Origin of the sequence: Streptomyces sp. Ru62 (genome assembly GCF_002920615.1) — a bacterium.
Classification (GTDB): domain Bacteria; phylum Actinomycetota; class Actinomycetes; order Streptomycetales; family Streptomycetaceae; genus Streptomyces.
In genome coordinates, this window is record NZ_PQSU01000002.1 from 170310 (window position 1) to 225913 (window position 55604).

51 protein-coding genes and 4 tRNA genes (2 of these 55 cut by a window edge) are annotated in these 55604 nt (G+C 73.3%); 28 read left to right on the plus strand and 27 right to left on the minus strand.

What is annotated here, in order from left to right; all coding sequences use genetic code 11:
* A protein-coding gene (locus C3492_RS03195) for a heme-degrading domain-containing protein (RefSeq protein ID WP_103810168.1) crosses the window boundary here: on the minus strand, positions 1–279 show its 5' portion. 231 nt of this gene lie to the left of the window's left edge; the window shows 279 of its 510 coding nt (coding positions 1–279); the start codon lies at positions 277–279; the stop codon falls past the left edge of the window.
* Complete coding sequence (locus C3492_RS03200; protein ID WP_103810169.1) at positions 279–1352, minus strand: Gfo/Idh/MocA family oxidoreductase; 1074 nt, start codon at positions 1350–1352, stop codon at positions 279–281. Before C3492_RS03200 ends, C3492_RS03195 begins: the two co-directional genes overlap by 1 nt.
* Here C3492_RS03200 and C3492_RS03205 point away from each other — a divergent pair.
* The 6 genes from C3492_RS03205 to C3492_RS03230 all read left to right on the plus strand — a co-directional run bounded on the left by C3492_RS03205 (position 1351) and on the right by C3492_RS03230 (position 9242).
* The gene (locus C3492_RS03205) at positions 1351–2646 is read left to right on the plus strand and encodes an ROK family protein (RefSeq protein ID WP_374938318.1); all 1296 of its coding nucleotides are present in this window, start codon (positions 1351–1353) and stop codon (positions 2644–2646) included. The two genes, C3492_RS03200 and C3492_RS03205, sit on opposite strands and share 2 nt — an antisense overlap.
* A gap of 339 nt (positions 2647–2985) precedes the next feature.
* On the plus strand, positions 2986–5724 hold the full coding sequence (locus C3492_RS03210) for a helix-turn-helix transcriptional regulator (protein ID WP_181140173.1): 2739 nt from the start codon (positions 2986–2988) through the stop codon (positions 5722–5724).
* A gap of 112 nt (positions 5725–5836) precedes the next feature.
* The gene (locus C3492_RS46595) at positions 5837–6859 is read left to right on the plus strand and encodes a hypothetical protein (RefSeq protein WP_308461121.1); all 1023 of its coding nucleotides are present in this window, start codon (positions 5837–5839) and stop codon (positions 6857–6859) included.
* Positions 6860–7109: 250 nt separating this feature from the next.
* A complete protein-coding gene (locus C3492_RS03220) occupies positions 7110–7889 on the plus strand; it encodes an HAD-IIA family hydrolase (RefSeq protein WP_103810173.1) in 780 nt (259 codons plus the stop codon).
* Positions 7890–7992: 103 nt separating this feature from the next.
* On the plus strand, positions 7993–8562 hold the full coding sequence (locus C3492_RS03225) for a hypothetical protein (RefSeq protein ID WP_181140174.1): 570 nt from the start codon (positions 7993–7995) through the stop codon (positions 8560–8562).
* An 8-nt stretch (positions 8563–8570) separates the two neighbouring features.
* A complete protein-coding gene (locus C3492_RS03230; protein WP_103810175.1) occupies positions 8571–9242 on the plus strand; it encodes a class F sortase in 672 nt (223 codons plus the stop codon).
* Between the two features lie 128 nt (positions 9243–9370).
* Here C3492_RS03230 and C3492_RS03235 read toward each other — a convergent pair whose 3' ends face one another.
* Positions 9371–10060, minus strand: coding sequence for a FadR/GntR family transcriptional regulator (locus C3492_RS03235; RefSeq protein ID WP_103810176.1), 690 nt, complete (start codon positions 10058–10060; stop codon positions 9371–9373).
* Between the two features lie 115 nt (positions 10061–10175).
* Positions 10176–10249 (minus strand) — tRNA-Lys (locus C3492_RS03240).
* 186 nt (positions 10250–10435) lie between these two features.
* Here C3492_RS03240 and C3492_RS03245 point away from each other — a divergent pair.
* The 4 genes from C3492_RS03245 to C3492_RS03260 all read left to right on the plus strand — a co-directional run bounded on the left by C3492_RS03245 (position 10436) and on the right by C3492_RS03260 (position 14207).
* Complete coding sequence (locus C3492_RS03245; protein ID WP_103810177.1) at positions 10436–11722, plus strand: peptidoglycan-binding protein; 1287 nt, start codon at positions 10436–10438, stop codon at positions 11720–11722.
* A 70-nt stretch (positions 11723–11792) separates the two neighbouring features.
* Complete coding sequence (locus C3492_RS03250) at positions 11793–12929, plus strand: SPFH domain-containing protein (protein WP_103810178.1); 1137 nt, start codon at positions 11793–11795, stop codon at positions 12927–12929.
* A 148-nt stretch (positions 12930–13077) separates the two neighbouring features.
* Entirely contained in the window at positions 13078–13683 is a 606-nt protein-coding gene (locus C3492_RS03255) for a lytic polysaccharide monooxygenase (protein ID WP_103810179.1), read from the plus strand.
* Positions 13684–13775: 92 nt separating this feature from the next.
* Positions 13776–14207 (plus strand): DUF3592 domain-containing protein, encoded by a 432-nt coding sequence (locus C3492_RS03260; RefSeq protein ID WP_103810180.1) that lies wholly within the window; start codon positions 13776–13778, stop codon positions 14205–14207.
* Between the two features lie 110 nt (positions 14208–14317).
* On the opposite strand, the gene C3492_RS46785 is transcribed toward C3492_RS03260, so the two are convergent.
* The 9 genes from C3492_RS46785 to C3492_RS03305 form a co-directional block, all read right to left on the minus strand.
* Positions 14318–14488, minus strand: a complete 171-nt coding sequence (locus C3492_RS46785; RefSeq protein WP_181140175.1) for a hypothetical protein — start codon at positions 14486–14488, stop codon at positions 14318–14320.
* A 286-nt stretch (positions 14489–14774) separates the two neighbouring features.
* A tRNA-Lys gene (locus tag C3492_RS03270) sits at positions 14775–14848 on the minus strand.
* A gap of 95 nt (positions 14849–14943) precedes the next feature.
* Positions 14944–15696: an IclR family transcriptional regulator gene (locus C3492_RS03275; RefSeq protein WP_103810181.1), complete on the minus strand. Its 753-nt coding sequence runs from the start codon at positions 15694–15696 to the stop codon at positions 14944–14946.
* Positions 15697–15904: 208 nt separating this feature from the next.
* Positions 15905–16687 (minus strand): ectoine/hydroxyectoine ABC transporter ATP-binding protein EhuA, encoded by a 783-nt coding sequence (ehuA, locus tag C3492_RS03280; protein ID WP_103810182.1) that lies wholly within the window; start codon positions 16685–16687, stop codon positions 15905–15907.
* Positions 16677–17327: an ectoine/hydroxyectoine ABC transporter permease subunit EhuD gene (ehuD, locus tag C3492_RS03285; RefSeq protein ID WP_103810183.1), complete on the minus strand. Its 651-nt coding sequence runs from the start codon at positions 17325–17327 to the stop codon at positions 16677–16679. Before ehuD ends, ehuA begins: the two co-directional genes overlap by 11 nt.
* Positions 17324–17971: an ectoine/hydroxyectoine ABC transporter permease subunit EhuC gene (gene ehuC, locus C3492_RS03290; RefSeq protein ID WP_103810420.1), complete on the minus strand. Its 648-nt coding sequence runs from the start codon at positions 17969–17971 to the stop codon at positions 17324–17326. Before ehuC ends, ehuD begins: the two co-directional genes overlap by 4 nt.
* Positions 17971–18885: an ectoine/hydroxyectoine ABC transporter substrate-binding protein EhuB gene (gene ehuB, locus C3492_RS03295; protein ID WP_374938319.1), complete on the minus strand. Its 915-nt coding sequence runs from the start codon at positions 18883–18885 to the stop codon at positions 17971–17973. Before ehuB ends, ehuC begins: the two co-directional genes overlap by 1 nt.
* Before the next feature lie 130 nt (positions 18886–19015).
* A complete protein-coding gene (locus tag C3492_RS03300) occupies positions 19016–20422 on the minus strand; it encodes an amidase (RefSeq protein ID WP_103810184.1) in 1407 nt (468 codons plus the stop codon).
* Positions 20423–20450: 28 nt separating this feature from the next.
* Entirely contained in the window at positions 20451–21404 is a 954-nt protein-coding gene (locus C3492_RS03305) for a D-2-hydroxyacid dehydrogenase (RefSeq protein ID WP_103810185.1), read from the minus strand.
* A 268-nt stretch (positions 21405–21672) separates the two neighbouring features.
* On the opposite strand from C3492_RS03305, the gene C3492_RS03310 reads away from it, so the two are divergent.
* From C3492_RS03310 to C3492_RS03325, 4 genes are all read left to right on the plus strand, one after another.
* Positions 21673–22404, plus strand: a complete 732-nt coding sequence (locus C3492_RS03310; protein WP_103810186.1) for an aspartate/glutamate racemase family protein — start codon at positions 21673–21675, stop codon at positions 22402–22404.
* A 128-nt stretch (positions 22405–22532) separates the two neighbouring features.
* Positions 22533–22901 carry a hypothetical protein gene (locus tag C3492_RS03315; RefSeq protein ID WP_103810187.1) on the plus strand — a complete coding sequence of 123 codons (369 nt, stop codon included), beginning with the start codon at positions 22533–22535 and terminating at the stop codon, positions 22899–22901.
* A 110-nt stretch (positions 22902–23011) separates the two neighbouring features.
* Complete coding sequence (locus tag C3492_RS03320) at positions 23012–23581, plus strand: bifunctional DNA primase/polymerase (RefSeq protein WP_103810188.1); 570 nt, start codon at positions 23012–23014, stop codon at positions 23579–23581.
* Positions 23572–23645 (plus strand) — tRNA-Lys (locus C3492_RS03325). Before C3492_RS03320 ends, C3492_RS03325 begins: the two co-directional genes overlap by 10 nt.
* 122 nt (positions 23646–23767) lie before the next feature.
* Here the strand turns inward: C3492_RS03325 and C3492_RS03330 are convergent.
* Positions 23768–25027: a M6 family metalloprotease domain-containing protein gene (locus tag C3492_RS03330; RefSeq protein WP_103810189.1), complete on the minus strand. Its 1260-nt coding sequence runs from the start codon at positions 25025–25027 to the stop codon at positions 23768–23770.
* A gap of 330 nt (positions 25028–25357) precedes the next feature.
* Here C3492_RS03330 and C3492_RS03335 point away from each other — a divergent pair, with 330 nt between their 5' ends.
* Positions 25358–27160: a bifunctional diguanylate cyclase/phosphodiesterase gene (locus C3492_RS03335; RefSeq protein ID WP_103810190.1), complete on the plus strand. Its 1803-nt coding sequence runs from the start codon at positions 25358–25360 to the stop codon at positions 27158–27160.
* Here the strand turns inward: C3492_RS03335 and C3492_RS03340 are convergent.
* From C3492_RS03340 to C3492_RS03360, 5 genes are all read right to left on the minus strand, one after another.
* Positions 27139–28236: an LLM class flavin-dependent oxidoreductase gene (locus C3492_RS03340; RefSeq protein WP_103810191.1), complete on the minus strand. Its 1098-nt coding sequence runs from the start codon at positions 28234–28236 to the stop codon at positions 27139–27141. The two genes, C3492_RS03335 and C3492_RS03340, sit on opposite strands and share 22 nt — an antisense overlap.
* A 276-nt stretch (positions 28237–28512) precedes the next feature.
* On the minus strand, positions 28513–29850 hold the full coding sequence (locus tag C3492_RS03345; protein WP_103810192.1) for an AAA domain-containing protein: 1338 nt from the start codon (positions 29848–29850) through the stop codon (positions 28513–28515).
* Complete coding sequence (locus C3492_RS03350; RefSeq protein WP_103810193.1) at positions 29847–31436, minus strand: hypothetical protein; 1590 nt, start codon at positions 31434–31436, stop codon at positions 29847–29849. Before C3492_RS03350 ends, C3492_RS03345 begins: the two co-directional genes overlap by 4 nt.
* Complete coding sequence (locus C3492_RS03355) at positions 31427–32605, minus strand: hypothetical protein (protein WP_181140194.1); 1179 nt, start codon at positions 32603–32605, stop codon at positions 31427–31429. Before C3492_RS03355 ends, C3492_RS03350 begins: the two co-directional genes overlap by 10 nt.
* 1 nt (position 32606) lies before the next feature.
* A complete protein-coding gene (locus C3492_RS03360; protein ID WP_103810194.1) occupies positions 32607–33551 on the minus strand; it encodes a phosphatase PAP2 family protein in 945 nt (314 codons plus the stop codon).
* Positions 33552–33791: 240 nt separating this feature from the next.
* Between C3492_RS03360 and C3492_RS03365 the strand changes: the two genes are divergently transcribed.
* Entirely contained in the window at positions 33792–34388 is a 597-nt protein-coding gene (locus tag C3492_RS03365; protein ID WP_103810195.1) for a histidine phosphatase family protein, read from the plus strand.
* A gap of 128 nt (positions 34389–34516) precedes the next feature.
* Here C3492_RS03365 and C3492_RS03370 read toward each other — a convergent pair whose 3' ends face one another.
* Complete coding sequence (locus tag C3492_RS03370; RefSeq protein ID WP_103810196.1) at positions 34517–36025, minus strand: hypothetical protein; 1509 nt, start codon at positions 36023–36025, stop codon at positions 34517–34519.
* Positions 36026–36291: 266 nt separating this feature from the next.
* Between C3492_RS03370 and C3492_RS03375 the strand changes: the two genes are divergently transcribed.
* On the plus strand, positions 36292–36702 hold the full coding sequence (locus tag C3492_RS03375; RefSeq protein ID WP_103810197.1) for a hypothetical protein: 411 nt from the start codon (positions 36292–36294) through the stop codon (positions 36700–36702).
* Between the two features lie 34 nt (positions 36703–36736).
* Positions 36737–37606 (plus strand): spermidine synthase, encoded by an 870-nt coding sequence (locus C3492_RS03380; RefSeq protein ID WP_103810198.1) that lies wholly within the window; start codon positions 36737–36739, stop codon positions 37604–37606.
* A 56-nt stretch (positions 37607–37662) separates the two neighbouring features.
* Here the strand turns inward: C3492_RS03380 and C3492_RS03385 are convergent, their stop codons facing one another.
* A complete protein-coding gene (locus C3492_RS03385) occupies positions 37663–38151 on the minus strand; it encodes a hypothetical protein (RefSeq protein WP_103810199.1) in 489 nt (162 codons plus the stop codon).
* Positions 38152–38250: 99 nt separating this feature from the next.
* On the opposite strand from C3492_RS03385, the gene C3492_RS03390 reads away from it, so the two are divergent.
* The 3 genes from C3492_RS03390 to C3492_RS03400 all read left to right on the plus strand — a co-directional run bounded on the left by C3492_RS03390 (position 38251) and on the right by C3492_RS03400 (position 41955).
* Entirely contained in the window at positions 38251–38976 is a 726-nt protein-coding gene (locus C3492_RS03390) for a response regulator transcription factor (protein ID WP_103810200.1), read from the plus strand.
* Positions 38973–40376, plus strand: coding sequence for a HAMP domain-containing sensor histidine kinase (locus C3492_RS03395; RefSeq protein WP_103810201.1), 1404 nt, complete (start codon positions 38973–38975; stop codon positions 40374–40376). The genes C3492_RS03390 and C3492_RS03395 overlap by 4 nt, the downstream gene beginning before the upstream one ends.
* Before the next feature lie 109 nt (positions 40377–40485).
* Entirely contained in the window at positions 40486–41955 is a 1470-nt protein-coding gene (locus tag C3492_RS03400) for a cellulose binding domain-containing protein (protein ID WP_103810202.1), read from the plus strand.
* 68 nt (positions 41956–42023) lie between these two features.
* On the opposite strand, the gene C3492_RS03405 is transcribed toward C3492_RS03400, so the two are convergent.
* Together C3492_RS03405 and C3492_RS03410 are read right to left on the minus strand one after the other, a co-directional pair.
* Positions 42024–43451: a GH1 family beta-glucosidase gene (locus C3492_RS03405; RefSeq protein WP_103810203.1), complete on the minus strand. Its 1428-nt coding sequence runs from the start codon at positions 43449–43451 to the stop codon at positions 42024–42026.
* 137 nt (positions 43452–43588) lie between these two features.
* Positions 43589–44638, minus strand: coding sequence for a LacI family DNA-binding transcriptional regulator (locus C3492_RS03410; RefSeq protein ID WP_103810204.1), 1050 nt, complete (start codon positions 44636–44638; stop codon positions 43589–43591).
* A 492-nt stretch (positions 44639–45130) separates the two neighbouring features.
* Between C3492_RS03410 and C3492_RS03415 the strand changes: the two genes are divergently transcribed.
* The 5 genes from C3492_RS03415 (at position 45131) to C3492_RS03435 (ending at position 51521) form a co-directional block, all read left to right on the plus strand.
* The gene (locus C3492_RS03415; RefSeq protein ID WP_103810205.1) at positions 45131–46447 is read left to right on the plus strand and encodes an ABC transporter substrate-binding protein; all 1317 of its coding nucleotides are present in this window, start codon (positions 45131–45133) and stop codon (positions 46445–46447) included.
* 263 nt (positions 46448–46710) lie between these two features.
* Entirely contained in the window at positions 46711–47703 is a 993-nt protein-coding gene (locus C3492_RS03420) for a carbohydrate ABC transporter permease (protein ID WP_103810206.1), read from the plus strand.
* A 14-nt stretch (positions 47704–47717) separates the two neighbouring features.
* Positions 47718–48638 carry a carbohydrate ABC transporter permease gene (locus tag C3492_RS03425; protein ID WP_103810207.1) on the plus strand — a complete coding sequence of 307 codons (921 nt, stop codon included), beginning with the start codon at positions 47718–47720 and terminating at the stop codon, positions 48636–48638.
* A gap of 259 nt (positions 48639–48897) precedes the next feature.
* Entirely contained in the window at positions 48898–50340 is a 1443-nt protein-coding gene (locus C3492_RS03430) for a GH1 family beta-glucosidase (protein WP_103810208.1), read from the plus strand.
* Positions 50341–50465: 125 nt separating this feature from the next.
* Complete coding sequence (locus C3492_RS03435; protein ID WP_103810209.1) at positions 50466–51521, plus strand: LacI family DNA-binding transcriptional regulator; 1056 nt, start codon at positions 50466–50468, stop codon at positions 51519–51521.
* Positions 51522–51635: 114 nt separating this feature from the next.
* Here C3492_RS03435 and C3492_RS03440 read toward each other — a convergent pair.
* From C3492_RS03440 to C3492_RS03455, 4 genes are all read right to left on the minus strand, one after another.
* Positions 51636–51708 (minus strand) — tRNA-His (locus C3492_RS03440).
* Between the two features lie 103 nt (positions 51709–51811).
* Entirely contained in the window at positions 51812–52414 is a 603-nt protein-coding gene (gene orn / locus C3492_RS03445; RefSeq protein WP_103810210.1) for an oligoribonuclease, read from the minus strand.
* Between the two features lie 185 nt (positions 52415–52599).
* The gene (locus C3492_RS03450) at positions 52600–53817 is read right to left on the minus strand and encodes a helix-turn-helix domain-containing protein (protein ID WP_103810211.1); all 1218 of its coding nucleotides are present in this window, start codon (positions 53815–53817) and stop codon (positions 52600–52602) included.
* A 378-nt stretch (positions 53818–54195) separates the two neighbouring features.
* The gene (locus C3492_RS03455) at positions 54196–54465 is read right to left on the minus strand and encodes a hypothetical protein (RefSeq protein ID WP_181140176.1); all 270 of its coding nucleotides are present in this window, start codon (positions 54463–54465) and stop codon (positions 54196–54198) included.
* A 326-nt stretch (positions 54466–54791) separates the two neighbouring features.
* Here C3492_RS03455 and C3492_RS03460 point away from each other — a divergent pair, with 326 nt between their 5' ends.
* Both C3492_RS03460 and C3492_RS03465 read left to right on the plus strand, forming a co-directional pair.
* Complete coding sequence (locus tag C3492_RS03460; protein WP_103810212.1) at positions 54792–55319, plus strand: universal stress protein; 528 nt, start codon at positions 54792–54794, stop codon at positions 55317–55319.
* Positions 55320–55455: 136 nt separating this feature from the next.
* Positions 55456–55604: the 5' portion of a hypothetical protein gene (locus tag C3492_RS03465; protein ID WP_103810213.1), read on the plus strand. The gene runs 406 nt beyond the window's last position; 149 of the gene's 555 nt are visible here — the first part of the coding sequence; the start codon lies at positions 55456–55458; its stop codon lies beyond the right edge, outside the window.

Sequence of the window (55604 nt, forward strand, 5' to 3'; positions counted from 1 at the left end):
GTAGCGCTCCACCACCCGGCGCTTGCGGGCGATCCAGGCGTCGTTGTCCGGGGTGGAGCCCGGCAGAGCGGCATGGAAGAGCTGCTGGCCGGCGCGGTGGATGTCGATGGCGACCGGCGCCTGGCGCTCCCGGGCCAGTTCGACCAGGAGGGAGCCGAGCGCCCAGGCGTCCTCGTAGGTGAACCGCCGGAAGACCAGCCGGCGTTCCTGGGCCTCCAGCTCCTCCAGGCTCGGGGTGAGTTCGGGCGTCGTCCTCGGGGTGATCTGCGGGTGCTGCATCAGAGGGTCACCGTCACCTTGTCGCGGGCGGACCTGCGGGCCGCTTCCAGTACGTCGAGCGCGGCGGCCGCCTCCAGGGCGGTCACCGGGTTGGGGCCGGCGCCGCGCAGGGCGGCGGCGACGGCGGCGTAGTACGCGGGGTAGTCGCCGGGCAAGGTCGGTACGGGGGTGCCGCCGCCGGTCAGCGGGGACTCCCCGGAGCCGACACGGCCCCACAGGGACTCGTCCTCGGCACCCCAGTCGGCGGTGCTGCCGGGGCGGCTGCCCTCGCGCAGGGCCGCTTCCTGGGGGTCCAGGCCGTACTTGACGTAGCCCGCGCGGGAGCCCAGCACCCGGAAGCGGGGGCCGAGCTGGGCGGTGGTGGCCGAGACGTAGAGGTGGGAGCGGACGCCGCTCGCGTGGGTGAGCGCGATGAAGGTGTCGTCGTCGGCCTCGGCGCCGGGGCGGCGGACGTCCGACTCGGCGTAGACCTCGGTGACCGGGCCGAACAGGACCAGGGCCTGGTCGACGACGTGGCTGCCGAGGTCGTAGAGCAGACCTCCGATCTCTGCCGGGTCGCCGGACTCGCGCCAGCCGCCCTTGAGCTGAGGGCGCCAGCGTTCGAAGCGGGACTCGAAGCGCCAGGCGTCGCCCAGTTCGCCGTCGGCGAGGAGCCGCCTGAGGGTCAGGAAGTCGTTGTCCCAGCGGCGGTTCTGGAAGACGGAGAGCAGCAGGCCGCGCTCCTCGGCGAGAGCGGCCAGCTCGCGGGCCTCGGCCGCGGTGCCGGCGACCGGCTTGTCCACGACCACCGGCAGGCCCGCCTTGAGGGCGGCCGTGGCCAGCGGGACATGGGTCTTGTTCGGGGAGGCGACGACGATCAGGTCCAGGTCGTCGGCGCGGCCGAACAGTTCCTCGGCGGTGGCGGCGATCCGCACGTCCGGGAACTCGGTGCGGGCCTGCTGCTGCCGCTCCGGCTGGGAGGTGACCACGGTGTCGAGGGCGAGGCCCTCGGTGGCTGCGATCAGCGGGGCGTGGAAGACGGAGCCGGCGAGGCCGTAGCCGATCAGACCGACGCGGAGGGGGGTAGCAGTCATGCCTCCACTTTGGCAACAGTGTTGCGGAAGTGCAAGCGGTGGGGACAATGGGGGTGTGAAGCGGGTGAGGACGGCGACGACGGCGGGGCCGGTGAGCGGCGGGGCGGCGGGCGCGAATCTGGGGGCGCTGCGCAGTCACAACACCGCGGTGGTGCTGGGGCTGCTGCGGGACGCCGGGGCCGAGGGCATCAGCCGGCTGGAGCTGGCCGAGCGCACCGGGCTGACGCCGCAGGCCGTCAGCAAGATCACCGCGCGGCTGCGGGCGCGGGGGCTCGCGGCGGAGGCGGGACGCCGGGCGTCGACCGGGGGCAAGCCGAGGACCGTACTGCGGCTGGTACCGGAGGCGGGCCACGCGGTCGGCGTCCACCTGGACCGCGACGAGCTCCGGGTGGTGCTGGTCGATCTGGACGGGGCCGTGGTGGGGGAGCGACGCGGAGAACTGGACCTGGGCGCGGGGGCCGAGGCCGTACTGGGGGCGGTGTGTGCGGCGGTTCGGGGGGTTGTCGGGGAGCTGGGTGCGGGTGCGGGTGCGGGTGTTGGCACGGGTGCCGGTGCCGGTGTCGACGCGGGCGTCGGCCTCGGTGCGGTGGCCCGTGGCGGCGGCCTCGCCGGACCGGGCTCCTTGGTGGGCGTGGGCGTCGCGCTGCCTGGCCCTTTGGACCACGAGCGGGGGGTGTTGCACCGGGTCACGGGGTTTCCCGAGTGGGACGGATTTCCGCTGCGGGACGCACTCGCGGAACGGCTCGGGGTGCCGGTGGTGGTGGACAAGGACACCAACGCCGCGGCGCTCGGGCTGGCGGTCGGGGGTGAGGAGGGCGCGTCGGCCCGGTCCTTCGCCTATCTGCACCTCGGCACCGGGCTCGGGGCCGGGCTGGTGATCGACGGGAGCGTGCACCGTGGGGCGCGGACCGGGGCCGGGGAGTTCGGGCATCAGGTGATCCAGCTCGACGGGCCGCTGTGCGAGTGCGGGAACCGGGGCTGTGTGGAGGTCCTGTGCCTCGCAGCCGCGGCACGGGGCGAGGTGGGCGAGGCGGCCCGGGTGCTCGGGGTGGCGGCCGGAAACCTGGTCGGGCTGCTGGACATCGACGTGGTGCTGCTGGGCGGCCGGACGGTCGCCGGCGCCCCTGAGACGTACGTGAGCGGGGTCGGCGAGGTGCTCGGGGCCCGGGCCAGACGAGAGGGTACGGGCGGGGACGCGGTGCCGGTACGGGTCGCTCCGCGCGGGGAACGGATCGTGGCCGAGGGCGCCGCCCAACTGCTGCTGGCACCGCTGTTCGGACGGGGGGACGACTGACGGGGTCCGTCTGCCGGCGCGTGTTGATGTTCCTTGCCCGGTGCGGGTGGGGGTACACAAACCCTGCTCCGACACGCCGCCGAGCCCCGCCCCGATGCCCCTCCAAGCCCCGCCCCACCCCCGGCCCCCATGTCGGCGCCCCAAAGACCACCGCCCCCAAAGATCACCGCCCCCCACCGACCACCACCCCCCGCGCACCCCCACCCACCCCGCCCCCCCGTGCTAACTTTTGGTAATCGCGGGGGGTCGATTTTCAGCCGGGGAAGGTGGGGCCGGGCTCCTTCCGCGGGCGAGTCGCAAGCCGCGAGCGGTCTTGTGGCGAGGGCATTGGACGGGGACATGCTGTACGGGCGTGATGCGGAGCTGCGGCTGCTGTCGGACCACGTCGCCGCGGGCTTCGGCGGGACGGGCGGTGCCCTGCTGCTCCGGGGAGACGCCGGCATCGGGAAGACCACCCTGCTCGGCGCCGCCCGGGAAGCCGCTGTCGCACGTGGCGGCCGTACCCTGTCGGCGCTCGGCGTCCAGTCCGAGGCGTCGGTGCCGTTCGCCGGACTGCACCAGTTGCTGAAACCGGTCCTCGCCGACCACGCCCCGTCCCTGCTGGCCCGACAGCGGGACGCGCTGTTCGCGGCCTTCGGTATGTCCGACGGCGCCGCACCGGAGATGTTCTCCGTCGGACTGGCCTCGCTCGAACTGATCAGCAGCCTGGCCGAAGAGGCCCCCGTGGTGCTGCTGGTCGACGACGCCCAGTGGATCGACAGGCCGAGCAGCGAGGTCCTGGCCTTCGTCGCCAGGCGGCTGGAGGGCGAGCGGGTCGCCATGGTCGTGGCCGTGCGCGAGGGCCACGACACCGTGCTGAACGACGCCGGCCTGCCCGAGCTGCAGTTGGAGAAGCTCGCCGGCGACGCGGCGGCGGCGCTCCTCGCGGCGCGGGCGCCGGAACTCGACCCCGCCCTGCGCCAACGGCTGCTGGCCGAGGCCGCCGGCAATCCGCTGGCGCTGGTCGAGCTGCCGACGGCGCTGCACCGGGAGGGGACCGTCGCGCAGTCACCGCTGCCGTGGCTGCCCACCACCCGGCGCCTGGAGCGGTCGTTCCTCGCGCGCGCGTCCGCGCTGCCGGAGGTGACCCGGGCCGCCCTGCTCATAGCGGCGGCCGACGACGAGGGTGATCTCGCCGAGATCCTCACGGCCGCGCAGATCCTGACCGGCGCGGCCCTCTCGGTGAGCTCCCTGGAGCCCGCCGTGCATGCCGGGCTGATCGAGGTGCGCGGGCACGCGGTGCGCTTCCGGCACCCCCTGATCCGTTCCGCCGTCTACCACGCGGCCGATCCGTCGAGACGCCTGGCCGGACACGCGGCCCTGGCGAAGGCGCTGGCGGGGCAGCACGAACGCCGGGCCTGGCATCGCGCGGCCGCCACCCCCGGCCCGGACGACGAGGTGGCGCTCGACCTGGAACAGGCCGCCTGCCGAGCACTGCGGCGGGGCGCTCCGCGTGCCGCGGCGGAGGCACTGCGGCAGGCGGCGCTCCGCAGCCGTCCGCAGACACACCGAGGCCGCCTGCTGCTGCGGTCCGCGGAGATCAACTTCGAACTCGGCGAGGCGGACACGGCCCGCAGGCAACTGGCCGAGGCGAGGTCGGCGGAGCTCGCGGCGGAGGAGAGGCTGCGCCTGACCCTCTGGGCGGAGGCCCTCGACGAGGAGAGCTGGTTCCGGCCGGAGCGGGTACGGGCCTTCGCCGACGTGGCGGACCGGCTGGCCGGTGCCGACCGCGACGGCGCGGCACTCGCCCTCAGAGCGCTGTGGCCGCTCTCCATCGGGTGCTGGTACGGCAACCCGGCGGAGGAGACCCGGGGGCTCGTCGTCAAGGCGGCCCGGCGCCTCCAGCAGGGCGACAGCGAGCCGATGGTCCTCTCCGTCGCCGCCTGCGCGGACCCGGTGGGGGAGGCGGCCTGGGTCATCGACCGGACGACCCGGCTCGCGCCGGGGGCCGTGGACGACCCCGCCGAGCAGCACGCCCTGGGAGCGTCGCTGACCGCCGTATGGGCCTACGACCTCGCCTGGCCCTACCTGTGCGCGGCCGTCGACGGCCTGCGCCAGCAGGGCCGCCTCGGACTGCTGGGCGAGGCCCTGGCGTCCCAGGCGTGGGCGGCGCTCCAGCTCGGCAAGCACCGGCTGGCGCGCACCGCGGCGGACGAGTCGCGACGGCTGTCCCGGGACACCGGCCGCTCCCGCTGGGCGTGCGTCGCCGACCTGGCTCTCGCCACCCTGGCCAGCGAGCGCGGCGAATCGGAGACCGCGACCGAACTCATCCGGACGACCGAGGCGGATCTGCTGTCGCTGGGGCCACGGTCGATCCTCGGCTTCGCCCAGTTCGCCCGCGGGCGCCACGCGATGGTCAACAAGCAGTACGACGACGCGTACGAGCAACTGGCGCGGGTGCTGGACCCGGCCGACATCACGTACCACCCCTTCGTGGGCTACCTGGGGATGGCGGACCTGATCGAGGCGGCGGTCCGCACCGGCCGCGGCGACGCGGCGGAACACCATTACGCACGGCTCAGCGCCCTGGCCGAGCGGACGACCGCGCCGTACCTGCGGGCCATGGCCACCTACGTCCGTCCCCTGGTCGTCGCCGACGACCAGGCGGAACCGCTGTACCGCCGCGCGCTCGACGACCGGCTGCTGGCCAACTGGCCGTTCCACCGCGCCCAGCTCCTGCTGGCCTACGGCCGGTGGCTGCGGCGCCAACGCCGCATCGTGGAGGCCCGCGGTCCGCTGCGGGCGGCCGTGGAGAGCTTCGACGCGCTGGGCGTCACGGTGATCGGGGAGGACGCGCGGTCCGAGCTGCGCGCGGCGGGCGAAGCGGTCGGCAGGCCGACGCCGTCCACCGTGGACAGCCTCACCCCGCAGGAACTGCAGATCGCCAGGATGGCGGCCACCGGGATGACCAATCGCGAGATCGGCACCCGGCTGTTCCTCTCGCACCGAACCGTCGGTCAGCACCTCTACCGGATCTTCCCCAAGCTCGGCATCACCTCGCGCGGCCAGCTCCACCTGGCCGATCTCGGCGGAGACTAGCTCGCCCCGGGCTGTCCGGGGCGGTGCCGCTGCGCCGGCCGGGCGGACTTCGCGGCCGGTGCCGGAGTGGCACGGCCGGTACCCCCGCCCCACCCGGCATGGTCATGTGTTCATGCGACTGTGCACGTCCCTGTCCCTCTGCCTCACCGCAGCCGCCGCCGTCGTCGTGCCCGCCGCCGTCCCCGCGTCGGCGCATGCCGCGTCCGCCGGTACGACCCCCTCGTGCGTCGCCGCCGACGCGCGGGCCTTCCCGCTGGCCACCCGGATCCGGGGCGGCCCCACGTCCTACGAGGCCGGCGGCGGATACGGCACCTGGTACATCGACCTCACCAACACCACCCGCGGGACCTGCGCCGGCATCCACCCGGTCGTGGTCCTCGTCGACGACAAGCGCGCCCTGCGGCCGGGGCAGCCCCAGCTGGACTTCTACGACGGCCCCCGGGCCCGGCCGGTGACCTTCGAGAGCACCGACGAGCAGGAGCTGGTCGGCGTGCTGGACGGCGCCGGGTTCGGCGGGTTCACCGTGCCGCCCGGCCGGACCGTGAGCGTCCGGGTCCGCCTCGCGCTCACCTCGGACACCGCATCCGGCCAGGTCACCGCCAACGCGGCCGTCGTGCAGCGGCGGGGCCAGGACGGCGACTGGGTCGGGCAGTCCAACGCCTACCGCTTCGGGATCGGCGAGGAGGCGGAGGACATCCCGGAGGGCTCCCTGGAGGACGCCGAGGAGGCCGCGCAGGAGGACTCCCCGGAGTCTCCGGGGGCGTCTCCGGGGGCGCGGGCGACCGGCGGGGTCCGGGAGACCACGGGCGTGCGGGAGACCTCGGGCGCGCAGGCGGCCGAGGGCCTGCCGACCGCGCCCACCGGCAGCGCGCACCAGGACGCCGAGGCCCTGTCGCCCGCCCCCTCCGGCGGCAGCACATCGCCGGCCACCGCCGCCACCTCCGCCGCGTCCGGCGCCTCCGGCAGCGACGACCCGGACGCCTCCCTGCCCCTCGCCCAGGACGAGGCGGCCGGAGAACGGGCACGCGAGCTGGCCCGCACCGGCCCGGGACTCGCCCACGGCCTGCTCACGGCCGTCGCCGTGCTGGTCGCCGTGGGCGCGGCCGCGCACCTGGTGGTCCGCGGCCGCCGCTGACCTGCCCCGCCCCCCTCGCGGAGGGCGGGGCCGTCCCTACCGGGCGGGAGCTGTCACACCGCCAGGAACCTCGCGCCGTACGTCGGGGCCCCGGACGTCCGCCACCGGCGGCTGACCAGTGGGTACACCAGTGGGTACCAGGTGATCGACGGGGTCAGGACCGGCCGGTCCTGACTAGGCTGGGGCCGTCGGTACGCCGTGGTTCCGGCGCCCCGTTCCCCGACCGTACGTACGCCAGGAGACGCACAGCATGGCAGACCGCAAGCCCATAGAGTCATGGCTCACCGACATGGACGGCGTCCTGATCCACGAGGGCGTCCCGATCCCGGGAGCCGACGCCTTCCTGAAGAAGCTGCGCGAGTCCGGCCGGCCCTTCCTGGTGCTCACCAACAACTCCATCTACACCGCCCGTGACCTGCACGCCCGGCTGCGCCGGATGGGTCTGGACGTGCCGGTGGAGAACATCTGGACGTCGGCCCTCGCCACCGCCCAGTTCCTGAACGACCAGCGGCCCGGCGGCAGCGCCTACGTCATCGGCGAGGCCGGCCTCACCACCGCGCTGCACGACATCGGCTACATCCTCACCGACCACGACCCCGACTTCGTGATCCTCGGCGAGACCCGCACCTACTCCTTCGAGGCCCTGACCAAGGCCGTCCGGCTGATCAACAACGGCGCCCGGTTCATCGCCACCAACCCGGACAACGTCGGCCCGTCCACCGAGGGCGACCTGCCCGCCACCGGCTCGGTCGCCGCCCTGATCACCGCCGCGACCGGCAAGAAGCCGTACTTCGTCGGCAAGCCCAACCCGCTGATGATGCGGGCCGGGCTGAACGCGATCGGTGCCCACTCCGAGACCTCGGCGATGATCGGTGACCGGATGGACACCGACGTGCTCGCCGGCCTGGAGGCCGGGATGCGTACGTTCCTGGTGCTCAGCGGCGTGACCCAGCCGACCGACGTGGACCGCTACCCGTTCCGCCCGTCCGAGGTCGTCGACTCCATCGCGGACCTGGTCGACCTGGTCTGAGCCCGGCCGAAACCCGGCCTCACCCGTTCGGAGCAATCCGGCGCCTCCCGAGGATGCGGAGGCGCCCTGGGCGGGGGAGCCTCCTGGTAACTGGAGGTTCACGATGGGCTCACTACGCCTCACGCTCTGTACAGGAATCCCCGCGGTCGCCCTCGCCGCCGTGGCCGCGGTCGCCCCGTCGGCCCGGGCGGCGGACGGCGACGCGGTCACCGTGGCCCCCGCGAGCCCGGCGCCGGGCGACGACGTCACCCTGCGGGTCAGCGGCTGCTCCGGCGAGCAGGGCAGCGCGGCCTCGTCCGCCTTCGTCGCCGACGCCCGGCTGACCGGCGCCCGGGGCAGCCTGAGCGGCGAGACCCGCGTCCGGTCCGCCCTGGAGCCGGGCACCTACACCGTGAAGGTCACCTGCGCCGGCACCGTGCTCACCGGCAGCCTCACGGTCGCGCGGCCGGGCGCCGCCGCCGGCCTGCCGGAAGAGCCCATCCGGCTGCCCGCCCGGTCCGCCTCGCCGATCGCCCCGGTCCCCGCGGGCGGCGGTGGAACCACCCACTTCGCCACGGTGGCCACCAGCGGCTCCGGCCCCGACGCCGTCCAGGCGGCGACCGGGCTGGCGCTCGCCGGGATCGCCGCGGTCGCCGTCGGGCTGCGCGCCCGCCGGAGCCGCGGCCCCCGCTGAGCGCCGCCATGTCCGACGACCACGGGCGCACCACCGGCACCGGGCGGCTCGTCACCGGCCTGGCCTGGGCGCTGCTGCTGTTCGGGCTCTGGCTGTGGGGGCGCGGCGTGACCGACGTCCCGCGGGGCGCGGACGGCGCCACCACGGGTGACGTCTTCGCCCCCGGCCGTGCCGCCGACCCCGCCCGGCTGCCGCGCGCGGCGAACCCCCTGGCAGAAGCGGTGCCCCAGCGCGTCGACATCCCCCGGCTGGGCGTCCAGGCCCCGGTGGTGGCCCGCGGCCTGGACGCGCGGGGCGCGGTCGACCCGCCGCCCTACGACCAGCCGGGCGTGGTCGGCTGGTACGGCGCCGGTCCCAAGCCCGGCGCCGCGGGGGCGGCCCTGCTGGTCGGGCACGTCGACACCGAGACCCGGCCCGCCGTCTTCTACCGGCTCAGCACCGTCCAGCCCGGCGAGCGGGTCCGGGTGTTCCGCGCGGACGGCAAGGTCGCCGAGTTCACCGTCGACGACGTCCGCGTGCTGCCCCGGGACGGTTTCGACGCCCGGCTGGCCTACGGCCCCCGCAAGCCGGGCCGCGCCGAACTCCGCCTGATCACCTGCGGCGGCTCCTTCGACCGCGTCAGCCGCAGCTACACGGCGAACGTCGTGGTCTCGGCGTACCTCACCGGAACGGCGGGCTGAGCGTCCGGTAGGTGGTTGCGGGGGGGCTGGGCGTCTGGAGTGGCGGTTGGTGGGGCGGGTCGCGCGGGGAGGGGCGGCTGGGCGTCTGGAGTGGTGGTCACCGGCGGGTTGCGTGTCCGGGACGCTGGTCACCAGCGGGGCGCGGCCAGTGGGGACAGCCGGCTGCGGATGTTGCCGAAGTGGTCCCTTATGGCCCGCTCCGCCCGCAGGGAGTCGCCGGAGCGCACCGCGTCCAGGATCTCCCGGTGCTGGCGGCAGGTGACCCAGGGGTCCTGCGGCACGTCCACCAGGTCCCGCTGCACCCGGTGGAAGGCGTCCCAGAACGCCTCCAGCACCTCGCCGAGCAGCACGTTGTCCAGCCCCCGGTACAGGGTGGCGTGAAAGGCGCGGTCGGTCTCGCCGAGCCCGGTCCCCTCGGCGGCCTCCCGTTCCATGCGCTCCACGAGCGCGTCCAGTTCCACGAGGTCCGCCTCCGGCAGCCGCCCGGCCAGCCGGGACACCAGCCCGGTCTCGACGGCCTCGCGCAGCTCCAGCAGCTGGAGCAGGGAGTCCTCGCCGCGGTAGTGGCCGGCGACGGTGCGGAAGGCCAGCCCCTCGATCATCGGCGCGAACGACATGGAGCCGACGTACGTCCCGAAGCCGTGCCGGATCTCCACGATGCCCATCGCCTGGAGCGCCTTCAGGGCCTCCCGCACGGAGTTCCGGCTCGCCCCGAGGAGCCTCATCAGCTCGGGCTCGGTGGGCAGCGGGGCACCCGAGGGCAGCCGCTGGTCCACGATCAGCTTCTTGATCCGCTCCTGAAGGTCCCGGGCTGCCATGGCCAGAGGGTATCCGGCCATTCGGGCGGAGGGGATACGGCGGGAGCACCCGGCGAAGACATGCGGAGAGAGCATGCGGAAGGCCCCCCGCTTCCGCGAGGGGCCTTCCGGCCGGTGCGCCGCCAGGGACTCGAACCCCGGACCCGCTGATTAAGAGTCAGCTGCTCTAACCAACTGAGCTAGCGGCGCCTGCTGACGGAGAAAACTCTACCCGACCTCCAGGGGTGCTTCCGACCACCGGGAGACGGCGGGGCGGCCGAGCGGGGAGCCGCGTACATCATTCGGACCGTCAAAATGCGCGTTCCGTACCCAGTTGGGAAACTGATCAACGTGCACACTCGCGGACAAACCACGCCCGAATGTGAGGCAGATCGCATGACCGCTCCGCTGTTCGAGGACATCGACCCCGCGAGCGACTGTGACTGTCCCGGCTGCGTCCACGGACGCAGGCCGACCCCCCGCTCCCTGCTCACCCGCGGCCGTCCGGCGGCCCGCGGAGTCGTCGTCGTGGCCGCCGCGTCCGCCGCGCTCGGCACGGTCGCGCCCGCCGCCGCCCTCACCCCCGGCCACTCCCCGCACCGGCAGGCCCTGCCCGGCGACGGCGTGCCCGACACCCCGCAGGGCGCCAGGGCCCCCCTGCACGGCCGGGCGGGCAAGCCCGCGGAGCCGGACGCCGTCCCGATCCCCGCCACCACCCGGACCCAGATCATCAACCGGGCCAAGATCTGGGTGGCCGCCAAGGTGCCGTACAGCATGTCCGACTTCTGGTCCGACGGCTACCGCCAGGACTGCTCGGGCTACGTCTCCATGGCCTGGGGGCTGCCGAACAACGAGTGGACCGGCAGCCTCGGCCAGTTCGGCGTCAAGATCAAGAAGGAGGAGCTGCAACCCGGCGACATCCTGCTGTACCACAACCCCGACAACCCCGAGAAGGGCTCCCACGTCGTGATCTTCGGCGGCTGGACGGACCACACGCACACCTACTACACGGTCTACGAGCAGACGCCCCCGCGCACCCGCAGCCAGACCACCCCCTACCCGTACTGGAACAACACCGGCAAGTACGTCCCCTACCGCTACAAGGGCGTGACCAAGGCCGGGGCCGCCGCCCAGCCGGCGCCCGGCGGGAAGGCGGTGACGGCCTATCCGGGCGCGGCCTACTTCGGCCCCGGCGCCCACAACACGTACGTCACCCTGCTCGGTCAGATGCTGATCGCCCGGGGCGGAGCCTCCTACTACGCCAAGGGGCCGGGGCCGGTCTGGGGCGCGGCGGACCGGCGCGCCACCCAGGCGTTCCAGCGGGCCCAGGGCTGGACCGGCGCGGACGCCGACGGGATCCCCGGCCGGCGCACCTGGGAGCTGCTGAGCACGGGCCGGGGCAAGGACATCGCGTCCCCGGCCGCCGGACCCGCCTCGCACGGGGTCCCCGGCTACCCGGGCCGGAACCACTTCCGGCCGGGCCAGAGCAACGACCACATCACCCGGCTCGGCGCCCAGCTGGTGAAGAAAGGGTTCGGCCGGTTCTACGCCCTCGGTCCGGGACCGCACTGGGGCGAGGCGGACCGGCGCGCCGTCGAGGCCTTCCAGCGGGCCCAGGGCTGGCGGGGCGGCGCGGCGGACGGCTACCCGGGGCCGGAGACGTGGCGCCGCCTGTTCGCCTGACCGGCCCGGCATCCCACCCCCACCCCAACCCCCTGTTCATGACGCGTCTGGCGCGGAGGCTGGAGCACGCATGAGTACGACCACATCCCACACGCCGCCCGAGTCCGAGGGGCAGTCGGAGGGCGCGGCCGCCGGCCTCGGCACCCGGCCGGTCCGCCTGATCCAGAACGAGGCCACCACCGAGATCCCTGTCCACCTGCTCTTCCGGGACGATCCCGACCCGGTGAAGGTGCCGCTCCGGCCGGCCGTGGTGGCCCGCCGGCAGGGCACCGGCGAGCAGCCCCGCCTCCGGCGCCCGGCACCGGTGCGCAGACGGCCGCTGCCGGAGGTCGACCCGGAGCTGGCGGAACGCCCGGCGCGGGTGCTGCCCGGGGCGGCCGGGGTGCTCGCCGGGGTCTGCGGGGCCACCGGCTGCCTGGCCACCACCTGGTGGGCGGGGCTGCTCCCGCCGCTCGCCGCGCAGGCACTGGGCCTGCCGTCGGGCCCGGGCACCGGTCTCGGCCCCGCGCAGTGGGCCGCGTACGCCGGGGCCGGGCTGCTCGGGGCGTTCGGCTTCGGCGGGCTGGCCCGGGGGCGGACCGGGCGGGCCTGGGTGCTGGGGCTGTTCGGGCGGTACCGGGGGACGGTCCGGCGCACCGGGCTGCTGTGGGTGAACCCGCTGGTGCCGCGCCGCCGGGTGGACGTGCGGTTGCGGCACTGGCGCAGCGAGGCGATGCCGGCCGCGGACCCCGACGGGCTGGCACTGCGGGTGGTGGTGCTGGTGGTGTGGCGGGTGCGGGACACCGCGCGGGCCCTGCTCGCCATCGACGACCACGAGACGTATCTGCGGGAGTGCGTGGAGGCGGCGCTGGCCCGGGTGCCGGTGGAGCCGGCGGGCGGGACGCGGGGCGGAGCGACGGCGGCCGGTGCCGCGCTGACCCGGCTGGTGGCGGCGGAGACCGGTCCGGTCGGCGTGGAGGTGTTCTCGGTGCGGCCGGTCCGGGTGGAGTACGCCCCCGAGGTGGCCGGGGCGGTGCACCGGCGCCGGATCGCCGCGCTGGACGCCCGGCAGCGGGCCAGCATGCTCAGCTCGGTGGTGGACTCGGTGGAGGACACGGTGACCCGGCTGACCATGCGCGGTCTGGTCGAACTGGACGACTACGAGCGCAAGGTGCTGGTCCGTGACCTGACGGTGGCGTTCTGCTCGGGGCGCGGGGAGCCGGTGTAGGGCGGGAGCGGTGGGCCGGTGCGGCGCCGGCGCGCGGCCGGTCTGCGATTGGTATGGACATGTTCAACTGGCGGCAATAATCTGAGGCTTGGTCTAGACCTGATCTGCACGGCTCACCGAACTCCCCACGTTCTCCAGGAGCGGCAGCATGCGCACCAAGACCAAGTTGTCCGCGGTCGTGCTGGGCGCGGTGACCGCCGGAGCGTTCGCGCTCTCCACCGGCGGCGCCAGCGGGCACGGCTACACCGACCTCCCCATCAGCAGGCAGAAGCTCTGCCAGAACGGCACCGTGGCGAACTGCGGCCAGATCCAGTGGGAGCCGCAGAGCGTCGAGGGCCCCAAGGGCTTCCCGGCCGGCGGGCCCGCCGACGGTCAGCTCTGCAACGCGGGCCTGAGCCAGTTCGCCCAGCTCAGCGCGCCCAAGACGCCGTCCGGTGCCGCCTGGCCCACCACCAAGGTGACGGGCGGCCAGTCGTACACGTTCCGCTGGCAGTTCACCGCCATGCACGCCACGACGGACTTCAGGTACTACGTCACCAAGCCGGGCTGGAACCAGAACCACAACCTCTCCCGCTCGGACCTCAACCTCACCCCGTTCCTGACGGTGCCCTACAACGGCCAGCGCCCGCCGGCCACCCTCAGCCACAGCGGCACCCTGCCGACCGGCCTGAGCGGACACCACGTCATCCTCGCGGTGTGGACGATCGCCGACACGGGCAACGCGTTCTACGCCTGCTCCGACGTCACCTTCTGAGCCCCCTTCGGGTAAGGTCCGCGTGCGCCGGGCCGGTGCTCCGGCACCGGCGCACGTGAGTCCGGGAACCGCACACGGGGGTGACAGGCGCCATGGACGCCTTGTTCCACATCAGCATGGCGGGGCTCCTCGCCGTCCTCGCCTGGGGCGCCGTGGCGATAGTGCTCCGCACGCGTCAGCGGCTCGCGGCCTGGCAGAGCGGGTTCACCGCGCAGGCCCGGGTGGTCCGCGCCTGGGCGACCGCTCAGGTCGTCGACAACACCGCCCGGCGGGTGCAGTGGCACGAGTACGACTTCACCACCCAGGACGGCCGTGCCGTCCGCTTCAAGGAGAGCGGCGGCCCGGCCGGCCGCGGCGTGGGCGACCAGGTCCTCGTCCACTACGCCCCGGGGCGGCCCGACAGGGCCACCGCCGCCGAGCCGCGGCCCGGCAGGGACCTGACGGTCGCCGTCGTCTGGGTGGCGGTGCTCGCGGGCTGCGCGGTCTTCGTCGCGCACGAGTGGATCACGTTGTCCCAGTCCTGACACTGAGCTTCCCTTGAGGCGGTCCGCCCCGCGCACCGGGTACGTTCCTCGCACGCCGGCCGAGCGGTGACGGCGTACCCGACCACGGGGGGTCTCATGGAGCTCTTCATCTACGCCGTGCCCAGCCTCATGATCGCGGGCTTCGCCTTCGCCGCGTACCTGCTCGTCCGCCGTGCCCGGCGGCTCCGCAGGACGTGGACGCACGGGCTGACCGCCGAGGCGCGCTGCCTGCGGATGTTCACGACGACCAGCGGGGGCGGCGGGGACACCTCCGTGCACACGACCGTGCACCACGTCTACGAGTTCACCACCCGCGAGGGCCGCACCGTCCGCTTCGAGGAGGAGAACGGCCCCGCGACCGTCCTGGAGGGCGACGCCGACATCCGGCAGGCTCGCCGTCGGCACCGGCTTCGGGCTGGTCCTCCTCGGCGTCGCCGGGAAAGACGCCGAAGGGCCCCTCGGGGGTGTGGGTGGCGGAGCCCCCACCGCGCGCGGCGAAGCCGCGCAATGACAGAGATGGCGAGCCAGGTCCGCGCTGTTCGCGGACGTGGCTCGCCATCGTCATTGTGCGCCGCCAGGGACTCGAACCCCGGACCCGCTGATTAAGAGTCAGCTGCTCTAACCAACTGAGCTAGCGGCGCATGACTCCCGCCTGCCTCGGGTTTCGTTCCCGTGGCCGGCGACAAAGAAAATACTACCTGGTCCCGGGGGGTGCTCGTGACCACCCACGGGCCGCTCAGATCGTCAGCGACAGGACCACCGGAGCCGCGTTCCGGTTCAGCGTCTCCGCCGCCCGCTTCAGCCGGTGCGCGTGCTCCAGCGGGAGCGAGACGGCCAGGCAGCCGACCGTGGAGCCCGCGGTGAGCGGTACGGCCGCGCAGACCGTGCCGACCGCGTACTCCTGGAGATCGAGCACCGGCACCGTCGGCGGCTGCGACTCCAGCCGGGACAGCAGCAGCTTGTCGCTCGTGATCGTGCGCGAGGTGAGGCGGGCCATCTTGTGCCGGGAGAGATGATCCCGGCGGGCGTTGTGGTCCAGCTGGGTCAGCAGACTCTTGCCGACGGCGGTGGCGTGGGCGGAGTAGCGGAAGTCGACCCACTCGTTGACCGCCGGGGCGGCCGGTCCGGCGGCGTACTGGGTGACCCGGACCTCGCCGTCCAGGTACCGGCTGAGGTAGACGGCCGCGCCGACCGAGTCGCGCAGCCGGTCCAGGGTGAGCTGGAGCTTCTCGCGCAGGGCCCGCTCCCGGTCGTGCGCCGAGGTGATCCGGCGCAGGGTGTCACCGGTGACATACGCCCCGTCGGCGATCTGCTCGACGTAACCCTCGCGGCGCAGCATGCGCAGCAGGGCGGTGAGCCGCTCGGTGCCGAGGCCGGTGCGGCGGGCCAGCTCGGTGTCGGTGGCACCGGCGGGGTGCCGGGCCACGGTCTCCAGCACGCGCAGCGCGTCCTGTGCGGAGTGGTACGGGGCGGTCGGCTCGATCCTCATGTCGGTCCCCCTCGGCCACGACCCGGGTCGGCGGATCGTGTCCACGATAGCCGTCAAAGCGGCACGGGGGAGAGGGGGTTGCGAGATTGCTCTCCGTGCGTCCGTGCCGCCAACCGGGGCGAAAGCCCAGTGGCATATGCCAGGGTCATTCACCAGTGGGTGGACCTCGGCTCTTCCGCCGTGGCCCCCGCGCGCACCGGGCCGCGCCTCACAGCACCGCGCTGACGAATTCCCGGGTGCGCTCCCGCTCCGGGTCGCCGAAGATCTTCTCCGGCGGCCCCGCCTCGATGACCCGGCCCGCGTCGAACATCAGGACCTGGTCGGAGATGTCCCGGGCGAAACCCATCTCGTGCGTCACGCACAGCATCGTGATGTCCGTGCTGCGCGCGATGTCCCTCAGCAGGTCGAGCACGCCCGCGACCAGCTCCGGGTCGAGCGCGGAGGTCACCTCGTCCAGCAGCAGCACCTGGGGCCGCATCGCCAGCGCCCGGGCGATCGCCACCCGCTGCTGCTGCCCGCCGGACAGCCGGGTCGGCTTCGCGTCGCACTTGTCGGCCAGGCCCACCAGGTCCAGCAGCTCCCGGGCCCGCGCCTCGGCCTCGTCCCTCGACAGGCCGAGCACCCGCACCGGCGCCTCGGTGAGATTGCGCAGCACCGACATGTTCGGGAACAGGTTGAACTGCTGGAACACCATCCCGATCTTCTTGCGGACCTCCCGGACCTGCTTCTCCGGCGCCGGGAACAGCCGCTGCCCGTCCACGGTGATCGTGCCCTCGTCCGGCTTCGCGAGGGTCATCAGCAGTCTGAGGATCGTGGTCTTGCCGGAGCCGGACGGGCCGATCAGGGTGACGTGCCGGCCCGCGTCCACGGACAGGTCGAGGCCGTCGAGGACGGTGTTGTCCCCGAACCGCTTGGTCACGCCCTCCAGACGGATCAGCTCGGTCGGCAGGGTGCCGGTCACGGCCGGCTGCTTGCGGGTCTCAACGGACAAGGCGTCGCTCCAGGGTGCGCAGACAAAGGGAGGCCAGGTAGGAGACGACGATGAAGGCGATCCCGATCACCGTCAGGGGCTCGGTGAACTGGAAGTGCTGCTGGGAGACGAGCCGCGCCCGGCCCAGCATCTCCAGCACGCCGATGGTCATCAGCATCGGCGTGTCCTTCAGCATCGCGATGACGTAGTTGCCGAGCGGCGGCACCACCCGGCGGACGGCCTGCGGCAGGATCACCGCCGCCCAGGTCCGCCGCACCGGCAGGCTGAGCGCCGTCGCGGCCTCCCACTGGCCCGCCGGCACCGCCTCGATGCCGGCCCGGTAGACCTGCATCGTGTACGTCGAGTAGTGCAGCCCGAGCCCGAGGACCCCGGTGGTCAGCGGGGACAGGGTCACACCGGCCTCGGGCAGCACGTAGAACAGGAAGAACAACTGCACCAGCAGCGGGGTGTCCCGCACGAACTCCGTGAAGACCCCCACCGGCCAGCGCACCCACCGGGTCGGCGTCCGCAGCAGCAGCGTCCACACCAGGCCCAGCGCGAACGAGATCAGCGACCCCAGGGCCAGCGCCTCCAGGGTGACGACCAGGCCCTCGCCGAAGTACGGCAGGAAGTCGGCGACCGCTCCCCAGTCCCAGGTCATCGGGCCACCTCCGCCTTCAGCCGGCGCTCAAGACCCCGCATCCCACGGGTGAGCAGGAACGCGATCACGAAGTAGATCAGCAGCAGGTACCCGTAGATCTGGCCGCTCTGCTGGAGGGCGAGGCGGACCAGGTTGCCGCTGAACGCCAGGTCTCCCATGCCCGTGATGGACACCAGCGCGGTGCCCTTGAGCAGTTCGACCAGCAGGTTGGAGAAGGACGGGATCATCTCCGGCACCGCCTGCGGCAGCAGGATCAGCCGCAGCCGCTGCCAGGGCGAGAAGCCGAGCGCGATCCCGCCCTCCCGCTGGGCCGGGTCCACCGCCGCGAGGGCTCCGCGCACGATCTCCGAGCCGTACGCGCCGTAGGTCAGGCCCAGCGCGAGCGTGCCCGCCCACATCGGTACGAGCTGCCAGCCGAAGGCGACCGGCAGCACGAAGAACACCCAGAAGATCATCACCAGCGCCGACGTGCCGCGGAACACCTCGGTGTAGAGCGCCGCGACGAAGCGGACGAGCCGCGACCGGTGGGTGCGGGCGGCACCGGCGACGAACGACACCGCGGCGGCGAGCAGCGCGCTGTACACCAGCAACTGCAGCGTGGTGCCGGTGCCCCGGAGGACGAGTTCCCAGAGTCCCGCAGTCATCAGCCGCACAACTCCTTCGCGGTCAGGGTCGTCATCTCGGCCTTGGTGAAGCCGAAGGGCCGCACGATCCGGTACAGCTCACCGCTGCGGCGCAGCTTGTGCAGCTCGGCGTTGAAGGCGTCGCGCAGCCGGGTCTCGGCCGGCCGGAACGCGAACGCGCCGCCGTCCGCCTTCGGTTTGCCGTCGACGAGCGCGACGAACGGCTCGGTCGACTCGGCCCTGGCGGAGTCCCGGGCGACGAGCCGGGCGGTGACGGCCGTGGCCGCGAACAGGTCGACCCGCCCCGACTCCACGGCGTTCAGCCCGGCGACCTGGTCCGGCACGATGACGAGGTCGTTCTCCTTGAAGCCCGCCTCCACCGCGTGCTGGATCTGCGCGTACCCGGTGCCGGTGGCCACCTTGGCGTGTCTGCGCAGCGCGTCCGCGTAGGTGCGCAGGCCCAGCGGGTTGCCCTTGCGGACGACGAAGGCGTCCGGCATCTGGTAGTCGGGGTCCGCGAAGATCACCTGCTCGCAGCGGTCCGGGGTGACGTACATGCCCGCCGCCACCACGTCGAACTGCTGCGACTTCAGCCCGGGGATCAGCGAGCCGAACTCCGTCGGCACCGGCTGCACCCGGTCCACGCCGAGCCGCTTGAAGACCGCCTTCGCCAGCTCCGGCGCCTCCCCGGTGAGTTCGCCGTTCTTGTCGATGTAGCCGAACGGGATCTCCCCGGCGATCCCGAGCCGTACGACACCCTGCGCGCGCAGCCGTTCCAGCAGATCTCCGCCGTTCTTCCCGGACGCCGACGCCACCCGGGTGCAGCCCGCCGCGCCCAGCGCGCCGAACGCGGCGAGACCCGCGAGCACCGAGCGCCGGGTGTGTCTGGGTTCCGGCCGGATCATGTGTACGTCGTTGCCAAGTGGTGGAGCCATGGCGGCGCGGCTACCCAAGCGCAAACGGGCTATGCACCCTGGTTTCTCCCGGCCCGCGCCGACGCGGGACCCCCGTCCTCTTCCTGCCCTTCACCTCCACGGAACCCCCACCGGGCCCCCGGCACTGTGCTCAGTTCCCGGCGGGCGTGACCTTCCCGGGCAGAGGCAGGCCGGCCTCGTACAACGTGTGCGCGGCCCGCAGCACCAGATCGTCCCGGTGCCGGGCGGCGACGAGTTGCATCCCCACCGGCAGCCCCTCCCCGTCCACTCCCACCGGCACGGTCGCCGCCGGCTGCTGGGTCAGATTGAACGGGTAGGTGAACGGGGTCCAGCCCGTCCAGCGCCGGAACACCGAACCCCTCGGCACCTCCAGCCCCGCCTCGAACGCCGTCAGCGGCAGGGTCGGGGTCACCAGCAGGTCGTACCGCTCGTGGAAGCGGCCCATCCGCCGGCCGAGGGCCATCCGGACGTCGACCGCGGCCAGGTACTCCAGCGCGCTCGTCCGGGCGCCCCGGGCGCAGATCTCCCGCAGGCCCGGGTCCAGCAACTGCCGGCGGCGCGGGGAGAAGTCCTGGGTCAGCCTGGCCGCGCCGCTGAACCACAGGGTGTGGAAGGCGTCCACCGGGTCGGTGAAGTCCGGGTCGGCCTCCTCCACGTAGGCCCCCAGGTCCGCGAGCGCGGCCACCGCGCGCCGTACCGCCGCGGCGACCGCCGGGCGGACCGGCACCTGCCCGCCCAGCGACGGCGAGTACGCCACCCGAAGCCCCCGCACACCGCCCCGCAGCGCCTGGGTGAACGAGCCCGGCGCGGGCGGCAGCGCCGACCAGTCGCGCGGGTCGGGCCTGCCGATCACATCGAGCAGCAGGGCCGCGTCGGCGGCGTCCCGGGTCATCGGCCCGGTGTGCGACAGCGTGCCGAACGCGCTCGCCGGATACAGCGGCACCCTGCCGTACGTCGGCTTCAGCCCGAAGATCCCGCAGAACGCGGCCGGGATACGGATGCTTCCGCCGCCGTCCGTGCCCAGCGACAGCGGGCCCGCGCCGAGCGCGACGGCCGCCGCGCTGCCGCCGCTGGAACCGCCCGCGGTGCGCGTGGGGTCGTACGGATTGCGGGTGATCCCGGTCAGCGGCGAGTCGGTGACGCCCTTCCAGCCGTACTCGGGCGTGGTCGTCTTGCCGAGGAACACCGCGCCGTGCTCCCGCAGCCGGGCCACCGGGGGCGCGTCCTCGTCCCAGTTGCCCTGCTCCGAGACGGTCCTGGAGCCGCGCAGGGTGGGGTGTCCGCGCAGCAGCAGGATGTCCTTCACCGTCACCGGCACCCCGTCGACCAGCCCGGCCGGCTCACCGCGCCGCCAGCGCGCCTGCGACTCCCGGGCCCGGGCGAGCGCGTCCTCCTCGGTGAGCCGCACGAACGCGTTCACCTCCGGCCCGCTGCGCCGCGCCCGCTGAAGCGCCTCCTCGGTCACCTCCACCGGGCTGAACTCGCCCTTGCGGTACCCGTCGAGGAGCCGGACGGCGGTCAGGTCGGTGAGCTGCATGCACCCTCCAGGGGCCGGTGACAGGGCTTCAGTGACCGGGCACGTAACCACGCGTCTTGTCGACCACGTTCGGCAGGGATCTGCCCGCCGCCCACCGCTCGTACAACTCCACGAACTGCGCGCCCAGTTCGTCCCGCCAGCCGACCGTGTCGCCGCTCATGTGCGGGGACACGATCAGCCCCGGCAGCTCCCACAACGGGCTGTCCCCGGGCAGCGGTTCGGCGGCGAACACATCGAGGGCCGCGCCCGCGATCCAGCGCCGGGCCAGCGCCCGGGCGAGGGCCTCCTCGTCGACCAGGGCGCCCCGGCCGACGTTGACGAAGAACGCCGAGGGCTGCATCACGCCGAACCGGTGCGCGTCGAACATGCGGTACGTCTGCTCGGTCAGCGGAGCCGCCGCGATCACCCAGTCCGCGCGGGAGATCAGCCGGTCCAGGTCGTCCGGGCCGTGCACGCCGGTCCGCGCCACCCGCCCGACCAGCGCCGTCGTCACCCCCAGGGCCTTGAGCATCCGGACGATCGCCCGGCCGATCGGACCCGAGCCGACCACGCACGCGCGCGTGCCCGCCACCCGCCGGGTCTCCCGGTGCCGCCAGACCCGCTCCCGCTGGTGCTCCAGGGTGCGCGGCAGATCCTTGGCGGCCGCCAGCACCAGGGCCGCCACGTACTCGGCGATCGGCTGGTCGAAGATCCCGCGCGCGTTCGTCACCACCGTGTCCGACGCCGCCAGCTCCGGGCACATCAGATGGTCCACGCCCGCGCTCGCGGTGTGCACCCAGCGCGGCCGGGGCCCCTCGCCGGGCCACGCCCGCCGCACCGCGTGCGAGGTGAAGTCCCACACCAGCAGCACGTCCGCGCCGGGCAGCCGCTCGGCCAGGTGCGCCGCGTCCGTGCGCTCGATCCGGGCGCGGCCGGTGAGGCGGCCGAGCCGGGGCGGCGGATCGGCGTCGAGGACCAGAACGGTGGGGACGGTCGGCGTCATGGGGGGCGACTCCCGGCGTCTGACATGCGCGGATTGTGCGCGGATTGACACGCTCGCACCCGAACCCACCTTCGTCAACACGGGCGAACCCACGATCCGTCACCCCCTCGTCTCCCAGCGTGAGGCCGGTGATCCCGGCCCGCCGGGTCACCGCGTGGGCTGCGCCGCGCCGATTGGGTACCCGGACCGTGGGGCCCTGGCAGGCGCTGGTGGACGCGGCTGCCCGCGCGTGGCCCGTACTGCACGAAGAGACGCAGGAAGGCTGGACATGACCGCACTCGGATTCCTCTACCCGGGCCACTTCGCCGAGGACGACTATCCACGCATCGAGCAGCTCCTGGGCAGCGACATCCGGGTGCACCTGGTCCACACCGACATCGGCGAGGACGCGCACCGGGTGGACGCGCTGCGCGAGATGGGCTCCGCCGACCGGCTGGCCCAGGGCATGGAGGGGCTGCGGCTGGCCGGCGCCGAGACGGTGGTGTGGGCGTGCACCAGCGGCAGCTTCGTGCACGGCTGGGAAGGCGCCCAGGAGCAGGTGCGCAACCTGGCCCGGGTGGCCGGGATGCCGGCCTCGTCGACGTCGTTCGCCTTCGTGCACGCCGCCCGGGAGATCGGCGTACGACGGGTCGCCGTCGGCGCGACCTACCCCGAGGACGTCACCGCGCTGTTCGCGGAGTTCCTGCGGGCCGGCGGCCTGGAGGTGGCCGGCGCGCGGTCCTCGGGGGTCGTCACGGCGGCGGAGGTCGGCACCTGGGGGGAGGAGGACGTGCTGACGCTGGCACGCGCGGCGGACGCCGCCGACGCGGAGGCCGTCCTGCTGCCGGACACGGCCCTGCACACGGCCGCGCACCTCTCCCTCCTGGAGAAGGCCCTGTCCAAGCCGGTGCTCACCGCCAACCAGGTCACGGTCTGGGAGGGCCTGAGGCTCGCGGACCGCCGGGTGAACGCACCGACCCTGGGCACCTTGTTCACCCGGCAGCCGTTGGTGCAGGTGTAGCCCGCCGGGCTCCTCCTCCGGACGTGGCGCGCCTGCGGCCGCAGGGGCCTCTTGCGCCGGCGCGGGACAATGGACGGTGGCCCACCTGAAGGCGGCGCCCACCGAACCGTACGAGGAGGAGACAAGACATGGCGGAGCCCACGCCGCGTCGTAACGAACCGCGGCTACGCCCCGCGCCCCTGCTCTTCGAGCCCGCGGAGGCGGCCGCCGACCCCGAGCACTTCTTCGCCCTGGAGTCGATCGACGACCCGCGGGCGCTGCTGGCCCGGGCGACGGAGCTGACCCAGGCGTTCCGCGCGGCCGCCGACCGGGCCGTGGAGTTCCAGGCCATCGCGGCCGCCCAGCTCGCCGACCCGCGCCGGTTCGACCGGCTGACCCCGGCGGACATCGCCGAACGGGCGGAGTGGACGGAGGACTACGCGAAGAAGATGGTCGAGTTCGGGCGGGATCTGATGCGTGGCGAGGGCGAGGGGCGGACCACCGCCGACCCCCTGTAGCACCCGCACGGCATATGCCAGGCGGGCAAGATACTCCTCCCCGACCGCCGTTGTCCCGGTTTTCGGCAACCCAGAAGAACGGCGCGCTCACGCGCTGTACATCTGGTGTCATGACCAGCGCCCCGAACGTCACTCGTGTCAGCGCCGACGGCGTCGCCTGGCTCGCCTCGGCGGGAACGTACCCCCGAAGCACCCTCGCCCTGTGGGAGGAGCGCCCGGACGCCCCGGTCGTCCTGCCCTGCGGCACCGTCTTCGACGTGGTGAGCGCCCCCACGGTCTTCGGCCGCCGCATGCTGGACCGGCTCTGGGACGAGGGCGCGGGCTCGGGGCCGGTCGCGGTGTTCCGGGGGCGGACGCTGCTGTTCGCCGCCCCGGGGACGGCCCAGCGGCTGCCCTCGCTGCTGGACTGGGAGGAGTGGGGGTCCCAGCGGGCCCGCGCGGTGCCCCCGCTGCTGTGCCACGGCACCGGTGACGCCGTCACCGTACCGTCCCTGACCTGCGACGACGCCAGCGATGCCGCCCGCTGGCTGGTCGCCCCGGACACCCGGCACCCCTGGCTGCCGGGGCCCGAGGTGCTGCTCTGGGCGGCCGTGCGGGCGGCCCGGCCGGCCGTGCGGATATCGATTTTTCCTCCCGCCGACCAGGATGCTAAGGTCTACGACGTCAGCAGGCGCCGCTAGCTCAGTTGGTTAGAGCAGCTGACTCTTAATCAGCGGGTCCGGGGTTCGAGTCCCTGGCGGCGCACGCGAAGGAAACGGCGGGTCGGGTTCGAAAGAATCAGGCCCGCCGTTTTCGTATACGAGCCGCCGGTCACGCGACGCCCCCGTCCAGCCGTCGGCCACGTGGCCCCCGGTCCAGCCGCACGGTCAGTCACCGACCCCCGGCGTGATCTTCACCGTCCACGCCCCGGATGCCGTCCGGCCCTCCGCCTCCACCTTCACGCCCTCCCCGGGGACCGTGAAGCTCTCCCCGAGGGAGACCGGCGCGTCGGCGAGGGGGGCGTAGACCGAGTTCTCCCAGCAGGCCTCGGTGCGCGGGTGGGCGTCCACCACCTGGATCGGGCCGTCACCGGACTCGGCGGCGCCGCGCACCCGGTAGACCAGGATGCCCTGCCGGCAGGACGCCCGGTCGTTTCCGGCCGCGTCGCGTGCTTCGAAGGCGAGGGCGGTCTCCGGGCCGGTGCGCACCACGGCCAGCTTGACGCCGTGACCGAGGCCGAAGCCGGGGGTGTCGCCCGCCCCCGGCACCGGCACGCCGGGCGCGGCCGCGAGGGGCTCCAGGGTGAGGCGGGTCGGCGTGGTGCCGCGCACGCACACCACCTGGCGCGGATCCAGCCAGCCGAGCCGCCACTTGTGCCAGGCGAACAGGTCGGGCGCCAGACCGAACTGGCTGCCCATCAGGTCCCAGTCACCCACATAGGTGTCCCAGTCCCCCTTGCCGTCGACCGGGCGGTGGTAGAGGTCGGGCAGGTCGAAGACATGGCCGGTCTCGTGGGCGAGGACCAGCCGGTCCGGCGGATGGTGCTCGAACACGGTGACGACCCGCCGGACAGCGGTGCCGTCGACGCGCAGGGGTGTTTCCAGGTTGACGACCTTCGTGGCGTCCGAGTCGACGCCGGGGGCGTCCGGGTCGGCGACGAGGTACACGACCGGGTAGCGCGAGAAGTCGACCTCCTTGTCGGCCACGGCGAACGCGTCGCGCAGATAGGCGGCCCGGTCCTCCGCGTCCCAGTCCCGCCGCATGGCGTACGAGGTCGACGGGCGCGGCATGCGCAGCCAGTGCTTCAGCGGGTGCGGGCGCAGGGTGAACCTGCCGTAGGACGCCTGTGCGTAGAAGCGGCTGGTGGCCGGGAAGTGGTCGGCGGCCAGTTCGGCGGGGGTGGTGCGCGGGGTGGCGTCCGGGAAGGAGAGGAAGATCAGTACGGCGTCCAGCGTGCCGGTGGGGCGGGTGTAGCGGGGGTTCCAGCTGTCGACGCCCTCCGAGTGGTGGGCCTCGGTGCGGTGCAGGGCGCAGGGCGCGGGCGAGAAGGGCTCGGCGGCCGACGGGCCGCCGAGGATCGAGGTCGCGGCGAGCGCCGACATCGTGGTGCACACGGCGGCGGTGCTGCGCAGCTTGGGCACGGACATGACCTCCGGATACGGTTCGGGACCCGCACCCAGATTGCTGGCAATCGATGTGTTTTGCCCTGTTTACCTGCACCAGAAGGGTGAGCGCGCCCCCATTGCGCCCCGGCGCGCCCCGGCGCTCGACATCCCCGAAACACTCACGGAACGTCACAACTGGTCGGGGGCCTGAAGAACCCGTCCAGGTGCGGGCAGAAACGATCTGTCAGAACCTGTGCTCGGTCCGGGACACTGGACACTGGCTGGAAGGGCCCGGAGCCAGCCTCTATGATCGGCACACTTTCCGGCACGGACAGGCACGGACACAGATCGAGTGCACTGCGGGAGCGAGCGGTGAGCGGAACGTCCGAAGGGCCGACGCCCGCGGCAGACCTCGACCGGTCAGCCGTCACAGACAGTCACTACACCACCTACCACCGTGTCTTCGCGACAGCCCCGCTCGCCATGGCGGTCGTGGCGCCCGAGGGACTCGTCGTCAGCGCCAACACCGCCCTCGGTGACCTGCTCGGCGCCGACCCCGGCACCCTCGTCGGGCGGGTCGCCGCCGACCTGGTGGACCTGGCCGCGGACGCCCGTAGCCGGCACGCCTACCGCGAGGTGCTGCGCGGCCGGCAGGCCCGCCTGCGCTGCACCCGCAGGCTGAAGCACCCCGAGGGGCACTCGCTGTGGGTGCAGGTCACCGTCGCCCCGCTGACCGGCGAACCCGGCGTCCTGCTGTCGGTCGCCGACATCAGCTCACGGCGCGAACTCCAGGCCCGGCTACGGCACTTGCAGATGCACGACCCGGTGACCCGGCTGCCCAACCGCACGCTGTTCTTCGAGCGCCTGACGGCCGCGCTGGAGGCGGAGTCGTACGAGGAGAGCGGCACCGGCCGGATCGGCCTGTGCTATCTGGACCTCGACGGCTTCAAGGCGGTCAACGACACCCTCGGCCACCGCGTCGGCGACCGGCTCCTCGCGGCCGTCGCCGAGCGCCTGACCCGGGTCGCCGACGAGACGGGGTACGCCCGCGCCGCCACCCCCCTCGTGGCCCGGCTCGGCGGCGACGAGTTCGCCCTGCTGGTGGAGGACTCCACCGGCACCGAACAGCTCGCCGACCTCGCCGAGTCCGCGCTGAAGGCACTGGAGGAACCCTTCGATCTGGCCGGTCAGCGGCTGTCGTTGACCGCGTCCATCGGCGTCGTCGAGCGGCACGCGGCCGGCACGACGGCCACCGGGCTGATGCAGGCGGCCGATACGACCCTGTACTGGGCCAAGGCCGACGGCAAGGGCCGCTGGACCCTGTTCGACCCCGAGCGCAACGCCCACCGGATGACCCGTCAGGCCCTGTCCTCCACCCTGCGGCCAGCCATCGAACGCGAGGAATTCGCCCTGGAGTACCAGCCGTTGGTGGCTATGGAGGACGGCCGGCTCAACGGCGTCGAGGCCCTGATCCGCTGGCACCACCCCCAGTTCGGCACCTTGACGCCGAATCGGTTCATCGGACTGGCCGAGGAGGACGGCTCGATCGTGCAGCTCGGCCGCTGGGCGCTGCACACCGCCTGCCGGCAGGCCCGCCGCTGGCAGCTGGACCACCCCGGCGAACCGCCCATCTTCGTCAGCGTCAACGTCGCCGTACGGCAGGTGTGGGACTCCGACCTGGTGGCCGACGTGGCGGAGATCCTCGCCGACACCGGACTCGCCCCGCAGCTGCTCCAACTGGAGCTGACCGAGTCGGCGGTCATGGGCTCGGCCGGACGCCCGCTCCAGGCCCTTCAGGCCCTCAGCGACATGGGCGTGCGCATCGCCATCGACGACTTCGGCACCGGCTACTCGAACCTCGCCTATCTGAGCCGGCTGCCGGTCTCCACGCTGAAGCTGGACGGCTCCTTCGTGCGGGGCTTCCAGTACGACGGCGACAAGAAGGCGATCGCCCCGAACCCGGCCGACGAGGTCATCGTGGAGGCGATGATCCAGCTCGCCCACCGGCTCGGTCTGACGGTCACCGCGGAGTGCGTGGAGACCTCCGCCCAGGCCACCCGGCTGCGCCGGATCGGCTGCGACACCGGGCAGGGCTGGCTGTACTCCCGCCCGGTGCCGCCGGATCGTATCTCCGAGCTGCTGGGGGCGCAGGCCTACGCGGTCGGCAATCCGTAGGCGTCCGCGATCAGCTCGTAGGAGCGCAGGCGGAGTTCACCGCGGTGCGCGTGCGAGGTGATCATCAGCTCGTCGGCGCCGGTGCGCTTGTGCAGGTCGTCCAGTCCGGCGCGGACCTCGTCGGCCGTGCCGTGCACGATGTTGGCCGTCCAGGAGGCGACGAACTCCTCCTCCATCGGGCTGAACTCGTGCCGCTCGGCCTCCTCCGGGTCGGGGAACAGACCGGGGCGGCCGGTGCGCAGCCGGACCATGTTCAGCGCCATCGCCCGGCTCTGCCGGCGGGCCTCCCGCTCGTCGTCCGTGGCGAGGGCGGAGACGCCGATGAGGGCGTACGGCTCGGAGAGGACGGCGGAGGGGCGGAAGGACTCCCGGTACAGCTCCAGCGCCGGGATGGTGTTCTGCGCGGAGAAGTGGTGCGCGAAGGCGAACGGCAGACCGAGCAGGCCGGCCAGGCGGGCGCTGAAGCCGGAGGAGCCGAGCAGCCAGACCGGCGGCCGGTGCGGCGACTGGACCCCGCCGGGGGTGCTGCCCTGGATGGGTCCCGGGATCGCGTGGATGCGGCGGTACGGGTGTCCGTCCGGGAAGTCGTCGTCCAGGAACCGGGTCAGCTCCGCGAGCTGCTGCGGGAAGTCGTCGGCGCCCTCGTTGAGGGTGTCGGTACGGCGCAGGGCCGCGGCCGTGGCCCCGTCCGTGCCCGGCGCCCGGCCGAGGCCCAGGTCGACCCGGCCCGGGGCCAGCGCCTCCAGCGTGCCGAACTGCTCGGCGATCACCAGCGGGGCGTGGTTGGGCAGCATGACGCCGCCCGAGCCGAGCCGGATGCGGTCGGTGTGGGCGGCGAGGTGGGCGAGGATCACGGCCGGGGAGGAGGAGGCCACACCCGGCATGGAGTGGTGCTCGGCGACCCAGTACCGGTGGAAGCCGCGGGACTCCGTGAACCGGGCGAGCGCGACGCTGGTGCGCAGGGCGTCGGTGGCGGTACTGCCCGCGCCGACGGTCACCAGGTCCAGTACGGAGAGGGGGGCGGGGGCGGTGCCGAGCGTGCTGCCCCGGATCTCGTCTGCCTCGTCTGCCGACACGGTGTGCGCCTCCTGATGCGAGCGTGAGCTGTCCTGCAACGCCTAACAGGAGAGAGTCCCCGCTTGTTCCCGGAGACCGGCGTCCGCGTGGGAGGCACCGGGGTGTCGGTCAGGGGCGCCAGGTCACCCGGTGTTCCCTGAGGTGGGACAGGACCGCGTGGTTCGCCTCCCAGCCGTCCGGGCTGTGACCATCGGCCGCCTGCGGCGGGGTGCCGGACTCCGTCCGGCGGAGGGGTGCGGCGGTCGGCGTCCGCGTGGGAGGCACCGGGGTGTCGGTCAGGGGCGCCAGGTCACCCGGTGTTCCCTGAGGTGGGACAGGACCGCGTGGTTCGCCTCCCAGCCGTCCGGGAACTTCACCAGTGTTCCCAGCTGGACCGGTTCCGTGGAGGGGTAGTCGTCCAGCAGGTCGGTCACCCCGGCGCGGCAGATCATGATGCAGGCGTGCCGGTGACGGGAGGACAGGACGCACAGGCGGCCCGTCTCCAGGTGGAAGGCGGTGGCGTCGGGGCGGCCGGAGAGCGGGTGGAGGACGACCGTGACGTCGTACTCGCGGCCCTGGAGGCGGTTCGCCGTGTCGACGGTCACGTCCGGGACGCCGAGGTCGGCGAGGGCTGCGCGGATCGCCGCCGCCTGGTCGCGGTGGGCCGTGCCCACGGCGATGCGGTCGGCCGTCAGGGGGGTGGGATCCGGTGCGCGCTCCGACACCGCCGCGCCACCCCGGTCCAGCAGCCGGCGGACCACCGTCGCCACCGCCCGGACCGCCTCCGGATCCGTGCGCGGGGTGTGCCGGGCGGGCAGCTCCAGCAGGCCCCAGCCGGACTCCGCGGCCTCGTCGACCACCCGGTCCGGGCCGGAGCCGTCGGAGGGGACGGCGAAGGTCAGACGGCGGTCCCCGTGGGACGTGCCGCTGCGGAACGGGGTGTAGGGGTAGAACGCGGTCGAGACCAGGGGCGCCGCCGAGGCCGGCAGGCGCCAGGAGACCGGCAGACGGTGCTGGGGGAGCTCCGGGTTGTGGGCCAGAAGGGTGGTGACCGCCGAGGCCGAGGGGTCGTACGACAGGCCCGCCCACTGCTCGCTGCCGACGATGGAGAAGGGGTCGAGCTGACCCGGGTCGCCCACGAACAGCGCCCGTTCGAACAGCCCGGCCACGGCGAGCAGGGAGTCGGAGCGCATCTGGTACGCCTCGTCCACGATCGCGTGCCGCCAGGGCTCGTCCACCTTCACGTGCGCCCACTTGGCGGCCGTGGAGAGCACCACCGGCAGACCGGTGAGGTCGGCCGCCTTCGCCGAGGTGCGGACCTGCGGCAAGGCGTCCAGCGCGGAGTCGTACGCGTCGGCGTCGCTGCTGTGCAGACGGCCGAGGGGCAGCTCCGGGTCCTTCTCGGCCAGACGCAGGACCAGGTCGTCGACCTGGGCGTTCGTCTGGGCCACGATCATCAGCGGGCGCCCGGCACCGGCGAGTTCGAGGGCCGCGCGGACCACCAGAGTCGACTTGCCGGCGCCCGGCGGGGAGTCCACCACCACGCCCCGCTCGGCGCCGTGCAGCGTGTCGTGGAGGATCGCGTCGGTGGCGCGGCCGGCCGCGGCTCCGGGGTCGAAGTCGACGGTCGTCACAGCACGTCCTCCTCGGTCACGGTGTCGGGGGCCTCCGGCGCCGGCTCGCCCGGCGGGCCGCCGTGCGTCCACGGGGTCTCCTCCGGGTCGGGCAGCTTCGCGCCGCCGCGCTGCTCGTGCTCGAACAGGGTGAAGCAGACCCGGTCGCCCTTCTCCGGCACCGAGCCGGGCTCCGGCTCCTTCCCGCGGCCCATCTTGTCCAGGACGCGCAGCACCAGCACGCCGTCGGCCTCCTGACCGACGAACTCCGCCGACTGCGGCTTGCCGCCCAGCGAGCGGTACACCTTCCCCCGCTCCGCCAGATGCGGCCGGTCGTCCGTGCGGACCGTCACCAGCGGGCGCGGGCTCGGCCGCTTGCCCTCGCTGTACGCCATCACGACGTCGGTCACCTCACCCGCGAACGCCTCCCCGGCCAGCCGCCGCCCCGCCATCACCAGCGGGTCGTCCAGCGCCTCCTGCGCCTCCAGCCGGGCCTGCTCACGCTCGCGCGTGGCCAGCTTGTTCGCCGCCGTCACCGCGTCGTCCCGGCGCGGCTGCGGGGGCTCACCGGCCAGCACCCGGTCCCGGTGCCCGGTGAACGACCAGCGGTCCCGGGTCCAGCGCCCTTCCACGTGCGCCCCCTCCGGCAGCGCCCGCAGCAGGTCCAGGCCCCGCCACACCGCGTCCCAGGTGGGCCGGGTACGGCTCTCGACCAGGTCGCGGACCTCCCGCTCGGCCCGGGTGAGCGCGGCCAGCCGGTCGTCGGCCTCCAACGGGTCCTCGGCGGCGGCCAGGGCCGTCCGCGCGCGGTCGTAGCGCTCGATCGCCGGGGCCAGCAGCCTGTTGTCGAACGCCGGGTCCGTGGCGGGACCGGCCGGCGGGCACAGCAACTGGCCGTCGGCGTCCCTGGCGAGTTCCGCCCGGCGGGCCGCCTCGGCGCCGGTCAGGCCCTCCGGGGGGTCGATCCAGGCCAGCAGCGCGCCCAGGTGCTCGTCCTCCAGGCCGGACTGGCCGGTCGCCCAGTGCCGGGACAGCACATCGGTCAGGGCGAGCAGCAGCGAGGAGCCCGGGACCCGGGCCCGCTCGCCGTAGTGGGTCAGCCAGCGGCCGAGCAGCGGCACCCGGGGCGGCGCCGGATAGGGCGCGTCCGGGTCCTGCTCGGCGGTGCGCCGGAACCGCATCGAGCGGCCCAGCAGCCGTACGAAGTCCAGGCCCGTGCGGCTCGGCACGATCAGCTGGGGCGCGTCCGCGCACAGCTCGGCCGCCACCTTGACCCGCTTGCCGGTCTCCGGGTCGGTCTCCGTGCGCTCGGCCGCCTCCACCGAGTCGGCGTAGGCGTCGATGTAGGGCAGGACGACGTCGGCCAGGTCGGCGAGGAACGTGAAGCGCAGATCGCGGTCGCGGGGCTGCGGGACGACCAGCAGCCGGGGCGCGTCCCGGTCGGTGCCGACCAGCGCGCCGAGCGGGGCACCCGTCTCACCGGCCGTGGTGAGCGGCACGAACACCAGCGGGTGGTCGGACAGGTGCCGGTGCCGGACGGTCGCGGCGGGCTGCGCCCGGCCCGTGCCGACGGCTTCCAGCCGGGCGAGGGTGGTGATCAGGGACACGGGACCGCCTCCCGGGCCTCCCGGGCCTCCGCCAGGGCCTCCGCGCGCAGGGCCGCCGCCCGGCGCAGCGCGGCCACCGCCGGGTCGTCCGGGTCCCCGCTCTCACCGTGGGCCGCCGCCAGGACCTCCTCGACCGTGGCCAGTCCGCCCAGCTCGGCCCGCAGCGGCCGGCCGAGCCGGGTGACCGCGCCGGCCGCCCGGGCCCGCTCCCGGCAGTGGAAGGCCAGCTCGCAGGCGGACAGGCACTCGGGCGCGTACGTCGCCGGAACCGCCTCCACGGCCGCCGTCAGCTCCTCGGCGGGCCGGTCGGGCGCGAAGCACGTGCCCTCGGGCAGGGCGTCGGCGATCTCCTCGACGCGGGTGAGCCGGGCCAGCTGGCGGGCGGTGACCGCGCGCTGCTTGCGGACGTCCACGGCGGAGCCCGCGGGCAGGTTGGAGAAGTCCTTGGGGCACACCAGCAGCACCTGGTGGCGCACCCGCGGCACCGGAGCGCTCCCCGGGTCGTGTTCCTCCGGCTCCCTCCGCGGGGCGTGCCCCTCCGGCTCCCGCTGCGGGTCGTGCTCCTGCGGCTCCGCGCCGAGACGCCTCGCGACCTCCTCCAGGGCGAGCACGTACACCGCCGCCTGGCGGGCCGCCGCGCCCACCTTCGCCGGGTCCGCGGCGCCGTCCACCATCGGGAAGGACTTGATCTCCACCACCGACCAGCTCCCGTCCGGGTGCACCACGACCGCGTCCGGCTCCAGGAACGCGAGCGAACCGGCCACGTCCAGGGCGAGCATCGGATGGTCCAGGAGCGTCCAGCCGCCGGCCCGTGTGGCCTCGCGCAGCGCCAGCGCCGTACGGGCCGTGCGTCCCTCGGGGCCGTGCGCGGTCAGGTCGGGTACGGCCGCCGTGGCGGGCGGTTCGGCGCCGGGGTCGAGCCGGGCGTGCGCCAGCCGCAACAGCTCGGCGCCGCCGTCCGCCTTGACCCGGGCCTCGAACGCGTTGCCCCGGGTCAGCGCGAACTGCGACTGCCCGAAACCGGACGGCGCGCCCAGCGCGCCGGCCAGCTTGGCCTTGTCCACCCCGGCGCCGTCCAGGATCGCCCGCCGGGAGCAGCCCGGGTTCGCGGCGAGCGCCGCGAGGGCGCGGGCGTCCAGGGCCTTGGCCGGTACCTCGGGACCGCGCAGCTCAGCGAGCCGGTGCCGGAGCCCCTTCGCCCGCGTCGCTGGGGGAGGCGTCCGGTCCGGCCGCGGGGTCGAGCCGCGACTCGCGCTGCCGTGGAATTCGCTCACCCGCCGAAGTCTGGCATCCGGCACTGACAATCGGGGAACCCGTGCCGTCCGTGACCGGTGCGGTACGACGGGACAGCCCGGTCCGCACGAGGTCCGCGGCCCGCAGCACCAGCGGTGCCAGCAGCAGGCCGACGCCCATCACGGCCGCGCCCGCGACCGCGTCCAGGAAGTAGTGGTTGGCCGTGCCCATGACCACCAGCGCGGTCACCAGCGGGTAGACGACACCGAGGACCTTCGTCAGGCGCGTGCCGCCGTACCGCCACAGCATCACGCCGCACCACAGTGCCCAGCCCACGTGCAGGCTCGGCATCGCCGCGTACTGGTTGGTCATGCCGCCCATGCCGCGCGGTGCGCTCGCCTCGCCGCCCCACCAGCCGTACGTGCTGTACTGCGCCATCGTGTCCACGAAGCCGTGGCCGGCGGAGAGCAGGCGGGGCGGGCAGGTCGGCAGCAGGGTGAAGCCGATCAGACCGATGAACGTGGACGTCATCAGCCAGGTGCGGGCCGCCCGGTAGTGCGCGGCACGCGCGCGGAACAGCCAGACCAGGATGACGGGTGTGACCAGGTAGTGCAGCGAGGCGTACCAGAAGTCGGCCGGCACCCCGAGCCAGGGCTCGCGGGTGAACAGCCGGTTCAGCGGGTGCTCGGCGTTCAGGCGCAGGGCCTTCTCGACGCGCAGGATCGCCAGGCCGTGGTCGACGGCGCTGGTGACGTCACCGCGCGCGAGGAGCCGGCCGGCCGAGTAGCAGCCGTAGACCAGCAGGATCAGCGGCAGCTCGGTCCACCAGCGCAGCCGGGGTCGCGGGGCCACCTCGGTGCCCGGTGTCTCGGTCTGCGGCATCCGATCGCCCTCCCCCTTCTGCTGTGCGGCTGCGCCCCGGCGGGCGACCGTGCCACTTTACGGTGTCCCTACTCCGCCCATGACGGGCGCTCGGATCACGCTCGGCGTGTGTCAGCCCTCGAAGACGCGGAGATCGCCCGGCGGGTTGCCTGGGAGCGGGGTGCGCGATGATGGAGGGACCGCACCCACCCGTCGTGCGTCCCCCTGTCGTGCATCCGCTTGTTCCTTCGGAGAGACCCCATGGCACCGCGCATTCTGCTGGCCCGGCACGGACAGACGGCATGGTCGCTGTCCGGCAAGCACACCGGCAGGACCGATGTGCCGCTGCTGGAGGAGGGCCGGCGCGGGGCCAAGCTGCTCGGCGAGCGGCTGCACCGAGCCCCGCTGGACGGACTGGCGGACGCGGAGGTGCGGACCAGCCCGCTGTCACGCGCGCGGGAGACCTGCGAGCTGGCCGGCTTCGGGGACCGGGCCACGGTGTGGGACACGCTGGTGGAGTGGGACTACGGCGCGTACGAGGGCATGACCCCGGCCGAGATCCAGGCAGTGCGGCCCGGCTGGCTGATCTGGCGGGACGGGGTCCCGGAGGGCGAGACCCTCGCCGACGTCACCGCGCGCGCGGACGAGGTGGTCTCCTGGGCCCGTTCGGCCGACCGTGACGTCCTGGTCTTCGCCCACGGGCACGTCCTGCGGTCGATCGGGGCGCGCTGGCTGGGGCTGCCGCTGGACTTCGCGGCCCGGATACGGCTGAACCCCACGTCGCTGTCGGTCCTGGGCTGGGCCTACGGGGAGCCGGCGATCGAGAGCTGGAACGACACGGGGCACCTGGCGGGCTGAGAGGGTGCCCGCGCCCCGCAGGGGCGCGGGGCCGGAGCGGTGTGCGGCTCCGCCGCGTGGGCGCGAGCGGCTACGACGCACCCGCGGGCGGGCGACCACCGGACGCCCCACGTCGTACGGAAGGACCCCTACACCCGCCGGGGAACGGACGCGTGGCGGTCCAGGAACTCCGACACCCCCGACGCCCGCCGGTGCGGCAGCAGCACCCGCGCCGTCCCGGCCAGCATCGTCTGGATCCGGGAGGACTGGACCTGGTCCAGCAGCGCCAGCACCCGCAACCCGGCCTCCGCCGCCTCGTCGGGACGCCCCTCGCGGGCGAGGTCGTCGGCCAGCTCCGCGGTGTACAGCGCGATGTTCCGCGTGAAGTGGGGATCCTGCAGACGCGCCGCCCGCCGCGCGTGCCGGGACGCCCGCCGCCAGTCGCCCAGCGTGGACCAGCACTGCGCCTCCAGACCCTCCAGCTCGGCCTCTCCGTAGAAGCTCATCCACTCGGGGTCGGCGTCCGAGGGGCCCCGCTCGAACAGGGCGTGCGCCCGGGCCAGCGCCTGCGCGCAACCGGTGCGGTCGGCGAGCCCCGCCCAGCCGCCCGCCTCGCGCAGGGCCAGCAGGGACATCAGCCGGTCGGAGCCGAGCGGCTGTGCGGCGCGCTGCGCGGCCTGCGCGGCCCGCACCGCCTCCCGGGGGCGCCCGGCGTCCCGGGCCAGGAACGCGGTGTTGCAGAAGGCGTGTGCCTCCAGCGCCGGATCACCGGTCATACGAGCGGTGGCCAGTGCCTCCGCGTAGTGCGAGCGGGCGTCGTCGAAGCGGCCGGAGTCATGGGCCAGCCAGCCGACGGAGATGGCGAGTTCACCGGCGCCCGCGTGCAGCCGGTCGGCGGTGGTCTGCCGGGTCGCGCCGGCGTCCAGCAGTTCGTAGGCGGCGCGCAGCGGGGCCGCCGCGCGCCGGTAGAGGCCGTCCGCGCCGTGCCGGTCGTCGAGCAGCCGGATGCGGCGGACGGCCTCCTCCAGCGCCGCCGCCTCGGAGGTGCCGGCGCGCCGCAGCGGCCGTTCCGCCGCCGTGGCGCCGGTGGTGAGCCCCAGCGGGGCCAGCGTGGCGGCGGCCATCGTGGCGCCTCCGCCGGTCATGAATGCGCGACGCAGCACGTCGCTCTCCTCGTGGTTCAGGGGGTCTTTCGCAAACGGTTCGTGCGGTTCGTACAGTCGGTGCGGTGCAAGCGGCCCCCGTCCCCGAGGGGCCCGGGTGTCGCCGGACCCCGCGGTCTCACGGGACTCGTACGGCTCCGCAGCCCCGCGGGACTCAGCGGGCACCCGCTGCGCGGGGGCCGTCTCCGCCGCCGTGCGCGCCGCGCGTCCGCGGACGGACGAGCGGGGCGCGAAGCCGAGGTCGGTGAGCGTGCGGCCGGGAAACATGTGCAGGAACACCCGTTCGTACGCGTAGTTGGGGCAGCGGATCTCGCCCGCCTCGACCCGTCCGATGTAGCGCGCGTCACAGCTCACCCGCTCACCGATCTCGCGCGCGGCCCGCCGCACCAGCGCCGCGAACTCCGCCGGTGAGCGCCGGCCGCGCAGCTGCCGGAAGGCGAGGTTCGGCCGTGGTGGCCGTTCGGGCTGTGACGAGGTCACGGTTGACGACGCCATGGCCGGGTCCTCTCGTGCGAACCGTCGAACCACGCCGGGACCCGGGCGATTCCGGGACGAGTTGCCCGTGTGACGCCCTGGTTCCGGCGGGCATGAACGTACCCGCTGTGAAGGACCCGCCACGCGGTGTTTGGCTACAAACCGGATATCTCATGCACGATCTGCCATGAAGTGCCATTCTTTGCGGCGCACTTGCGCCGTTGCCGTTGACGCGCTGACGCGTTGGACTCCATGGACCGCAACAGGGCTGTGTGGTGGAGGCCGGCATGGAGACCAGCCAGAGCAACGATCCTTGTATGTCGCCGTCGTCGTCCGCGTGCGCGGGGGGTGACGCGAGATGCGACCTCGTGACGGTACCGACCCGGCAGGGGCTGGAGGCGGTCGACATCCTGCGGCGGGGCGCGGCGGACTCGGTCGGGCCCGTGCTGCACGACGACGGCTGCGGCACCCTCGGCTTCCTCGTGCCGGCCGGTACGGCCGCCTGCTGGGACGTGCCGGGCAGCACCTGCACCGAGACCGACGGACGCGGGCTGCGGCTGGACCCCGGGCCGCCGGTGGAGGGCTCCGACTGGCTGCTGCCGCCCGGCGAGGCGGACCTCGCCACCGACCCGGTGGTCCTGCGCCGGGCCCTGGGCGAGGCGGCCCGCCTGATCGAGGCGGCCGACAACTGCCGGTGACGCGCCTGCCCCCGGCGGCTGCGAGAATGGGGCGATGGGCAGGTCGAGGAACACACGGCGCGGGTCGGCCGCCGCGACCGCGGTCGAGGAGCCGGTCGACGGCGGGCTCGCGCAGCTCGTGCCCGACCCGGACCGCGCCCGGGCCTGGACGCTGCTGATCGACGGCGCGCCCCAGTCGCACGTCGACCTGGACGACCCGGCGTACCTGTCCTTCGAGTACCAGCGCCGCCTCGGCCATGTCATCGACCTCGCCGCCCCGCCCGGCAAGCCCGTGCACGCCGTGCACCTCGGCGGCGGCGCGCTCACCCTCGCCCGGTACGTCGCCGCGACCCGGCCCCGCTCCACCCAGCAGGTCGTGGAGCGGGACGAGAGCCTGGTGCGACTCGTCCGCCGGGAGCTGCGGCTGGACCCGGGCGCGCGCATCCGGGTACGGGCCACCGACGCCCGCGCGGGGCTCGCCAAGGTGCTGGACGGCTGGGCCGACCTGGTCGTCGCCGACGTCTTCAGCGGTGCCCGCACCCCCGCCCACCTCACCTCCACCGAGTTCCTGGACGAGGTCCGGCGCGCCCTGAAGCCCTCCGGCGTCTACACGGCCAACCTCGCCGACGGCCCTCCGCTCGCGCACCTGCGCGGCCAGATCGCCACGGCCGCCGCCCGGTTCGGCCACCTGGCGCTGATCGCCGACGCGGCCGTGCTGCGCGGCAAGCGCTTCGGCAACGCGATCCTGGTCGCCTCCGACCTCCCGCTGCCGCTCGCCGAGCTCACCCGCCGCGCCGCCTCCGACGCGCACCCCGGCCGGGTCGAACACGGCAGACAGCTCACCGACTTCACCGGTGGCGCGGTGCCCGTGACGGACGAGGCCGCGGTGGCCTCCCCGGCCCCGCCGCCCTCGGTGTTCCGTTAGACCCCGCCGACGGCACCGTGCGTGTCGTCCGCACGCCCTGACCGCCGTCAGGCGGGTCAGTACGTGCCCACTTCGACCCGCGGTGGCCCGTCGTGCCAGGTGCAGAACACCGACACCCGGTCCGCGCCCCGGCTGAACTCCACCCGGATCCAGCTCTCCGTCTTCCAGACCTGTATCGACCAGCCCGTCCCCGGGGTCGCCGACACGAGCGCGGCGTCGGCCGTCCGCAGGTCGAACACCGCCCGGCCGCCGTCGGTGTCGTAGGACCTGACCCGGCCGGACGGTGTGCGGGCCGGCGTGTGCGCGGGCGCCGGCGTCGCCGTCGGCCGGACGGTCCGCTCGCGCGACGGGGTCGGCGACGGAGAGGGCGTCCGGGACGGGGACTTCGCGTCCCGGGTGCCCGCGTCGGCGGCCGTGACCGGAAGTGCGCGCGGCGGGTCGTACGCCGTTCCCGTCATGACCGTGTGGACACCCCACCACGACAGCGTGACCGCCGCTCCCGTCGCGAGCAGCCACGCCAGTACGTGTACGAGTCCTCTGCGCATCGCGGGCCATACTGCCCCAGGGGTACCGCCGTACGCACATGCCCCGAGTCGTCCACAGGCGCCCGCCCGGTGTTGTCCGCATGGCGTACGGTGCGGCGCATGGCAAGTGTGCTCGTGGTCGAGGACGACCAGTTCGTACGCTCGGCGCTCATCCGGCATCTGACCGACGCCGCACACACCGTGCGCAGCGTCGGTACGGCACTGGAGGCGCTGCGCGAGGTCGCCCATTTCCGCTTCGACCTCGTCATCCTGGACCTCGGACTGCCCGACCTGGACGGCTCCGAGGCCCTGAAGATGCTGCGCGGCCTCACCGACGTGCCCGTCATCATCGCCACCGCCCGGGACGACGAGACGGAGATCGTCCGGCTGCTGAACGCCGGGGCGGACGACTATCTGACCAAGCCGTTCTCGGTCGAACACCTCTCCGCGCGGATCGCCGCCGTGCTGCGCCGCGCCCGCACCGGCGGCGGGGAGGCCCCGCCCTCGTCCGTGCTCCGCGTCGGCGGCCTGACCGTCGACCCGCTGCGCCGCCAGGCCGAGTTGGACGGAACCCGGCTCGACCTCACCCGCCGCGAGTTCGACCTGCTGGCCTTCCTGGCCGGGCGGCCGGGCGTCGTCGTCCCGCGCAGGGAACTCCTCGCCGAGGTCTGGCAGCAGTCCTACGGCGACGACCAGACCATCGACGTCCATCTGTCCTGGCTGCGCCGCAAGCTGGGGGAGACGGCCGCCCGGCCGCGTTACCTGCACACGCTGCGGGGCGTCGGTGTGAAGCTCGAACCACCCTCCGACGGGCAGGACGGCCCGGCCGGGCAGGCCCCGCGATGAGATGGGCTCTGGTCAAGGTCTGTCTGGCGGTCACCACGATGGTCGTGGTCGCCTTCGCCGTGCCGCTCGGCCTGGTCGTCAAGGAGATGGCCCGCGACCGCGCGTTCCAGGGCGCCGAACGCGAGGCCGCGGCGGTCGCGCCCGCGCTGTCCATCACCACCGACCGGGACCAGCTGGAGCGGGTGGTCGCCTCGGCCGGCGCCGACTCCGGGATGGCGGTCCACCTGCCCGCCGACGGCGGCCGGGCCGCGCTCGACCTCGGCCGGCAGCGCGCCGCGGGACGCGACATCGAGGCCGTACGAGGACTCGGCCGCGCCTCCACCACCACCGTGCCCGGTGGCTCCACCCTCCTCCAGCCGGTCGCGCTCGGCTCCGGCGCGATAGCCGTGGTCGAGGTGTACGTCCCCGAGTCCGAGGTGACCAACGGCGTCGGCACGGCCTGGGCGGTGCTCGCGGCCGTCGGCCTCGCGCTGATCGTCGGCTCGGTCGCGGTCGCCGACCGGCTCGGCGTGCGCATGGTGCGGCCCGCACGGCGGCTCGTCGAGGGCGCGCACGAGCTGGGCGAGGGCAAGCTGGGCGCCCGGGTGCCGGAGGACGGCCCGACCGAACTCCGGCTGGCGGCCGTCGCGTTCAACTCCATGGCCGACCAGGTGGTCCAGCTCCTCGCCAACGAACGGGAGCTGGCCGCCGACCTCTCGCACCGGCTGCGCACCCCGCTCACCGTCCTCCGGCTGAACGCGGCCTCCCTCGGCGCCGGACCCGCCGCCGAGCAGACCCGGGCCGCCGTCGCCCAGCTGGAGCGCGAGGTCGACACCATCATCCGGACGGCTCGCGAGGCCAAGCCGCAGACGGCCGCCGCCGGACCCGGCGCGGGCTGTGACGTGGCCGAAGTGGTCCGCGAACGCATGGAGTTCTGGTCCGCGCTGGCCGAGGACGAGGGCCGCAAGTGGCGGGTGGCCGGCGTCGACCGGCCGGTGCGCGTACCCGTGGCCCGCACCGACCTGGCCGCCGCGCTCGACGCGCTGCTGGGCAACGTCTTCCGGCACACGGCGGAGGGCACCGCCTTCGCGGTCGACGTGCACAACGGCGAGGACGCGGTGATCGTGCTCGTCTCCGACGCGGGCCCCGGCATAGCCGACCCCGAGGCGGCGATGGCCCGCGGCCGGGGCTCGGGACACGCCGGCTCGACCGGCCTGGGCCTGGACATCGTCCGCCGGCTCGCCGAGTCCACCGGTGGTGACGTCCGCATCGGCTCCTCGGTGCTGGGCGGCACCGAGGTGCGGATCTGGTTCCAGCTCGGCGCGCGGAAGCCGGTGGGGCGCGGACAGCGGGGGGCCGTGCGCAGACGCCGATCGGGCAAATCGGTCTCTGCCTTTAACCGTCCCCGATCGCTTCCTTAAGCGAACCCTAAGGTCTGCGACGGCCGCCCCGAACAGGCGGTTTGTCTCTTTCCTGATCGCTAGCGTGCTGCCGCACCTCACCCCGTGAACAGCGAAGGCAGGCACGCGCATGAGCACGCACCGGCGCAGGATCAGTGGCAGGAACAAGGCGATAGGCGGCCTGCTGGCCGCGGCCGTGATCGGCGGCGGCGCGGTCCTGCTCACCGGCACCGCCAACGCGGCCGGCGTGAACGCCGCGTACACCAGGACCAGTGACTGGTCCACGGGCTACACCGCCCAGTACGTCGTCACCAACAACACCGGTCAGGCCGAGAAGACCTGGACCCTGGAGTTCGACCTCCCGGCCGGTGCCAAGCTCAGCTCCCTGTGGAACGGCGAGTCGAGCGTCAGCGGTCAGCACGTCACCGTGAAGCCGGCCACCTGGGACACCGACGGCCTGGCCCCCGGCAAGTCGGTGACCGTCGGCTTCGTGGTCAACGGCGGCGGCGACCCGACGGGTTGCCGTATCGACGACACGCAGTGTTCCGCGGACGGCGGCGCGACGCCCGAGCCGAGCGGCCGGCCGACGCAGACCACCCAGTCACCGACCCCGGCTCCCACCTCGACCCCCACCTCCGCGCCCACGTCGACGCCCACCCGGACCGCCACCCCCACCCCCACAGGCAGCACCGGGTCCGGCAGCACCGCCTCCCCCGGTTTCGCCCCCTACGTCGACACCAGCCTCTACCCCGCCTTCGACCTCCTCGGCGCCGCCGACGCGACCGGAGTGAAGAACTACAACCTCGCCTTCGTCACCGACGGCGGCGGCTGCACCCCCAAGTGGGGCGGGGTCACGGACCTCACCGGTGACGCCGTGGCCGCGCAGATCGGCGCGCTGCGCGCCAAGGGCGGCGACGTCCGGGTCTCCTTCGGCGGCGCCTCCGGCTCCGAGCTGGCCACCACCTGCTCCTCCGCGGACGCGCTGGCGGCGGCGTACGGCAAGGCGGTCGACGCGTATCGGCTGACCAAGGTCGACTTCGACGTCGAGGGCGGCGCGCTGCCCGACACCGCCGCCAACACCCGGCGCGCCCAGGCCATCACCAAGCTCCAGGCGCAGCACCCGGGCCTGGACGTCTCCTTCACCCTGCCGGTGATGCCCGAGGGCCTCACCCAGGACGGCGTGAACCTCCTGGCCGACGCCAAGTCCAACGGCGTGCGGATCAACACCGTCAACATCATGGCGATGGACTACGGAGCCTCGTACAGCGGCGACATGGGCACCTACGCCGAGCAGGCCGCGACCGCCACCCAGGCCCAGGTCAAGAGCGTGCTGGGACTGTCCGACTCCGCCGCCTGGAAGGCCGTCGCCGTCACCCCGATGATCGGCGTCAACGACGTCTCCTCCGAGGTCTTCAAGGTCGACGACGCCACCCAGCTGGTGGACTTCGCCCGGTCCAAGGGGCTCGGCCGGCTGTCGATGTGGTCGGCGACCCGTGACAAGCAGTGCGCCGGCGGCACCAAGCCCACGGCCGACGCAACGTGCAGCTCCGTCACCCAGGAGCCGTTCGCGTTCTCCAAGGCGTTCGGAGCGTACAAGTAGTCGCGCCGGTCGCCGATGACCGGACAAGGGGCCCGGCGGATCGCACTCGTCGGGCCCCGCCCACGTTCTCAGCCCCTTGGCAGCACCGGCGGCAGCGCCCCCGTCCGCGCCGCCTCCCCGTACCACCGCGCGCTCGACTTCGGCGTCCGCTCCAGCGTGCCGTAGTCCACGTACACCGCGCCGAACCGCTTGCCGTACCCGTACGCCCACTCGAAGTTGTCCATCAGGGACCACAGGTAGTAGCCGCGTACGTCGGCACCGTCGGCGATGGCGCGGCGCACCTCCGCCAGGTGGGCGTGCAGGTAGGCGATGCGCTCGGGGTCGTGCACCCGGCCGTCGGGGCCGGGCTTGTCGTCGTAGGCCGCGCCGTTCTCGGTGATGTGGAGGGGCAGGCCGGGCGCCTCGCGCGTGTAGCGCATGATCAGGTCGTACAGGCCCGTCGGATCGATCGTCCAGCCCATCTCCGTGCGGTCGCCGGGGGTCTGGTGGAAGCGGATGTCGCCGGCGGCCGGCCAGGGCGAGTGGTCGCTGGAGCCGTGGCCGTCCGCCCGGGGGCCCTCGGCCCCGCCGGACGCGGCCGAGACCAGCGTCGGGGTGTAGTAGTTCAGGCCCAGCGCGTCCAGCGGGGCGTTGATCGTGCGGACGTCGCCGTCCAGGACGTGCGACCAGTCCGTCACCGAGCGCGTGGCCTCGAAGAGCGACGTCGGGTACGCCCCGTGCAGGATCGGCCCGTGGAACACGCCGTTGGCCAGGTCGTCGATCCGGCGGGCCGCGGCCAGGTCGGCCGGGTCCTGGGAAAGGGGCCGTACGACCGAGGAGTTGAGGCTGATCGCGATCCGGTTGCCGGCCGGCATGGCCGCGCGGAGGGCGGAAACGGCCAGCCCGTGCCCCAGGTTGAGGTGGTGGGCCGCGCGCAGCGAGGCCGCCGGGTCGGTCCGGCCGGGGGCGTGCACCCCGGAGGCGTAGCCCAGGAAGGCGCTGCACCACGGCTCGTTGAGAGTGATCCACTGCTCCACCCGGTCGCCCAGCGCCTCGCCGACGAGCTGCGCGTACTCGGCGAACCGGAACGCGGTGTCCCGCTCCGGCCAGCCGCCCGCGTCCTCCAGCTCCTGCGGCAGGTCCCAGTGGTAGAGGGTGAGCGCCGGTGCGATGCCCCGGGCGAGCAGTTCGTCGACGAGACGGCGGTAGAAGTCCAGGCCCCGCTGGACGGCCGGCCCCCGGCCCGTCGGCTGCACCCGGGACCAGGAGACGGAGAAGCGGTACGCGGTCAGGCCCAGCTCCGCCATGAGCGCCACGTCGTCGCGGTAACGGTGGTAGTGGTCGACGGCGATGTCGCCGGTCTCGCCGCCGGCCGTCCTGCCCGGCGTATGGCTGAAGGTGTCCCAGATCGAGGGGGTGCGGCCGTCCTCCCGCACCGCCCCCTCGATCTGGTACGCCGAGGTCGCGGCGCCGAAGAGGAAGGCGGGAGGAAAGGCCACGGTCGTCGGTTCGGGCATGAGGGCTCTCCCCTGGGTCGAGTGCACGCATTATGCATGGGAGCGCTCCCACGATGGAAGGGGGCGGACGTCGATCGATAGACCGGAGGACGGCCTTCTCACGCCGGCCCCCGCTCCCTCGGCCGCACACCACCCCCTTACGCCGACCCCCGCACCACCAGTTCCGTCGGCAGGACCACTTCCCGTTGGCCGGTGCCGCGGTGGGCGATCTCCTCCAGCAGGAGGCTCGCCATCGTGCGGCCCATCTCCTCCAGCGGCTGGCGCACACTGGTCAACGGGGGATCGATGTGCCGGGCCACGATCGAGTCGTCGAAGCCGATCAGCGCCACGTCGTGCGGCACCCGGCGCCCCGCCGCGCGCAGTTCCAGCACCGCGCCGGAGGCCATCACGTCGGAGGCGGCGAAGACGGCGTCCAGGTCCGGGCGCCGGCGCAGCAGTTCCCGCATGGCCACGCGTCCGCCCTCCTCGGTGAAGTCGCCCGCCGCTACGAGGTCGTCCGCGACGGCGACCCCGGCCTCGCGCAGCGCCTCCCGGTAGCCGTCGAGCCGCGCCCGCGCCACGTCCATGTCCAGCGGGCCGGTGATGGTGCCGATGGACCGGCGGCCGCCGGCCAGCAGGTGCCGGACGGCGAGCCGGGCGCCGCCCCGGTTGTCCGCGCGGACATGGCCGAGCCGCTCGCGGTCGCTGCGCCGCCCGGCCAGCACGGTCGGCACGGCCAGTTCCTCCAGTCGGTCGGGCAGGGTGTCGTCCCGGTGGACCGCCATCAGCAGGACACCGTCCACCCGGTGTGCGGCCAGGTAGGCGGCGAGCCGGCCGCGTTCGTTCTCGTCGCCCGTGAGGACCAGCAGCAACTGCATCCCGGCACCGGCGAGTCCGGTGGAAACGCCCCGGATGATCCCGGAGAAGTAGGGTTCGGAGAAGAGTCGGGTCTCGGCGTCGGGCACGACCAGTGCGACCGCGTCCGTGCGCCGGGTGGCCAGGGAACGGGCGGCGCGGTTGGGGACGTAGCCGAGTTCCGCGACGGCCTGTTCGACGGCCGCCCGGGAGCGTGCGCTGACCTTGGGGGAGCCGTTGATCACCCGCGAGACCGTGGCGCGGCCCACGCCGGCGCGTGCGGCCACGGCGTTGAGGGTCGGGCGCCGGACGTCCGCGGTCCTGTGCGGCTGCGGCTGTTCGGCAGGGCTCATCGTTCACCTTCCGGTGGTCCGGTGGAGGGGCGCTTCATTCTGACCCAGGGAATCGGGCAACCGGTCCGGGCGCGGGCGCAGTTGGCCGCGGACGGCGGTTGACCCGTCGGTGACCTGCCCCGACGCTGTGGGGAACGGCCGGATGACGGGCCGGTTGCGCCGCGGCGCACGACACGTTCACGTGACGCGCTGAACACGCTTACGCAACAAGGCCGTCTTCAAGACTTGACACCCGGCCTGGCACCAACGAGTCTTCCGGCATGCCGCGTGGGAGCGGTCCCACAGGGCGACCGGGGCTCTCTTCCGTTCGGATCGAACCACCCATGGCCTTCCCCTCTACCTTGCATGGCGCACCGTTGACCAGCACCTTTCCACTGCACTCCGCGTGCTGTTGGCCAGCCGCTGCTCGAACCGAGAGGGCAGGTCCGGACCGCCGTGTCCGGCGGTCCGATTCCTGAGGTCCCGTTGCCCACTGGAACAAGGAGTAGTGGAATGCGCATCACCCGTACCGGCGGTGGTCACGGCCGCAGAACGGCGACACTGGCCACGACGGTCCTGACGGCCTCGGCGCTGCTGCTGACCGGTTGCAGCAGCGACGACTCGGACAGCTCGGACGCCAACGGGAACATCACCCTCACGCTGTCCGACTACGGGCAGTTCGGCTACAAGGAGGCCGGGCTGTTCGCCAAGTACCACGAGCTGCACCCGAACATCACGGTCAAGGAAGAGACCACCGCCAACGAGCAGGACTACTACCCGAAGCTCCTTCAGCAGCTGAACACGGGCAGCGGCCTCGCGGACGTCACGGGCGTCGAAGTCGGGCGCATCAAGGAGGTCGTGGACACCCAGTCGGGCAAGTTCGTCGACCTCAGCAAGGCGATCAACGTGAACGACTGGGTGTCCTGGAAGGAGAAGCAGGCCACCGCCAAGGACGGCACGGTGATCGGCGCCGGCACCGACATCGGCCCCATGTCCCTGTGCTACCGCAAGGACCTCTTCGAGAAGGCGGGCCTGCCCACCGACCGCGAGGCCGTCGCCAAGGCCGTCGCCGGCGGCTGGGAGGACTACCTCAAGCTCGGTGAGCAGTACAAGAAGAAGGCGCCCTCCGGCACCTACTTCATGGACTCCGCGTCCGCCATGTACAACGCGGTCGTCAGCTCCTCCTCCGAGCAGTACTACGACGCCGACGGCAAGCCGGTCTACAAGGACAGCCAGTCCGTGAAGCAGGGCTGGGACCTGGCCGCCGAGGCAGCCGCCAAGAAGCTTGCCCAGGGCCTGCCCCAGTTCACCGACGCCTGGAACGCGGCGCTGCGCAAGGGCACCGTGGCCACCGTGGCGTGCCCCGCCTGGATGGCCGGCCAGATCTCCATCAACTCCGGCGACTCCTTCAAGGGCAAGTGGGACATCTCCCGCGCCCCCGGCTCCACCGCGGCCAACTGGGGCGGCTCCTTCCTCGCCGTCCCGAAGAGCGGCAAGCACGTCAAGGAGGCCACGGAGCTGGTCAAGTGGCTGACCGCGCCGGAGCAGCAGGCCACCGTCTTCAAGGCGGTCGGTCTCTTCCCGTCCAACAAGGGCGCGTATGAGCTGGCCGACGTGAAGAACGCCAAGCTGCCGTACTTCAGCGACGCCCCCATCGGCCAGATCTACGCCGAGGAGGCCAAGTCCATCCCCGAGGCGGTCCTCGGTGCGAAGGACGGCGTGATCAAGGACACGATCTCCACCCAGATCAACAACATGGAGCAGCGGGGCACCAAGCCCGCCGACGCGTGGAAGGCCGCGACCGAGGCGATCGACAAGGCGCTCGGTTAGTCGTACCGGGTGCGGGGCCCACCGGGCGCCCGCACCCGTCCGCGCTCGACCACAGGAGCGGTGCCCGACGGCGGGCGCCGCCCACGGCACCACCCGGCGGGACCCGGCAGCCGACGGCCGGGCTCCGCCTCACACGCACGTCAGGCCGCGGCGTGGGCCGTTCGCCACCGTACCGATCCGCGCGGGGAGGGGCGGACCGACCCCGGTCCCCGAACGCGCTTCCCGCCCCACCCGGCCGAAACCTCCAGGGAAGGACTCCCTCCGTGGCAACGACAACCCCCGCCCGGGGCGCCTACACCCCGCCGCCCGGCGGCACCGGTGCCGCGTCGAACGGACGCGGCACCTGGCGCAGCCGGCTGTGGCGCTTCGACGACAAGGCCTCGCCGTACGCCTACATAGCCCCCTTCTTCCTGATCTTCGGCGCCTTCGGGCTCTACCCACTCCTGTACACGGGCTGGATCGCCCTGCACCGGGTGGAGATGACGAGCCTGGACCAGTCCGAGTGGGTCGGCTTCGACAACTTCGCCAAGATCCTCCAGGACTCCGAGTTCTGGACGGCCGTCACCAACACCTTCGTCATCGGTGTCATCTCCACCGTCCCGCAGCTGCTCGTGGCGCTGGGCCTGGCCCACCTGCTCAACTACAAGCTGCGTGCCAGCACCTTCTGGCGGACCGTCATCCTCACCCCGTACGCCACGTCGGTGGCCACGGCCGCCTTGGTCTTCGCGCTGGTCTTCCGCGCCGACGGCGGCATCCTCAACTGGGTGCTGCACTTCTTCGGCGCCGGGAACATCAACTGGGGCAACGGGGAGTGGACCTCCAAGATCGCCATCTCGGTCATCATCATCTGGCGGTGGACCGGCTACAACGCCCTGATCTACCTGGCGGCCATGCAGGCGGTCCCCACCGACCTGTACGAGGCGGCCTCCATCGACGGAGCGAGCCGGTGGCAACAGTTCCGCAAGGTGACCATTCCCTCGCTGCGGCCCACGATCCTGTTCACCATCGTGATCTCCACGATCGGCTCGATGCAGCTGTTCGGTGAGCCACTGCTGCTCCAGGGCGGCACCCTCGGCTCGATCGGCGGCAGCGAGCACCAGTACGAGACGCTCAGCATCTACCTCTTCAACTACGGCTGGAAGCTGGGCCACCTGGGTCCGGCGGCGGCCGTGGCCTGGGCCATGCTCGTCCTGCTGCTGCTCATCGCCCTGATCAACTGGATCGTCGGCCGGTTCGTGCGCAAGAGCGCGGCCTGACGGGAGCGACATCGATGACCACGACCAGTCCCACCACGACCGCGCCGGACCTCGCCCCGGCACCGCTTCCCACCGCCTCCGGAAAGGGCCGTGGCCGCTTCAAGATGGGAGCCGGCCAGCAGCTCAGGGGCGGTCCGTTCACCTACGTCGCCCTCGTCGTCGTCGGCCTCGGCTCGATCTTCCCGCTGTACTGGACCCTGGTGGCCGCCTCGCACGACCAGCAGCGGGTCCTGGACACCCCGCCGCCGCTCGTGCCGGGCGGCAGACTGTGGAGCAACCTCCAGGCGGCCTGGGACCAGGCCCACCTGGGCAAGGCCATCGTCAACAGCGTCATCGTGGCCGGCTGCATCACCGCCGCCACCCTGTTCTTCTGCACCCTCGCCGGCTACGCCTTCGCCAAGATGCGCTTCCGCGGCCGTGGTGTGCTGATGACCGCGGTGATCGCCACGCTGACCATCCCGCCCCAGCTCAGCGTCGTCCCGCTGTTCATGATGATGTCGGACATCGGGTGGAGCGGAAAGCTGGAGTCGGTGATCTTCCCGACCCTGGTCGGCGCCTTCGGCGTCTTCTTCATGCGCCAGTACCTGATCGAGGCCCTGCCGTACGAGCTGATCGAGGCGGCCAAGGTCGACGGGGCGAGCAACATCCGCATCGTGTGGAGCGTGGTGCTGCCCGTGGCCCGGCCCGCGATGATGGTGCTGGGCATGCTCACCTTCGTCCAGGCGTGGAACGACTTCTTCTGGCCCTTCCTCGCGCTGGACCAGGAGAACCCCACCATCCAGGTGGCGCTCGGCCAGCTCAGCGCCTCCTACACCCCCGACCAGAGCATCGTCATGGCCGGTGCGCTGATCAGCACCCTGCCGCTGCTGCTCGTCTTCGTCATCTTCGGCAAGCAGATCGTCGGAGGGATCATGGCGGGCGCCGTCAAGGGCTGAGCCCTGCCGGTGCCGCGGGGCCGGACGCCACGGTGCCGGCCCCGCCCCCCTGGCCGGCGCGCGCCGCGCCCCGTCGGCCCGCCCTCGTGTCCGGTCCGGTACCGCCCGCACAGGCCGCCCCGCGGCGGGCCGTACCGGACCGGGCGCCACCCGGCCGCGCCCGTGCCCGCGCACCCCGCCCTTCCTCCCCTCTTACTCCCGCACCGCCGGACCGCCGTCCGACGTCCGTTTCTCACCCCCCTTTGGGAGCGTTCTCACCATGACCGCCGTACGACCCGAGACCACGGCCCAGCCGGCCTCGGACACCTCCTTCCCGACCGGCTTCGTCTGGGGTGCCGCCACCGCCGCCTACCAGGTGGAGGGCGCCGCCGCCGAGGACGGCCGCACCCCCTCCATCTGGGACACCTTCAGCCACACTCCCGGCAAGGTGCGCAACGGCGACACCGGTGACATCGCCGCCGACCACTACCACCGGTACCGCGACGACGTCGCCCTGATGAAGGAACTCGGCCTCAAGGCCTACCGCTTCTCCGTCTCCTGGTCCCGGGTCCAGCCCACCGGCCGCGGGCCCGCCGTCGAGCGCGGTCTGGACTTCTACCGCCGCCTCACCGACGAGCTCCTGGAGGCGGGCATCACGCCCGTCGCCACCCTCTACCACTGGGACCTGCCGCAGGAGCTGGAGGACGTCGGCGGCTGGCCGCACCGTGACACCGCCCACCGCTTCGCCGACTACGCCGAGATCATGGCCCGCGCCCTGGGCGACCGGGTCGGCGTGTGGACCACCCTCAACGAACCGTGGTGCTCGGCGTTCCTGGGCTACGGCTCCGGCGTGCACGCGCCGGGGCGGACCGACCCGGCCGCCACCCTGCGCGCCGCGCACCACCTGAACCTGGCCCACGGCCAGGCCGTCGGTGCGCTGCGCGCCGTCCTGCCGGCCTCGGCCCAGACCTCGATCACCCTGAACCTGCACCAGGTGCGCCCGCTCACCGGCAGCCCCGAGGACGCCGAGGCCGCCCGCCGCATCGACGCGGTCGGCAACCGGATCTTCACCGGCCCCCTGCTGGACGGCGCCTACCCCGAGGACCTGCTGGCCGACACCGCGCACCTGGTCGACTGGGCAGAGCTGGTGCACGACGGGGACCTCGCGGAGATCTCCCGGCCCATCGACGTGCTCGGCGTCAACTACTACTCGCCGACCGTGGTCTCCCTGCCCGCCGACGGCTCCGCCAGCACCCGCAACGACGGTCACGGCGCGAGCGACCACTCCCCGTGGACCGGCTCCGAGCACGTCGCCTTCCACCTCGCCAACGATGATGTGACGGCGATGAACTGGGCCATCGACGCGAGCGGACTGCACACGCTGCTGACCGGACTGGCGGCCTCGCACCCGCAGGTCCCGCTGATGGTCACCGAGAACGGCGCCGCCTTCGACGACTACGTCTCCCCGGAGGGACGGGTCAACGACCCGCAGCGGATCGCCTACCTCCACTCCCACCTGGACGCCGTCCGCCGCGCCATCGCCGACGGCGCCGACGTCCGGGGCTACTTCCTGTGGTCGCTGCTGGACAACTTCGAGTGGTCCTACGGCTATTCGAAGCGCTTCGGCGCCGTCTACGTCGACTACGCCACCCAGCGCCGCATCCCCAAGGCCAGCGCCCACTGGTACGCCGACGTGATCCGGGACAACGCCCTGCCCGCCTGACCGACGCCGTGCGGCGGGCACGACCGGACACCGGCCGTGCCCGCCGCGGCGGACGGAACCGAAGGTGCCCCCGTCATGGCTGTTACATTCCTGGCTTGAACGGCTGTGAACGGAAGGCGGCGACCATGGCAGGCAACGGTGGGAGAGGCCGGGGCGGCCGGCGGCCGACCCTGGAAGAGGTCGCCGCCCGGGCCGGGGTCGGGCGGGGCACCGTCTCCCGGGTGATCAACGGCTCGCCCCGGGTGAGTGACGCCACCCGCGCCGCGGTGGAGGCGGCCGTCGCCGAACTCGGCTACGTGCCCAACACCGCCGCCCGCGCCCTCGCGGCCAACCGCACCGACGCCATCGCGCTGGTCGTCCCCGAACCGGAGACGCGGTTCTTCGCCGAGCCGTACTTCTCCGACATGCTGCGCGGTGTCGGCGCCGAACTCTCCGACACCGAGATGCAGTTGCTGCTGATCTTCGCAGGCAGCGACCGCGAGCGGCAGCGCCTGGCCCAGTACCTGGCGGCCCACCGCGTCGACGGCGTCCTGCTGGTCTCCGTCCACGCCGACGACCCGCTCCCGGACCTGCTCGCCCAGCTGGAGATCCCGGCCGTGATCAGCGGCCCCCGCTCGGCGGCCGAGTCGCTCCCCTCGGTGGACTCCGACAACTACGGCGGCGCCCGCTCGGCGGTGGAGCACCTGCTGAGCCGGGGCCGCCGCCGGATCGCGCACATCACCGGCCGCCTGGATGTCTACGGTGCCCAGCGCCGCGTCGACGGCTACCGCGACGCCCTGCGCGAGGCCGGCCACCCGGTGGACGAACTCCTCATCGTGCCGGGTGACTTCACCGACGAGGGCGGGCGCCGGGCGATGACGACCCTGCTGTCCCGTCACCCCGACCTGGACGCCGTCTTCGCCGGCTCGGACGTGATGGCGGCCGGCGCCCGGCAGGTGCTGCGGGAGGCGGGCCGCCGCGTCCCCGACGACGTCGCGCTGGTCGGGTACGACGACTCGGCCATCGCCCGGCACATGGACCCGCCGCTCACCAGCGTCCGCCAGCCCATCGAGGGGATGGGCCGCGCGATGATCGACCTCCTCCTCACGGAGATCGCCGACCGCCGCCCGGCGGCGTCCCGTGGTGCCGACCGCCATCAGGCGGTCCTGCCGACGGAACTGGTGGTCCGGGCGTCGTCGTGACGTCCCGGACCGGCCGGAGCCACCCCGGCCGGTCCCGGACACCGGCGCGCGGGGCCCGGACAACGAAACAGCCGGTGACCCGTCTTGCGACGGAGTCACCGGCTGATCACTCAGGGTGAGTGACGGGACTCGAACCCGCGACATCCTGGACCACAACCAGGTGCTCTACCAGCTGAGCTACACCCACCACGACCGGCTGTTCGAGGAGTGTTTCCCCGACCGGCCGAGAAGAAGTCTACAGGGTCGGAAGGGGTGCTCGCGCACAGGTTTCCGCGCGGCCCCCGTGGCGGCTACCGAGCGGGCAGGACGTGCTTGGCGGCGATCGTCTTCGCGGTGTCGGAGTCCGGCCCGGGCTGCGGCACGAAGATGGCCTCGCGGTAGTAGCGCAGCTCGGCGATCGACTCGCGGATGTCGGCGAGGGCCCGGTGGTTGCCGTTCTTCTCCGGACTGTTGAAGTACGCCCGCGGGTACCAGCGGCGGGCCAGCTCCTTGATCGAGGAGACGTCGACGATGCGGTAGTGGAGGTAGTCCTCCAGCGTCGGCATGTCGCGGAGGAGGAAGCCGCGGTCGGTACCGACCGAGTTGCCGCACAGCGGGGCCTTGCCGGGCTCCTTCACGTACTCCCGGACATAGGCGAGGACCTGCTCCTCGGCGTCCTCCAGGGTCGTGCCGCTCTCCAGCTCGGCGAGCAGCCCGGACGCGGTGTGCATCTGACGCACCACCTCCGGCATCGTCTCCAGCGCCCGGTCCGGCGGGCGGATGACGATGTCCACCCCCTCGCCGAGTACGTTCAGCTCGGAGTCGGTGACGAGGGCGGCCACCTCGATGAGAGCGTCGTCGGACAGCGAGAGGCCGGTCATCTCGCAGTCGATCCACACCATGCGATCGTTCATGCGACCACCCTAAAGCGGGCCTGAGGTTTTGCGTGCCTCCGTGCTTCGCGGGAAGTGGGGAGAGGGTCGTCATTCGGCTGCGCGGGCGTCGTGGCTGGTCGCGCAGTTCCCCGTGCCCCGCAGGGCGCTGCCGTCCCGGACGCGGGACAGGGGGCGGGATGCTCCCGCCCCCTGTCCCGTCGCGCTCAGTTACCGCTGCGCGGACCCGGCAGCAGGCCCACCGCGCCCGCCGTGGCGCGGCGGCTCTGCAGGGGCACCCCGCTGTCCCGGTGCTCGTGGAGCAGGGGGGCCGGGTTCACCGGGCCGGGGCCGGGCAGGCCCGTGGGCGCGCCCTGCTGGCCGGCCTGCGCCACGGCCGCTTCCGTCTCACCCGGCTTGTCGCCCTGCGGCCGGCGGGCCCGGTAGGCGGCCCGGTAGGCGGCGGGGGACGAGCCGAGCTGGCGGCGGAAGTGGCCGCGCAGGGCCACCGGCGAGCGGAACCCGCACCGGCCCGCCACCTCGTCCACGGAGTAGTCCGACGTCTCCAGCAGACGCTGGGCCTGGAGCACGCGCTGGGTGATCAGCCACTGCAGCGGCGCGCTGCCCGTCAGCGAGCGGAACCGGCGGTCGAACGTGCGGCGGCTCATGTAGGCGCGTGCCGCCAGTGTCTCCACGTCGAACTGCTCGTGGAGGTGTTCCAGCGCCCAGGCGACGACCTCGGCGAGCGGGTCGGCGCCGATCTCCTCCGGTAAAGACCGGTCGAGATAGCGCTCCTGGCCGCCGGACCGGCGCGGCGGGACCACCAGGCGCCGGGCGAGCGCTCCGGCCGCCTCGTTGCCGTGGTCCGTCCGCACGATGTGGAGACAGAGATCGATCCCGGCCGCCGTACCCGCGCTCGTCAGCACGTCGCCGTCGTCGACGAACAGCTCGCGTGGATCGACGTGCACCGACGGATAGCGCTTGGCCAGCGTCGGCGCGTACATCCAGTGCGTGGTCGCCGGGCGGCCGTCCAGCAGTCCGGCCGCCGCGAGCACGAACGCGCCGGTGCACAGCCCGACGATGCGGGCGCCCTCCTCGTGCGCCCGGCGCAGCGCGTCCAGTGCTTCCTCCGGCGGCGGCGAGGTGATCGAACGCCAGGCCGGTACGACGACCGTCCCGGCGCGTGAGATCGCCTCCAGCCCATGCGGCGCGGTGAGTTCCAGGCCCCCTGTGGTCCGCAGCGGGCCTTCCTCGCCGGCACACACCAGAAGGCGGTAGCGCGGCACGCCGGCGTCCTGGCGGTCGATCCCGAACACCGACAGCGGTATGGAACTCTCGAAGATGGGGCCGCCGCTGAACAGCAGCACCGCGACGATCTCCTTGCGGCGTCGCCCGGACAGTTTCCGGGCTGCGGCGTCCGGCGAGGCAGTGGAGTCGTGGCTCATACTGCTAAGCCCCCCTCGGTGGTCGCGGCTCCTCGGTTGTGTCGCTCCTGCACGTTTCCCCTCGGTCCTGCACGAGTCCCCCGCCGTAAGACAGTCAAGATCGAATCTACTGGCTCCCGCGGTCGTGCGGTGACCAGTTCCACACGCGGCACATTGTCGACATGACAACTTGGCGTGAAGCATTCGATCACGAAGCGTTGCACTCGCGAGGCGTGCAGGGAAGTGCGCCTTGTCGCAGTGGCCAAACCGCGTAGGGTGCACAGCGGCCCGTAGACCCTTTCCGTGCAGGTGGAACGGGGGATGGGGGGTGGTTCGGACCCTTCCTGGTCGATATCCAGAAGTTGGCTGAAAAGCAGCGCTCGCAGGTACGGAAACAGGTCAGTCGCCCGGTGTCTGCTCCCGGGTGTGACGTCCGCCTCTTTGCGCGGCGCAACGCTCGGCACACCGCTCGGAGCGCCGCAGCAGCACCCGGCAGGCCGCCGTGACGGCGGCGAGGCCCAGCGCGGTGCCCGTGGCGCCGGCCAGCGAGGTGCCGTACCAGAGGAGGACCACGGGTACGAGCACGCAGCTGAAGGCGGCCCAGCGGATCACATCGCTCGCGCTGTCCGGTGCGGGGCGCGGGTCGTGGCGGGGGCGGGCTCCGGGCATCTCGTACTCCCTGTGGCGGTGGCTCACCCCGGTTCAACGTCCGTCCGACCGGTCGGTCACCGAACACGCAACTGTGAATCCTGTGCAAACCGCCTGTACGGGGCAGCAACCATTGCGTTGCGGGCGCGGCTCGTGCATGCTCCGGTGAACCCCTACGGACGTCGGGGACCGCTCACGGAGCGTGCGCGGGATCTGGGCTCAGGAGGCGTGCCGCCGTACCCTTGGGGGTATGGGCTTGGGAAGATGTTTCCCGGACACAGCTCCGCAGCACGCTTCCGCAGCACACTGTCGTCCCACCCATGAAGGATCACAACGCCGAGACAGCCATGGCCGGTCACGAATTCTCCGAACCCGCGGACCGCAAGCGGCCGGTCGCCGACCCCACGGCGGCCGATCCCCTGGCGGCGGCGCAGTCACGCCCGTCCTGCGACCCCGCCTTCCGGCACGGAGTCGTCGTCGGCTTCGACGGCTCCACCTCCAGTGAGCGCGCCCTCGCCTATGCGATCGGCATGGCCCACCGTTCCGGTTCCGGCCTGATCATCGTGCACGTCGCCAACCGGCTGCCCACCACGGTGTGGGCCGGCTGCGAGCCGCCCGTCTTCGTGGACGTGCCGGACCACCGCACGGAGGTCCTCGGGCTGGAGCTGGCCTGCGCGGACTATCTGGCCGAGGTCCCCTGGATCCTGGTCGAGCGGGGCGGGGACATCTGCCACGAACTGGAGGAGGTCGGCCGCGAGTACGAGGCCGACGCGATCGTGGTCGGCTCCACGCACGGCATCGTCGGCCGGATCTTCGGCTCGGTCGCGGGGCGGCTCGCCAAGCGGGCGCAGCGGCCCGTGATCGTCATCCCGTAGTCGCCTCCAGCTACCTCACGCCTCGTCACTTCCCTTTGTGCACACCTGGGTTACTCGCACGTAGAAGGTGTTTGTGCCCTTGTGAAGGGCATATACCGGTCACCGCACAACTGCACATGCATGAAGGGAGCCCGCCGTGGACAACGACGTCTCTGCGGGAAGTGTGAGCACCACCGTGGTCGGCCGACTGGCCCTGGCGATCACCTTGTTGGCATTCGGGCTCGGCACGACCGGTGTCATCGACGGCGTGGGTGCCTCCGACGCCGTGACCGTGGCCCACTACGT

What these genes read in the sequence shown, in the direction of transcription:
- C3492_RS03205 (WP_374938318.1), top strand. Translation starts at nt 1,351, where the DNA reads ATGCCTCCACTTTGGCAACAGTGTTGCGGAAGTGCAAGCGGTGGGGAC.
- C3492_RS03200 (WP_103810169.1), bottom strand. Translation starts at nt 1,352, where the DNA reads ATGACTGCTACCCCCCTCCGCGTCGGTCTGATCGGCTACGGCCTCGCC.
- C3492_RS03210 (WP_181140173.1), top strand. Translation starts at nt 2,986, where the DNA reads ATGCTGTACGGGCGTGATGCGGAGCTGCGGCTGCTGTCGGACCACGTC.
- C3492_RS46595 (WP_308461121.1), top strand. Translation starts at nt 5,837, where the DNA reads ATGCGACTGTGCACGTCCCTGTCCCTCTGCCTCACCGCAGCCGCCGCC.
- C3492_RS03220 (WP_103810173.1), top strand. Translation starts at nt 7,110, where the DNA reads ATGGCAGACCGCAAGCCCATAGAGTCATGGCTCACCGACATGGACGGC.
- C3492_RS03225 (WP_181140174.1), top strand. Translation starts at nt 7,993, where the DNA reads ATGGGCTCACTACGCCTCACGCTCTGTACAGGAATCCCCGCGGTCGCC.
- C3492_RS03230 (WP_103810175.1), top strand. Translation starts at nt 8,571, where the DNA reads ATGTCCGACGACCACGGGCGCACCACCGGCACCGGGCGGCTCGTCACC.
- C3492_RS03235 (WP_103810176.1), bottom strand. Translation starts at nt 10,060, where the DNA reads ATGGCAGCCCGGGACCTTCAGGAGCGGATCAAGAAGCTGATCGTGGAC.
- C3492_RS03245 (WP_103810177.1), top strand. Translation starts at nt 10,436, where the DNA reads ATGACCGCTCCGCTGTTCGAGGACATCGACCCCGCGAGCGACTGTGAC.
- C3492_RS03250 (WP_103810178.1), top strand. Translation starts at nt 11,793, where the DNA reads ATGAGTACGACCACATCCCACACGCCGCCCGAGTCCGAGGGGCAGTCG.
- C3492_RS03255 (WP_103810179.1), top strand. Translation starts at nt 13,078, where the DNA reads ATGCGCACCAAGACCAAGTTGTCCGCGGTCGTGCTGGGCGCGGTGACC.
- C3492_RS03260 (WP_103810180.1), top strand. Translation starts at nt 13,776, where the DNA reads ATGGACGCCTTGTTCCACATCAGCATGGCGGGGCTCCTCGCCGTCCTC.
- C3492_RS03275 (WP_103810181.1), bottom strand. Translation starts at nt 15,696, where the DNA reads ATGAGGATCGAGCCGACCGCCCCGTACCACTCCGCACAGGACGCGCTG.
- ehuD (WP_103810183.1), bottom strand. Translation starts at nt 17,327, where the DNA reads ATGACCTGGGACTGGGGAGCGGTCGCCGACTTCCTGCCGTACTTCGGC.
- ehuC (WP_103810420.1), bottom strand. Translation starts at nt 17,971, where the DNA reads ATGACTGCGGGACTCTGGGAACTCGTCCTCCGGGGCACCGGCACCACG.
- ehuB (WP_374938319.1), bottom strand. Translation starts at nt 18,885, where the DNA reads ATGGCTCCACCACTTGGCAACGACGTACACATGATCCGGCCGGAACCC.
- C3492_RS03300 (WP_103810184.1), bottom strand. Translation starts at nt 20,422, where the DNA reads ATGCAGCTCACCGACCTGACCGCCGTCCGGCTCCTCGACGGGTACCGC.
- C3492_RS03305 (WP_103810185.1), bottom strand. Translation starts at nt 21,404, where the DNA reads ATGACGCCGACCGTCCCCACCGTTCTGGTCCTCGACGCCGATCCGCCG.
- C3492_RS03310 (WP_103810186.1), top strand. Translation starts at nt 21,673, where the DNA reads ATGACCGCACTCGGATTCCTCTACCCGGGCCACTTCGCCGAGGACGAC.
- C3492_RS03315 (WP_103810187.1), top strand. Translation starts at nt 22,533, where the DNA reads ATGGCGGAGCCCACGCCGCGTCGTAACGAACCGCGGCTACGCCCCGCG.
- C3492_RS03320 (WP_103810188.1), top strand. Translation starts at nt 23,012, where the DNA reads ATGACCAGCGCCCCGAACGTCACTCGTGTCAGCGCCGACGGCGTCGCC.
- C3492_RS03330 (WP_103810189.1), bottom strand. Translation starts at nt 25,027, where the DNA reads ATGTCCGTGCCCAAGCTGCGCAGCACCGCCGCCGTGTGCACCACGATG.
- C3492_RS03360 (WP_103810194.1), bottom strand. Translation starts at nt 33,551, where the DNA reads ATGCCGCAGACCGAGACACCGGGCACCGAGGTGGCCCCGCGACCCCGG.
- C3492_RS03365 (WP_103810195.1), top strand. Translation starts at nt 33,792, where the DNA reads ATGGCACCGCGCATTCTGCTGGCCCGGCACGGACAGACGGCATGGTCG.
- C3492_RS03370 (WP_103810196.1), bottom strand. Translation starts at nt 36,025, where the DNA reads ATGGCGTCGTCAACCGTGACCTCGTCACAGCCCGAACGGCCACCACGG.
- C3492_RS03375 (WP_103810197.1), top strand. Translation starts at nt 36,292, where the DNA reads ATGGAGACCAGCCAGAGCAACGATCCTTGTATGTCGCCGTCGTCGTCC.
- C3492_RS03380 (WP_103810198.1), top strand. Translation starts at nt 36,737, where the DNA reads ATGGGCAGGTCGAGGAACACACGGCGCGGGTCGGCCGCCGCGACCGCG.
- C3492_RS03385 (WP_103810199.1), bottom strand. Translation starts at nt 38,151, where the DNA reads ATGCGCAGAGGACTCGTACACGTACTGGCGTGGCTGCTCGCGACGGGA.
- C3492_RS03390 (WP_103810200.1), top strand. Translation starts at nt 38,251, where the DNA reads ATGGCAAGTGTGCTCGTGGTCGAGGACGACCAGTTCGTACGCTCGGCG.
- C3492_RS03395 (WP_103810201.1), top strand. Translation starts at nt 38,973, where the DNA reads ATGAGATGGGCTCTGGTCAAGGTCTGTCTGGCGGTCACCACGATGGTC.
- C3492_RS03400 (WP_103810202.1), top strand. Translation starts at nt 40,486, where the DNA reads ATGAGCACGCACCGGCGCAGGATCAGTGGCAGGAACAAGGCGATAGGC.
- C3492_RS03405 (WP_103810203.1), bottom strand. Translation starts at nt 43,451, where the DNA reads ATGCCCGAACCGACGACCGTGGCCTTTCCTCCCGCCTTCCTCTTCGGC.
- C3492_RS03410 (WP_103810204.1), bottom strand. Translation starts at nt 44,638, where the DNA reads ATGAGCCCTGCCGAACAGCCGCAGCCGCACAGGACCGCGGACGTCCGG.
- C3492_RS03415 (WP_103810205.1), top strand. Translation starts at nt 45,131, where the DNA reads ATGCGCATCACCCGTACCGGCGGTGGTCACGGCCGCAGAACGGCGACA.
- C3492_RS03425 (WP_103810207.1), top strand. Translation starts at nt 47,718, where the DNA reads ATGACCACGACCAGTCCCACCACGACCGCGCCGGACCTCGCCCCGGCA.
- C3492_RS03430 (WP_103810208.1), top strand. Translation starts at nt 48,898, where the DNA reads ATGACCGCCGTACGACCCGAGACCACGGCCCAGCCGGCCTCGGACACC.
- C3492_RS03435 (WP_103810209.1), top strand. Translation starts at nt 50,466, where the DNA reads ATGGCAGGCAACGGTGGGAGAGGCCGGGGCGGCCGGCGGCCGACCCTG.
- orn (WP_103810210.1), bottom strand. Translation starts at nt 52,414, where the DNA reads ATGAACGATCGCATGGTGTGGATCGACTGCGAGATGACCGGCCTCTCG.
- C3492_RS03450 (WP_103810211.1), bottom strand. Translation starts at nt 53,817, where the DNA reads ATGAGCCACGACTCCACTGCCTCGCCGGACGCCGCAGCCCGGAAACTG.
- C3492_RS03455 (WP_181140176.1), bottom strand. Translation starts at nt 54,465, where the DNA reads ATGCCCGGAGCCCGCCCCCGCCACGACCCGCGCCCCGCACCGGACAGC.
- C3492_RS03460 (WP_103810212.1), top strand. Translation starts at nt 54,792, where the DNA reads ATGGCCGGTCACGAATTCTCCGAACCCGCGGACCGCAAGCGGCCGGTC.